Annotated in this window: 54 protein-coding genes (1 of these 54 only partly in view); 23 read left to right on the top strand and 31 right to left on the bottom strand. The window is 62.3% G+C overall.

Annotated features, from left to right (window positions below):
* From fadA to AC07OP_RS28310, 3 genes are all read right to left on the bottom strand, one after another.
* Positions 1 to 379: the beginning of an acetyl-CoA C-acyltransferase FadA gene (fadA, locus tag AC07OP_RS28320; protein ID WP_026136849.1), read on the bottom strand. Its footprint begins 797 nt before the window's first position; 379 of the gene's 1,176 nt are visible here — the first part of the coding sequence; the start codon lies at positions 377 to 379; its stop codon lies beyond the left edge, outside the window.
* Between the two features lie 29 nt (positions 380 to 408).
* A complete protein-coding gene (fadB, locus tag AC07OP_RS28315; protein ID WP_027604242.1) occupies positions 409 to 2,556 on the bottom strand; it encodes a fatty acid oxidation complex subunit alpha FadB in 2,148 nt (715 codons plus the stop codon).
* 495 nt (positions 2,557 to 3,051) lie between these two features.
* Positions 3,052 to 3,489, bottom strand: coding sequence for a hypothetical protein (locus tag AC07OP_RS28310; protein WP_115485923.1), 438 nt, complete (start codon positions 3,487 to 3,489; stop codon positions 3,052 to 3,054).
* A gap of 105 nt (positions 3,490 to 3,594) precedes the next feature.
* Here AC07OP_RS28310 and AC07OP_RS28305 point away from each other — a divergent pair, with 105 nt between their 5' ends.
* Positions 3,595 to 4,035 carry a universal stress protein gene (locus AC07OP_RS28305; RefSeq protein WP_027604244.1) on the top strand — a complete coding sequence of 147 codons (441 nt, stop codon included), beginning with the start codon at positions 3,595 to 3,597 and terminating at the stop codon, positions 4,033 to 4,035.
* Between the two features lie 82 nt (positions 4,036 to 4,117).
* On the opposite strand, the gene AC07OP_RS28300 is transcribed toward AC07OP_RS28305, so the two are convergent.
* Positions 4,118 to 6,037, bottom strand: a complete 1,920-nt coding sequence (locus AC07OP_RS28300) for an ATP-binding cassette domain-containing protein (RefSeq protein ID WP_065938947.1) — start codon at positions 6,035 to 6,037, stop codon at positions 4,118 to 4,120.
* A 213-nt stretch (positions 6,038 to 6,250) separates the two neighbouring features.
* On the opposite strand from AC07OP_RS28300, the gene AC07OP_RS28295 reads away from it, so the two are divergent.
* Positions 6,251 to 8,179 carry a transglycosylase SLT domain-containing protein gene (locus tag AC07OP_RS28295; protein WP_495101230.1) on the top strand — a complete coding sequence of 643 codons (1,929 nt, stop codon included), beginning with the start codon at positions 6,251 to 6,253 and terminating at the stop codon, positions 8,177 to 8,179.
* A gap of 65 nt (positions 8,180 to 8,244) precedes the next feature.
* Here the strand turns inward: AC07OP_RS28295 and AC07OP_RS28290 are convergent, their stop codons facing one another.
* On the bottom strand, positions 8,245 to 10,029 hold the full coding sequence (locus tag AC07OP_RS28290) for an ABC transporter transmembrane domain-containing protein (RefSeq protein WP_495101229.1): 1,785 nt from the start codon (positions 10,027 to 10,029) through the stop codon (positions 8,245 to 8,247).
* Positions 10,030 to 10,275: 246 nt separating this feature from the next.
* Here AC07OP_RS28290 and AC07OP_RS28285 point away from each other — a divergent pair, with 246 nt between their 5' ends.
* Positions 10,276 to 10,449, top strand: coding sequence for a PA1571 family protein (locus AC07OP_RS28285; protein WP_027604248.1), 174 nt, complete (start codon positions 10,276 to 10,278; stop codon positions 10,447 to 10,449).
* 54 nt (positions 10,450 to 10,503) lie between these two features.
* Here the strand turns inward: AC07OP_RS28285 and pdxB are convergent, their stop codons facing one another.
* Positions 10,504 to 11,649, bottom strand: coding sequence for a 4-phosphoerythronate dehydrogenase PdxB (gene pdxB / locus AC07OP_RS28280; RefSeq protein WP_495101228.1), 1,146 nt, complete (start codon positions 11,647 to 11,649; stop codon positions 10,504 to 10,506).
* 161 nt (positions 11,650 to 11,810) lie between these two features.
* Between pdxB and AC07OP_RS28275 the strand changes: the two genes are divergently transcribed.
* A complete protein-coding gene (locus AC07OP_RS28275) occupies positions 11,811 to 13,199 on the top strand; it encodes an MATE family efflux transporter (protein WP_065928165.1) in 1,389 nt (462 codons plus the stop codon).
* 126 nt (positions 13,200 to 13,325) lie between these two features.
* On the opposite strand, the gene tusA is transcribed toward AC07OP_RS28275, so the two are convergent.
* On the bottom strand, positions 13,326 to 13,577 hold the full coding sequence (gene tusA / locus AC07OP_RS28270; RefSeq protein WP_065928166.1) for a sulfurtransferase TusA: 252 nt from the start codon (positions 13,575 to 13,577) through the stop codon (positions 13,326 to 13,328).
* Positions 13,578 to 13,604: 27 nt separating this feature from the next.
* Positions 13,605 to 14,681 carry a 23S rRNA (cytidine(2498)-2'-O)-methyltransferase RlmM gene (gene rlmM / locus AC07OP_RS28265; RefSeq protein ID WP_053136601.1) on the bottom strand — a complete coding sequence of 359 codons (1,077 nt, stop codon included), beginning with the start codon at positions 14,679 to 14,681 and terminating at the stop codon, positions 13,605 to 13,607.
* Positions 14,682 to 14,877: 196 nt separating this feature from the next.
* On the opposite strand from rlmM, the gene acnA reads away from it, so the two are divergent.
* Positions 14,878 to 17,619 carry an aconitate hydratase AcnA gene (gene acnA / locus AC07OP_RS28260; protein WP_495101227.1) on the top strand — a complete coding sequence of 914 codons (2,742 nt, stop codon included), beginning with the start codon at positions 14,878 to 14,880 and terminating at the stop codon, positions 17,617 to 17,619.
* A 131-nt stretch (positions 17,620 to 17,750) separates the two neighbouring features.
* On the opposite strand, the gene AC07OP_RS28255 is transcribed toward acnA, so the two are convergent.
* The gene (locus AC07OP_RS28255; protein ID WP_115485916.1) at positions 17,751 to 18,689 is read right to left on the bottom strand and encodes an aspartyl/asparaginyl beta-hydroxylase domain-containing protein; all 939 of its coding nucleotides are present in this window, start codon (positions 18,687 to 18,689) and stop codon (positions 17,751 to 17,753) included.
* 127 nt (positions 18,690 to 18,816) lie between these two features.
* Positions 18,817 to 19,791, bottom strand: a complete 975-nt coding sequence (gene cysK / locus AC07OP_RS28250) for a cysteine synthase A (protein ID WP_065938939.1) — start codon at positions 19,789 to 19,791, stop codon at positions 18,817 to 18,819.
* A 129-nt stretch (positions 19,792 to 19,920) separates the two neighbouring features.
* Here cysK and AC07OP_RS28245 point away from each other — a divergent pair, with 129 nt between their 5' ends.
* From AC07OP_RS28245 to AC07OP_RS28235, 3 genes are all read left to right on the top strand, one after another.
* A complete protein-coding gene (locus AC07OP_RS28245) occupies positions 19,921 to 20,997 on the top strand; it encodes a DUF748 domain-containing protein (RefSeq protein WP_027604256.1) in 1,077 nt (358 codons plus the stop codon).
* 100 nt (positions 20,998 to 21,097) lie between these two features.
* Positions 21,098 to 21,943, top strand: coding sequence for an AAA family ATPase (locus AC07OP_RS28240; RefSeq protein ID WP_065938937.1), 846 nt, complete (start codon positions 21,098 to 21,100; stop codon positions 21,941 to 21,943).
* On the top strand, positions 21,943 to 23,121 hold the full coding sequence (locus AC07OP_RS28235) for a vWA domain-containing protein (RefSeq protein WP_024074064.1): 1,179 nt from the start codon (positions 21,943 to 21,945) through the stop codon (positions 23,119 to 23,121). Before AC07OP_RS28240 ends, AC07OP_RS28235 begins: the two co-directional genes overlap by 1 nt.
* Before the next feature lie 42 nt (positions 23,122 to 23,163).
* Here AC07OP_RS28235 and AC07OP_RS28230 read toward each other — a convergent pair whose 3' ends face one another.
* From AC07OP_RS28230 to AC07OP_RS28215, 4 genes are all read right to left on the bottom strand, one after another.
* Entirely contained in the window at positions 23,164 to 23,706 is a 543-nt protein-coding gene (locus AC07OP_RS28230) for a hypothetical protein (RefSeq protein WP_065938936.1), read from the bottom strand.
* Between the two features lie 96 nt (positions 23,707 to 23,802).
* A complete protein-coding gene (locus AC07OP_RS28225; RefSeq protein WP_495101226.1) occupies positions 23,803 to 24,714 on the bottom strand; it encodes a 5-oxoprolinase subunit C family protein in 912 nt (303 codons plus the stop codon).
* Positions 24,711 to 25,415 (bottom strand): 5-oxoprolinase subunit PxpB, encoded by a 705-nt coding sequence (pxpB, locus tag AC07OP_RS28220; RefSeq protein ID WP_495101225.1) that lies wholly within the window; start codon positions 25,413 to 25,415, stop codon positions 24,711 to 24,713. The genes AC07OP_RS28225 and pxpB overlap by 4 nt, the downstream gene beginning before the upstream one ends.
* Positions 25,412 to 26,152 carry a 5-oxoprolinase subunit PxpA gene (locus AC07OP_RS28215; protein ID WP_495101224.1) on the bottom strand — a complete coding sequence of 247 codons (741 nt, stop codon included), beginning with the start codon at positions 26,150 to 26,152 and terminating at the stop codon, positions 25,412 to 25,414. Before AC07OP_RS28215 ends, pxpB begins: the two co-directional genes overlap by 4 nt.
* Positions 26,153 to 26,327: 175 nt before the next feature.
* On the opposite strand from AC07OP_RS28215, the gene AC07OP_RS28210 reads away from it, so the two are divergent.
* Positions 26,328 to 27,242 (top strand): LysR family transcriptional regulator, encoded by a 915-nt coding sequence (locus AC07OP_RS28210; protein WP_115485911.1) that lies wholly within the window; start codon positions 26,328 to 26,330, stop codon positions 27,240 to 27,242.
* A gap of 35 nt (positions 27,243 to 27,277) precedes the next feature.
* Here the strand turns inward: AC07OP_RS28210 and AC07OP_RS28205 are convergent, their stop codons facing one another.
* Genes AC07OP_RS28205 through AC07OP_RS28195 form a run of 3 tightly spaced genes read right to left on the bottom strand, consistent with a single transcriptional unit; the run spans position 27,278 to position 29,172 of the window.
* A complete protein-coding gene (locus AC07OP_RS28205) occupies positions 27,278 to 27,820 on the bottom strand; it encodes a DUF2937 family protein (RefSeq protein WP_027604263.1) in 543 nt (180 codons plus the stop codon).
* Positions 27,821 to 27,831: 11 nt separating this feature from the next.
* Positions 27,832 to 28,608: a class II glutamine amidotransferase gene (locus AC07OP_RS28200; RefSeq protein ID WP_065928175.1), complete on the bottom strand. Its 777-nt coding sequence runs from the start codon at positions 28,606 to 28,608 to the stop codon at positions 27,832 to 27,834.
* Between the two features lie 30 nt (positions 28,609 to 28,638).
* Entirely contained in the window at positions 28,639 to 29,172 is a 534-nt protein-coding gene (locus tag AC07OP_RS28195; protein ID WP_141157030.1) for an MFS transporter, read from the bottom strand.
* Between the two features lie 24 nt (positions 29,173 to 29,196).
* Here AC07OP_RS28195 and AC07OP_RS28190 point away from each other — a divergent pair, with 24 nt between their 5' ends.
* Positions 29,197 to 31,239 (top strand): S9 family peptidase, encoded by a 2,043-nt coding sequence (locus tag AC07OP_RS28190; RefSeq protein WP_495101223.1) that lies wholly within the window; start codon positions 29,197 to 29,199, stop codon positions 31,237 to 31,239.
* 69 nt (positions 31,240 to 31,308) lie between these two features.
* Positions 31,309 to 31,782, top strand: a complete 474-nt coding sequence (locus AC07OP_RS28185) for a cyclic nucleotide-binding domain-containing protein (protein WP_027604267.1) — start codon at positions 31,309 to 31,311, stop codon at positions 31,780 to 31,782.
* On the opposite strand, the gene AC07OP_RS28180 is transcribed toward AC07OP_RS28185, so the two are convergent.
* On the bottom strand, positions 31,779 to 32,057 hold the full coding sequence (locus AC07OP_RS28180; RefSeq protein WP_027604268.1) for a hypothetical protein: 279 nt from the start codon (positions 32,055 to 32,057) through the stop codon (positions 31,779 to 31,781). The two genes, AC07OP_RS28185 and AC07OP_RS28180, sit on opposite strands and share 4 nt — an antisense overlap.
* A gap of 78 nt (positions 32,058 to 32,135) precedes the next feature.
* Between AC07OP_RS28180 and AC07OP_RS28175 the strand changes: the two genes are divergently transcribed.
* Positions 32,136 to 32,822, top strand: a complete 687-nt coding sequence (locus AC07OP_RS28175) for a spermidine synthase (RefSeq protein ID WP_495101222.1) — start codon at positions 32,136 to 32,138, stop codon at positions 32,820 to 32,822.
* 42 nt (positions 32,823 to 32,864) lie between these two features.
* Here AC07OP_RS28175 and AC07OP_RS28170 read toward each other — a convergent pair whose 3' ends face one another.
* Complete coding sequence (locus AC07OP_RS28170) at positions 32,865 to 33,785, bottom strand: ParB/Srx family N-terminal domain-containing protein (RefSeq protein WP_495101221.1); 921 nt, start codon at positions 33,783 to 33,785, stop codon at positions 32,865 to 32,867.
* Positions 33,786 to 33,891: 106 nt separating this feature from the next.
* Between AC07OP_RS28170 and AC07OP_RS28165 the strand changes: the two genes are divergently transcribed.
* The 3 genes from AC07OP_RS28165 (at position 33,892) to AC07OP_RS28155 (ending at position 35,321) form a co-directional block, all read left to right on the top strand.
* The gene (locus AC07OP_RS28165; protein WP_003210675.1) at positions 33,892 to 34,266 is read left to right on the top strand and encodes a YajD family HNH nuclease; all 375 of its coding nucleotides are present in this window, start codon (positions 33,892 to 33,894) and stop codon (positions 34,264 to 34,266) included.
* Between the two features lie 169 nt (positions 34,267 to 34,435).
* Entirely contained in the window at positions 34,436 to 34,903 is a 468-nt protein-coding gene (locus AC07OP_RS28160) for an RNA methyltransferase (RefSeq protein WP_027604271.1), read from the top strand.
* A gap of 67 nt (positions 34,904 to 34,970) precedes the next feature.
* On the top strand, positions 34,971 to 35,321 hold the full coding sequence (locus AC07OP_RS28155; RefSeq protein ID WP_027604272.1) for a YgaP family membrane protein: 351 nt from the start codon (positions 34,971 to 34,973) through the stop codon (positions 35,319 to 35,321).
* Positions 35,322 to 35,510: 189 nt separating this feature from the next.
* Here AC07OP_RS28155 and AC07OP_RS28150 read toward each other — a convergent pair whose 3' ends face one another.
* Together AC07OP_RS28150 and AC07OP_RS28145 are read right to left on the bottom strand one after the other, a co-directional pair.
* Entirely contained in the window at positions 35,511 to 36,731 is a 1,221-nt protein-coding gene (locus AC07OP_RS28150) for a hypothetical protein (protein WP_027604273.1), read from the bottom strand.
* Between the two features lie 13 nt (positions 36,732 to 36,744).
* Entirely contained in the window at positions 36,745 to 37,194 is a 450-nt protein-coding gene (locus tag AC07OP_RS28145) for a YcgN family cysteine cluster protein (protein ID WP_003172524.1), read from the bottom strand.
* Positions 37,195 to 37,347: 153 nt separating this feature from the next.
* Between AC07OP_RS28145 and AC07OP_RS28140 the strand changes: the two genes are divergently transcribed.
* The gene (locus AC07OP_RS28140) at positions 37,348 to 37,932 is read left to right on the top strand and encodes a nitroreductase family protein (RefSeq protein ID WP_495101220.1); all 585 of its coding nucleotides are present in this window, start codon (positions 37,348 to 37,350) and stop codon (positions 37,930 to 37,932) included.
* 65 nt (positions 37,933 to 37,997) lie between these two features.
* Here AC07OP_RS28140 and AC07OP_RS28135 read toward each other — a convergent pair whose 3' ends face one another.
* The 5 genes from AC07OP_RS28135 to AC07OP_RS28115 form a co-directional block, all read right to left on the bottom strand.
* The gene (locus tag AC07OP_RS28135) at positions 37,998 to 38,930 is read right to left on the bottom strand and encodes a D-2-hydroxyacid dehydrogenase (protein WP_495101219.1); all 933 of its coding nucleotides are present in this window, start codon (positions 38,928 to 38,930) and stop codon (positions 37,998 to 38,000) included.
* Positions 38,931 to 39,037: 107 nt separating this feature from the next.
* Positions 39,038 to 39,331, bottom strand: coding sequence for a YcgL domain-containing protein (locus AC07OP_RS28130; RefSeq protein WP_027604276.1), 294 nt, complete (start codon positions 39,329 to 39,331; stop codon positions 39,038 to 39,040).
* Entirely contained in the window at positions 39,328 to 40,461 is a 1,134-nt protein-coding gene (rnd, locus tag AC07OP_RS28125; RefSeq protein ID WP_495101218.1) for a ribonuclease D, read from the bottom strand. Before rnd ends, AC07OP_RS28130 begins: the two co-directional genes overlap by 4 nt.
* A gap of 122 nt (positions 40,462 to 40,583) precedes the next feature.
* On the bottom strand, positions 40,584 to 41,183 hold the full coding sequence (locus tag AC07OP_RS28120; protein WP_065938922.1) for a class I SAM-dependent methyltransferase: 600 nt from the start codon (positions 41,181 to 41,183) through the stop codon (positions 40,584 to 40,586).
* Between the two features lie 101 nt (positions 41,184 to 41,284).
* On the bottom strand, positions 41,285 to 42,655 hold the full coding sequence (locus tag AC07OP_RS28115) for a glutamine synthetase family protein (protein WP_495101217.1): 1,371 nt from the start codon (positions 42,653 to 42,655) through the stop codon (positions 41,285 to 41,287).
* Positions 42,656 to 43,001: 346 nt separating this feature from the next.
* On the opposite strand from AC07OP_RS28115, the gene AC07OP_RS28110 reads away from it, so the two are divergent.
* Positions 43,002 to 43,775, top strand: coding sequence for a transporter substrate-binding domain-containing protein (locus AC07OP_RS28110; RefSeq protein WP_495101216.1), 774 nt, complete (start codon positions 43,002 to 43,004; stop codon positions 43,773 to 43,775).
* 50 nt (positions 43,776 to 43,825) lie between these two features.
* The gene (locus AC07OP_RS28105) at positions 43,826 to 44,665 is read left to right on the top strand and encodes a cache domain-containing protein (RefSeq protein ID WP_092356617.1); all 840 of its coding nucleotides are present in this window, start codon (positions 43,826 to 43,828) and stop codon (positions 44,663 to 44,665) included.
* Between the two features lie 69 nt (positions 44,666 to 44,734).
* Here AC07OP_RS28105 and AC07OP_RS28100 read toward each other — a convergent pair whose 3' ends face one another.
* Together AC07OP_RS28100 and pobA are read right to left on the bottom strand one after the other, a co-directional pair.
* Positions 44,735 to 46,252 (bottom strand): MDR family MFS transporter, encoded by a 1,518-nt coding sequence (locus AC07OP_RS28100; RefSeq protein ID WP_051429325.1) that lies wholly within the window; start codon positions 46,250 to 46,252, stop codon positions 44,735 to 44,737.
* Positions 46,253 to 46,318: 66 nt separating this feature from the next.
* Complete coding sequence (pobA, locus tag AC07OP_RS28095) at positions 46,319 to 47,503, bottom strand: 4-hydroxybenzoate 3-monooxygenase (RefSeq protein ID WP_495101310.1); 1,185 nt, start codon at positions 47,501 to 47,503, stop codon at positions 46,319 to 46,321.
* 189 nt (positions 47,504 to 47,692) lie between these two features.
* On the opposite strand from pobA, the gene AC07OP_RS28090 reads away from it, so the two are divergent.
* The gene (locus AC07OP_RS28090) at positions 47,693 to 48,571 is read left to right on the top strand and encodes a helix-turn-helix domain-containing protein (protein ID WP_495101215.1); all 879 of its coding nucleotides are present in this window, start codon (positions 47,693 to 47,695) and stop codon (positions 48,569 to 48,571) included.
* On the opposite strand, the gene AC07OP_RS28085 is transcribed toward AC07OP_RS28090, so the two are convergent.
* Both AC07OP_RS28085 and AC07OP_RS28080 read right to left on the bottom strand, forming a co-directional pair.
* Positions 48,564 to 48,740, bottom strand: a complete 177-nt coding sequence (locus AC07OP_RS28085) for a hypothetical protein (RefSeq protein ID WP_162844255.1) — start codon at positions 48,738 to 48,740, stop codon at positions 48,564 to 48,566. The two genes, AC07OP_RS28090 and AC07OP_RS28085, sit on opposite strands and share 8 nt — an antisense overlap.
* 100 nt (positions 48,741 to 48,840) lie before the next feature.
* A complete protein-coding gene (locus AC07OP_RS28080; protein WP_495101214.1) occupies positions 48,841 to 49,746 on the bottom strand; it encodes a LysR family transcriptional regulator in 906 nt (301 codons plus the stop codon).
* A 107-nt stretch (positions 49,747 to 49,853) separates the two neighbouring features.
* Between AC07OP_RS28080 and AC07OP_RS28075 the strand changes: the two genes are divergently transcribed.
* Together AC07OP_RS28075 and AC07OP_RS28070 are read left to right on the top strand one after the other, a co-directional pair.
* Positions 49,854 to 50,717 carry an MBL fold metallo-hydrolase gene (locus AC07OP_RS28075; RefSeq protein ID WP_495101213.1) on the top strand — a complete coding sequence of 288 codons (864 nt, stop codon included), beginning with the start codon at positions 49,854 to 49,856 and terminating at the stop codon, positions 50,715 to 50,717.
* A gap of 34 nt (positions 50,718 to 50,751) precedes the next feature.
* Positions 50,752 to 51,366, top strand: coding sequence for an NAD(P)-dependent oxidoreductase (locus AC07OP_RS28070; protein WP_495101212.1), 615 nt, complete (start codon positions 50,752 to 50,754; stop codon positions 51,364 to 51,366).
* A gap of 48 nt (positions 51,367 to 51,414) precedes the next feature.
* On the opposite strand, the gene AC07OP_RS28065 is transcribed toward AC07OP_RS28070, so the two are convergent.
* Positions 51,415 to 52,287, bottom strand: a complete 873-nt coding sequence (locus AC07OP_RS28065) for a LysR substrate-binding domain-containing protein (RefSeq protein WP_495101211.1) — start codon at positions 52,285 to 52,287, stop codon at positions 51,415 to 51,417.
* A gap of 111 nt (positions 52,288 to 52,398) precedes the next feature.
* Here AC07OP_RS28065 and AC07OP_RS28060 point away from each other — a divergent pair, with 111 nt between their 5' ends.
* Entirely contained in the window at positions 52,399 to 54,024 is a 1,626-nt protein-coding gene (locus AC07OP_RS28060) for a 5-guanidino-2-oxopentanoate decarboxylase (protein ID WP_495101210.1), read from the top strand.
* A complete protein-coding gene (locus AC07OP_RS28055; RefSeq protein ID WP_495101209.1) occupies positions 54,021 to 55,463 on the top strand; it encodes an aldehyde dehydrogenase family protein in 1,443 nt (480 codons plus the stop codon). The genes AC07OP_RS28060 and AC07OP_RS28055 overlap by 4 nt, the downstream gene beginning before the upstream one ends.
* The last annotated feature ends 112 nt before the right edge of the window (positions 55,464 to 55,575 follow it).

Below are 55,575 nucleotides of genomic sequence, written 5' to 3'. Positions count from 1 at the left end.
GGCCCATGTGCTCCACGCCACCGACCACGAACACATCACCGTTGCCGGTCATGATCGCCTGGGCGGCGGTGTGCAGCGCACTCATGGACGAGCCACACAGGCGGCTGACGGTCTGGCCGGCTGCCGTGTGCGGGATCTGCGTCATCAACGACGCCATGCGCGCAATGTTCCAGCCCTGCTCCAGGGTCTGGTTGACGCAGCCCCAGATCACGTCTTCGACTTCGTTCGGGTCGACCTTGACGTTACGTTCCAGCAGCTTGCTGATCAGGTGCGCCGACATGTCTTCAGCGCGGGTGTTGCGGTGCATGCCGCCCTTGGAGCGGCCCATCGGCGTACGACCGAAGTCGACAATCACGACGTCTCTTGGATTCAAGCTCATAAATATTCTCGCTCTAGTCGTCTGGGCACTTAACCGAAGAAGCGCTGGCCGTTCTTGGCCATCTCACGCAGCTTCGCGGTCGGGTGGTACAGCGGGCCCAGATCAGCGTATTGATCAGCCAGGGCAACGAACTCGGCCACACCGATCGAGTCGATGTAACGCAGCGCACCACCACGGAATGGAGGGAAGCCAATACCGTACACCAGGCCCATATCGGCTTCGGCGGCGGTTTCAACGATGCCGTCTTCCAGGCACCGCACGGTTTCCAGGCACAGGGCGATCATCATCCAGTTGATGATGTCCTCGTCGGACACTTCACGCTGTTCGTAGATGACCGGAGCCAGCACTTCGTGCACCGACGGGTCGGCCACTTTCTTCTGCTTGCCCTTCTTGTCCGCCTCGTAGGCGTAGAAACCCTTGCCGTTCTTCTGGCCCAGGCGCTTGGCCTCGTAGAGCGCGTCGATCGCCGAGCGGCGGTCGTCTTTCATGCGGTCCGGGAAGCCTTCAGCCATCACGTCACGACCGTGGTGGCCGGTGTCGATGCCGACCACGTCCATCAGGTACGCCGGGCCCATTGGCCAGCCGAATTTTTCCATGACCTTGTCGATGCGCACGAAGTCCACACCGGCACTCACCAGCTTGGCGAAACCGCCGAAGTACGGGAACAGCACGCGGTTGACCAGGAAGCCCGGGCAGTCGTTGACCACGATCGGGTTCTTGCCCATTTTCTTGGCGTAGGCAACGGTGGTGGCAATCGCCAGCTCGCTGGACTTCTCGCCACGGATCACTTCCACCAGCGGCATCATGTGTACCGGGTTGAAGAAGTGCATGCCGACGAAGTTTTCCGGACGCTTGAGGGCCTTGGCCAGCAGCGAAATGGAAATGGTCGAGGTGTTAGACGCCAGGATGGTGTCGTCTTTGACGTGGCCTTCAACTTCAGCCAGTACCGCCTGCTTGACCTTCGGATTCTCGACAACCGCTTCGACCACCAGGTCGACATGGCCGAAATCGCCGTAGGACAGCGTAGGACGAATGCCGTTAAGCACTTCAGCCATCTTCGCAGCCGTCATGCGACCTTTATCAACGCGGCCGACCAGCAGCTTGGCGGCTTCGGCCAGGCCCTGTTCGATACCGTGCTCGTTGATGTCCTTCATCAGGATCGGCGTGCCTTTGGACGCCGACTGATAGGCGATACCGCCGCCCATGATACCGGCGCCGAGCACGGCAGCCTGTTTCACGTCCTTGGCGATTTCGTCGTAGGCCTTGGCCTTTTTCTTCAGTTCCTGGTCGTTCAGGAACAGGCCGATCAGGCTCTGGGCCGCCGAGGTCTTGGCCAGTTTGACGAAACCTGCCGCTTCCACTTCCAGGGCTTTGTCGCGACCGAAGTTCGCGGCCTTCTGGATGGTCTTGATCGCTTCAACCGGCGCCGGGTAGTTCGGGCCGGCCTGGCCAGCCACGAACCCCTTGGCGGTTTCGAACGACATCATTTGTTCGATGGCGTTGAGCTTGAGTTTTTCCAGCTTCGGCTGACGCTTGGCCTTATAGTCAAATTCGCCGCTGATGGCGCCCTTGATCAGGTTCAGCGCGGCTTCGGCCAGTTTGTCCGCAGCCACCACAGCGTCGACGGCACCGACTTTCAGTGCGTCTTCGGCACGGTTTTCCTTGCCGGCGGCAATCCACTCGATGGCGTTGTCGGCACCAATGATGCGCGGCAGGCGCACGGTGCCGCCGAAGCCTGGGTAGATGCCCAGCTTGACTTCGGGCAGGCCGATCTTGGCGGTGGCCGCCATGACGCGGAAGTCCGCCGCCAGGCACATTTCCAGGCCGCCGCCCAGCGCGATGCCATTGATCGCGGCAACGGTGGGTACGTTGAGGTCTTCGAAATCGCTGAAAATCTTGTTGGCTTCGAGGTTGCCAGCCACCAGCTCGGCATCGGGCAGCTTGAAGTTGTCGACGAATTCGGTGATGTCAGCGCCGACGATAAACACGTCCTTGCCGCTGGAGACGATCACGCCTTTGATCGATGCATCAGCCTTGATGGTGTCTACGGCCTGACGCAGTTCGTTCAGGGTTAGACGGTTGAACTTGTTGACGGACTCACCCTTGAGGTCGAACTTCAGTTCGACGATGCCACTTTCAAGAGCCTTAACCGTGATGGCTTTACCTTCGTAAATCATCAACTGATCTCCACGATATGGAAGCTGAACAGTACACATTGGACGCTGGCCTATGCTTGGACATTGATAATTTCGTCAATGCTCAGGCCAATCCGCCAGGCACACCCGCCAATGCGATAGTCGGGTTTCTGTATGAGCGGTCTGACAGACAAACGCTCAATTCATACGCCCGTTTGATTTGGGTACGCCACCTTCATCCAATTCCGAGCAATTGTCAATCGCTCGAAAGGCTAGGAAAAACGCGACTTTCCAGTCATTTCAGAACCCTGGGGCCAGGCCCGCGATTCGTCAATATTCGACTATTCACGAAATCAATAATGAAAAAGATAGGGAAAACCGCTGTACAGAACGGGATATGCCGCTAGGCTAGCGACAACCGTAACGCGCCTGGATGAACATCCGACGCGGGAAACCCGGATTTACCGGCCTGCCTGGCCAACTCCAGCCCGATGATGCTTTCGGGCTTTTTATTGCCTGGGGTTTGACACACAGGTGTCAGGCCAGGGCCTTGAGCAATGTATCAATGGCCAGCAGGTCGCTCGCCTCGCCCTTCTCGCCCCAGTAAAGGGCGATCATTTGCTTGTCGGCCTCGACCTTGTAGACATTCGCCGGCAGCGTTGCAAAATGCGGCAACAACTTCTCATCGACACACACTTCGCGCCACTGATTGACCCACACGCCCGGCTCCAGCTGCCAGTAGCTCCAAAGGGCCGGCATACTGCCGCGCCGGGGTCGGCAGTACTGCGCACACGGGCTCGGCGGCTCTTGCTTGAGCCAGTGCGGCCATTCCTGGGGCGCCAGTTGCATGGCCAGGCCGATGCGGCGTGCCTCCATGCGCAGGGCCATGCGCCCGCTCTGATGGCGCGATGGGCGCAGCCATGCCAGAGGGCTCAGAACCACGACAAGGATTGACACCACTATCCAGACCGTCATATGTGTACTCCCGATTTTTCTGATGAGCGGATTTGACCTGACGCAACCCTATCCGCTTGAAAGCAGCCATACTGAATCTATTGCAGTCCCCTGGAGGAACGCCCCATGTCCTACGAACATATTCTGGTCGCCGTAGACCTGACCGAAGAGTGCGATCCAGTGATCAAGCGCGCCCGAGCGTTTGCCGTTGCCAGTGGCGCAAAACTGTCACTGGTGCATATCGTCGAGCCCATGGCCATGGCCTTTGGCGGCGACGTGCCCATGGACCTTTCCCAACTGCAGCAACAACAGTTCGACCAGGCCAAGGAGCGCCTTGACCGCCTGATCGTCAAATACCCCGAAGTGACCAAGGAAAACTCCCACCTCACCTACGGCCAACCGCGCCAGGAAATCCACCACCTGGCCAAGGAGCAGCATTGCGACCTGATAGTGGTCGGCAGTCATGGCCGTCATGGTTTGGCGTTGCTGCTGGGCTCCACTGCCAATGATGTGCTGCACGGTGCGCCGTGCGATGTATTGGCCGTCAGGCTGGTAAAAACCTCTTAAGGCCACATTTGAACCGCATTTCATATGAAAAAGCCCGGCGCCCATATTAGGGCGCCGGGCTTTTTTATTGCGCGTAGATCACTCAGGCATCCAGCTCGGCCCAACGCTCGACCAGCACTTCCAGCTCCTGGTTCAACGTCTCCAAGGAGGCGATGACCTTGGCGGTTTCCGCTGCCGGACGCAGGTAGAAACCCGCGTCAGCCATTTCCGCTTCTACCGCGGCGATCTGCTGTTCCTTGGCGTCGATATCACCCGGCAAGGCTTCCAGCTCACGCTGCAGCTTGTAGCTGAGTTTCTTCTTGGTCGCCGGTGCCGCTTCCTGGGCCGGTGCAGCCGCTTCCACCGGAGCCACCACAGCGGAGGCCAGGTCGGCCTTGCCGGACTTGCTCTCGGTCACGCCCAACAGACGCGGCGAGCCGCCCTGACGCAGCCAGTCCTGGTAACCACCGACGTATTCGCGCACCTTGCCTTCACCTTCGAAGACCAGGGTGCTGGTGACCACGTTGTCGAGGAATGCCCGGTCGTGGCTGACCATCAGCACAGTGCCGTTGAAGGTCAGCAGGACCTCTTCCAGCAGCTCGAGGGTTTCCACGTCGAGGTCGTTGGTCGGTTCGTCGAGCACCAGCAGGTTGGCCGGTTTGCTGAACAGCTTGGCCAGCAGCAGGCGCGCACGCTCGCCACCGGACAAGGCCTTCACGGGCGTACGCGCACGCTGCGGGCTGAACAGGAAGTCGCCCAGGTAGCTGAGTACGTGGCGGCTCTGGCCGTCGATATCGATAAAGTCGCGGCCTTCGGCGACGTTGTCGATCACGGTCTTTTCCAGGTCCAACTGATGGCGCAACTGGTCGAAGTAGGCCACGTCGATGCGCGTGCCCTCCTCCACCGTGCCGCTGGTCGGCTGCAGACCATTGAGCATCAGCTTGAGCAAGGTGGTCTTGCCGGTACCGTTGGCACCCAACAGGCCGATACGGTCGCCGCGTTGCAGGACCATGGAGAAGTCCTTGATCAGGAACGGGCCATCCGGATGATGGAAGCTGACGTTCTCCAGCACCATGACCTGCTTGCCCGACTTATCGGCGGTATCCAGCTGGATATTGGCCTTGCCGGTGCGCTCGCGACGTTCGCTGCGCTCTACGCGCAGGGCCTTGAGGGCACGCACGCGGCCTTCGTTACGGGTGCGACGCGCCTTGATGCCCTGGCGGATCCAGACTTCTTCCTGGGCCAGTTTCTTGTCGAACAGCGCGTTGGCGGTTTCTTCGGCAGCCAGCGTCGCCTCTTTGTGCACCAGGAAGCTGGCGTAGTCGCCGTTCCAGTCGATCAGGCCACCACGGTCCAGCTCGAGGATCCGCGTGGCGAGGTTTTGCAGGAAGGAACGGTCGTGCGTGATGAACAGCACGGCGCCCTGGAAATCCTTGAGGGCTTCTTCCAGCCAGGCGATGGCGCCGATGTCCAGGTGGTTGGTTGGCTCGTCGAGCAGCAGCAGGTCCGGCTCGGACACCAGGGCCTGGGCCAGCAGCACACGACGACGCCAGCCGCCGGACAACTCGGCGAGGGTCTTGTCGGCCGGCAGCTGCAGACGGCTCAAGGTGCTGTCCACCAGTTGCTGCAGGCGCCAGCCGTCACGGGCTTCGAGGTCCTGCTGAACGTGCATCAGCTTGTCCAGGTCGGCTTCGGTGACGCAGTTCTGGGCCAGGTGATGGTATTGCGCAAGCAACTCACCGACACCGTCCAGGCCTTCGGCAACCACGTCGAACACAGTCCGTCCGTCGGCCACCGGCAATTCCTGCGGCAATTCGCCAATCTTGAGGCCTGGGGCGCGCCAGACAGAGCCGTCATCGGGCTTCTGGTCGCCCTTTACCAGCTTCATCATGCTGGACTTGCCGGTGCCGTTGCGGCCGATGATGCACACCCGCTCACCACGGGCGATCTGCCAGGACACCTTGTCCAACAACGGCATAGCGCCGAAAGCAAGGGACACATCGCTGAATTTGAGCAGGGTCATACGCTTCTCCAAAAACTGGGCGCGCATTCTACCTGACTTGAGGGTGGGATGCGGCCAGCATTTTCGCTACCGACACGTTCTGTAGGACATTTCCGGAGAACTTGAACGAACCACCCGGCAAAGCTTTCGCCGGCCGCTGGCAAAAGGCTAAGCTAGGGGCAATCAGTGTCGGCGGTGCCGGTGCTAGTCGTGATTTCTCTGCACGGACGTCTCATGCGCAGTCGCCTTTTCAACTTTTTATCTTGTCTGCTTCTTTCCGCCACCGCCGTTCAATCCGCCCATGCCGTGGACCTCACCACCCAACGTCAATATTACGATGAAGCCAAACGCGCCCTGGCCAAGGGCGATACCGGCCCCTACATGCAATACAGCCAGGCCCTGGCCGACTACCCGCTGACGCCCTACCTGGCCTACGACGAACTGACCGCCCGGTTGAAGACCGCCAGCAACGAGGAAATCGAACAATTCCTCGCCAAAAACGGCGACCTGCCCCAGGCCAACTGGATGAAGCTGCGCTGGTTGCGCTGGTTGGCCGACCGTGGCGACTGGCAGACCTTTGAAAAGTACTACGACCCCAAGCTTAATTTCGTCGAACTGGACTGCCTGCACGGCCAGTTCCAACTGACCCACAACCTCAAGGCTGAAGGCTACAAGACCACCGAGAAACTGTGGATGACCGGCAAATCCCAGCCGGCCGCCTGTGATGCCACCTTCAGCCAGTGGGCCGCCGACGGCCAACTCACCGAACAAAAAATCTGGGACCGCGCCAAACTCGCCGCCGAAGCACGCAATTACCCGCTGGCCAACAGCCTGGTAAAAACCCTGCCGACCCTGGGCGCCCAAGGCCGCCTGATGGTGGACGTAGCACAGAAGCCCGACATGCTCGGCGATCCGTCGCGCTTCCTGCCGGCCACCGAGGCGATGTCTGACGCCGTGGGCCTGGGCCTGCGCCGCCTGGCACGCCAGGATCCGGACAAGGCCATGGCCCTGCTCGACGGTTACGCCAGCAGCATGCACTTCTCCCGTGACGAAAAAGTGGCAATCGCCCGTGAAATCGGCCTGACCCTGGCCAAGCGCTTCGACCCGCGCGCCCTTGAGGTGATGACCAAGTACGACCCCGAGTTGCGCGACAACACCGTGTCCGAATGGCGTCTGCGCCTGCTGTTGCGCCTGGCCCGTTGGGAAGACGCCTACCAACTGACGCGCAAACTCCCACAGGACTTGGCCACCACCAACCGCTGGCGCTACTGGCAGGCCCGTAGCCTGGAACTGGCCGAGCCGAAAAACCCGCAAGCCCTGGTGCTGTACAAGAATCTCGCGCAGGAACGGGACTTCTATGGCTTCCTGGCCGCCGATCGCTCCAAGGCGCCGTACCAGTTGAAGAACAAGCCGTTGCTGATGAGCCAGGCGCTGGTCAACAAAGTGCGTAACACCCCGGGTGTGCGCCGTGCCCTTGAGTTCTACGCCCGTGGCCAGATCGTGGATGGCCGCCGCGAGTGGTACCACGTCAGCCGCCATTTCAACCGTGACGAAATGGTCGCCCAGGCCAAGCTGGCCTACGACATGAAGTGGTACTTCCCGGCGATCCGCACCATCAGCCAGGCCCAGTACTGGGATGACCTGGACATCCGCTTCCCGATGGCCCACCGCGACACCCTGGTGCGCGAAGCCAAGGTCCGTGGCCTGCATTCCAGCTGGGTATTCGCCATCACCCGCCAGGAAAGCGCCTTTATGGACGACGCCCGCTCCGGCGTCGGCGCCAGCGGCCTGATGCAACTGATGCCCGGTACCGCCAAGGACACCGCGCGCAAGTTCAGCATCCCGCTGGCCTCACCCGCCCAGGTGCTGGACCCGGACAAAAACATCCAGCTCGGCGCGGCTTACCTGAGCCAGGTGCACAGCCAGTTCAACGGCAACCGCGTCCTCGCCTCCGCCGCCTACAACGCCGGTCCCGGCCGCGTACGCCAATGGCTGCGCGGCGCCGACCACCTGAGCTTCGACGTCTGGGTGGAAAGCATCCCGTTCGACGAAACCCGCCAGTATGTGCAGAACGTGTTGTCTTATTCGGTGATCTACGGGCAGAAGCTCAACTCACCACAGCCGTTGGTGGATTGGCATGAGCGCTACTTTGATGATCAATAAGGTTTAAAGCAGAAATGAAAATGCCCGCATTGAGAGATGCGGGCATTTTTTATGCGCACCGCAACTCAGTGTTCGCTGCTCTCCTCAGCCCCATCACTGAACTGCAACGCCGCCAATCGCGCATATAACGGATTGCTCGCAATCAACTGCTGATGCGTGCCCACCGCCACCAGCCTGCCCTGATCCATCACCGCGATGCGGTCAGCGTTCTTCACCGTCGCCAGTCGATGGGCGATAACCAGCGTGGTACGCCCTTGCATCAATTGCGGCAACGCTTGCTGGATCAGGTGTTCACTCTGGGCATCCAGGGCACTGGTGGCTTCGTCCAGCAGCAGGATCGGCGCGTCCACCAGCAACGCACGGGCAATCGCCAATCGTTGGCGCTGGCCGCCGGAGAGGCCCATGCCGCCGTCGCCGAGGTGGGTCTGGTAGCCGTCGGGCATTTGCAGGATGAAATCGTGGGCGTGGGCGATACGGGCAGCGGCTTCGACTTGCTCGCGCGTGGCCGCTGGGTTGCCGTAGCGGATGTTCTCCTCGACGCTGCCGAAGAACAGCGCCGGGCTCTGGGACACCAGGGCGAAGTGGCGACGCAGGTCCAGGGGATCGAGATCGGTCAGCGCTTGGCCTTCAATCAGGATGCGGCCTTGCTGAGGATCGTAGAAACGCAGCAGCAGGTCGAAAAGCGTCGACTTGCCCGCGCCGGACGGCCCCACCAGTGCCAGGGTTTCGCCGGGGTTGATGCTCAGGTTCAGACCGTCGATGGCGTAGCTGTCCGGTCGTGAAGGGTAGGAAAAGCGCAGGTCCTGCAGCTCCATGCGCCCGCTGACCCGCTCGGGCAACTGCACGCTGCCCGTGGCCGGCGCCTGGATCTCGTTGCTCGACTGCAACAGCTCACCAATGCGCTCCGCTGCACCGGCGGCACGTTGCAGTTCACCGAGGACTTCGCTCAGGGTACCGACGGCGCTGCCGACGATCAGGCTGTAGAACACGAACGCAGCCAGCTCGCCGCCGGAAATGCGCCCGCTGATCACATCCATTCCTCCGACCCAGAGCATCACGCCCACCGCACCCAGCACCAGCATGATCACCAGGGTGATCAACCAGGCGCGCTGGGCGATGCGTTTGCGGGCGGTGGTGAACGCCTCTTCCACGGTCACGGCAAAGCGTTGCTCGTCCTGGACCTGGTGGTTATAGGCTTGCACGGTCTTGATCTGGCCGAGGGTTTCGGACACGTAGCTGCCCACATCGGCGATACGGTCCTGGCTCAGGCGCGACAGGCTGCGTACGCGACGGCCGAAGATCAGGATCGGCGCCAGCACCAGCGGCAGCGCCACCACCACGATGCTGGTGAGCTTGGGGTTGGTGATGAACAACAGCACGATGCCGCCGATCACCATCAAGGCATTGCGCAGGAACAGCGACAACGACGAGCCGATCACCGATTGCAGCAGTGTGGTGTCGGTGGTCAACCGCGATTGGATTTCCGAGCTGCGGTTGCTCTCGTAGAAACCTGGATGCAGGTAGATCAGGTGGTTGAAGACCTGCCGGCGAATGTCCGCCACCACCCGCTCACCGATCCACGACACCAGGTAAAACCGCGCAAACGTGCCCACGGCCAAGCCCAGCACCAGCACCATGAACAGGCCGATGGACTGGTTGAGCAGGTGCGGCGACTGGGTCATGAAGCCCTGGTCCACCAGCAGGCGAATGCCCTGCCCCATGGACAAGGTGATGCCCGCAGTGACGATCAGCGCGACCAGGGCACCGAGGGCCTGCCAGCGGTAGGGCGCGATGAAGCGGCTGGCCAGGCGAATTGCACGGCGTTGACGGACTGAGAGCATGGAGGGCATCACCTGATCGGAAAGGATTGGTACCTGCCTGCTTACATGGGGGGAACTTGCGCGAATAACAATGAGTCAGGTTAATTATGCCCGCCGATGCTGGCCCCTAGAGGCTATCGGTCTAACGCCCGGCTGGAAATCCACAACGGTTTCTGGTGGACTGGATGTTCGAACCGGTGATCTCGTAAGGAGTTGTAACAGCGCGGTCACTCGGGGGTTATACAGTAGGTACACAACCTGATGAGGAGACAGGCCATGACCTTGCAAAACAGCAGCGATGCCAAGATTGAAGTGATCCGCCAACCGCAGCACTTGCCTTGCTCCGTGATCGACGCCCAGGGCCGCGAAGTGCAGATTACCGAAGAGATGATCCAGCAGGCGTGCCGCGAGCTGGAACAGCGACTGGTCAAGCCTGCCCAGCAAGGCTGAAGGGCCTACGCTCTTTCAAACCCGGCCCAGGTGGCCGGGTTTTTTGTTCGGTGTTTAAACGGTTGCCGCGCCCAATGCGGACACGATGCGCGCCAACACCGCTGACTCCCCATTCACAATGCGCACCTTCAAGCCGTCGATTTCACGACGCTCCGGATAATGCTTGCGCAGCACGTCGAACGCCTTGCGTTGTTCTTCGACGGTACCTACCAGGCTGCGGCGGAAATCCGCATCATCACGGCGCGGGTCGTACACGCTGCGGCACAACGTCGCCAGCGCCCAGGCGGGGTCGGTCGATGCGTTCAAGTGCACCTCGGCCAGCCACGGTTGCGGTAACAAGTCGCCCAGCTGAATGCTCGGCCCCTGGCCCAGGTGCGAGCAGAACGCCTGATAGATCTGCGCCGTACCGCGCTGCTTGCCATCAAGGCTGTAGCCGGCGATGTGCGGGGTGGCCAACACACACAGGTCGGCCAAGTCGACGTCCACCTCGGGCTCGCCTTCCCACACGTCCAGCACCGCTTGCAGGTCTTCACGCGCCAGCAGCACGTCGCGCAGGGCCGCGTTGTCCACCACCGGGCCACGGCTGGCGTTGATCAGCCAGGTGCCGGGCTTGAGGCGGCTGAGCCGATCGCGATCAAACAGGTGCCAGGTGGAACCATTGCCGGATTTGGTCAACGGCGTGTGCAGGCTGATCACATCGCATTGCTCGATGATCTGCTCGAGGCTGACGTAATCGCCGTCTTCGGCGATCTGGCGCGGCGGGTCGCAGACCAGCACGTTCCAGCCCAGGCCCTGGAGCACTTCGACCAGGCGCCCGCCCACTTCACCGGCGCCGACGACGCCATAGGTACGCTGGTTGAGGTCGGCGCCTTCGATCTCGGCCAGGGTTTGCAGGCTGCCCAGCACATAGTCCACCACGCCCCGCGCATTGCAGCCGGGAGCGCTGGACCACTGGATACCGGCCTGCTTGAAGTAATCGAGGTCGAGGTGGTCGGTGCCGATGGTGCAGGTGCCGACAAAACGCACCTTCGTGCCGTCCAACAGGGCGCGGTTGACGTTGGTCACCGAGCGCACCAGCAGCACATCGGCCTGTTCGACGGTGGCGCGGTCGATGGAACGACCGGACACTCGGCGAATCTCGCCAAATCCTTGGAAAAACTCATCGAGCAGCGGGATATTTTCGTCGGCAACAATCAGCATGGCAGGCTCCTTTGGCGGATCAGCAGTGTACAGGGATGCGATCTTCAATGTGGGAGGGGGCTGGCAGGTCGCTTACAAATCCCTAACACAGGTTTTTTCCTGACCGTTACGTCAAGGCGTAGAATCCGCGGCCTTGCACCCTTTTGACTGGACTTGCGTACGTGAACACTGCCACTGCCCCCCTCACCCGCCCCGCCCGCATCAGCCGGGAAGTGGGTGGCCTGCTGACGCTCGCGCTGCCGATCATGATCGGCCAACTGGCAACCACGGCCATGAGCTTCGTCGATGCGGTGATGGCCGGGCGCGTCAGCCCCCAGGACCTGGCGGCGGTGGGCCTGGGCAACTCGATCTGGATTCCGGTGTACCTGCTGATGACCGGTACGCTGCTGGCCACCACGCCGAAAGTCGCCCAGCGCTACGGTGCGGGCCACTACGGCGAAATCGGGCCGTTGGTGCGTCAGTCACTGTGGCTGGCGGTGGTGGTCGGCATCATCGGCGCGCTGCTGTTGCTCTGCGCCGAGCCGATCCTGCATGCCATGAAGGTTGAGCCGGACCTTATCGCCCCCACCATGGGCTACCTGCATGGCATCGCCGCCGGGATGCCGGCCATCGCCCTCTACTACGTGCTGCGCTGTTTCAGTGATGGCCTGGGCCGCACCCTGCCCAGCATGGCCATGGGCCTGTGCGGGTTGGCGCTGAATATTCCGCTGAACTACATCTTCATCTACGGCCACCTGGGCGTGCCGGCCATGGGCGGCGTGGGCTGCGGCTGGGCCACGGCCATTGCGATGTGGGTGATGATGCTCGGCATGGCTGCCTGGACCCGCTGGGGGGCCGCCTACCAGAGCAGCGAACTGTTCAAGCGCTTCGACTGGCCGCAGTGGTCGGTGATCAAGCGCGTACTGGGGATTGGCCTGCCGATCGGCATCGCGATCTTTGCCGAATCGAGCATCTTTGCCGTCATCGCCCTGCTGCTCGGCAGCCTGGGCGCCACGGTTGTGTCGGGGCACCAGATCGCGCTGAACGTCAGCTCACTGGTGTTCATGATCCCCTATTCCCTGAGCATGGCCGTCACCGTGCGCGTCGGCCAGGCCCTGGGGCGTGGCGAGGCGCGTGAAGCACGCTTCGCCGCCGGGGTCGGCATGGGCACGGCGCTGGCGTACGCCTGCCTGTCGTGCAGCCTGATGCTGGTGTTTCGCGAGCAGATTGCGGCGATCTACACCCCGGACCCCATCGTCATCCACCTGGCCTCGACGCTGATCGTGTTTTCAGCGCTGTTCCAGTTCAGTGACTCGATCCAGGTCACCGCCGCCGGCGCCCTGCGGGGCTACCAGGACACCCGTGTCACCATGGTGCTGACCCTGTTTGCCTATTGGGGCGTGGGGCTGCCGGTGGGGTACGCCCTGGGGCTGAGCAACTGGCTGGGCGAACCCAGCGGCCCGAGCGGTTTGTGGCAAGGGCTGATCGTGGGCTTGAGCTGTGCGGCGGGGATGCTGCTGGTGCGCTTGGCGCGCAGTGCACGCCGGCGCATTCGCGCCAACAAGGCATAAGCACAACGCGTACCCCTGTAGGAGCGAGCTTGCTCGCGAAAAACCCGAGAGCGCCGCGTTCCTTCAGGAGACGCGCATCATCGTTAACGCCCTTCGCGAGCAAGCTCGCTCCTACAGGGACCGGTGTTAGTCGAGTTTTTTGCGGATCCAGTACAGATAGGTACCGGCCTGCTCCTGTTGATCCACCAGTTCATGGTCAAGGAACACGCAGAACTTGGGGATATCGCGGCGCGTCGACGGGTCGGTCGCGATCACCTTGAGCAAGCCGCCGGGCGGCAGGTCGCGGATGTGCTGGTGCAGCATCATCACCGGCTCAGGGCAGTTGAGGCCCGTTGCGTCGAGGGTGCCATCCACGGCGGTGTCGAAAATATCGCTCATTGTCTACTCCTGAAACCGGCGCTCAGTTTAGCGGGCCTTGGTTTTCTTCACATCCACCAGACGACGCAGGTGGCAGGTCACTTCTTCACGGTCGTGATACAGCTGCTTGCAGCCGATCTCCACCCGAATGCCGCGCGCCTTGAAGCCGTCTTCGATACGCTCCAGCAGGCGCTTGACCTCGGCGTAACGCTGCTTCATCGGCAATTTCAGGTTCACCACCGCCTCGCGGCAATGCCCTTCGCCGATCCAGGTCTCCAGCAATGCCGCGTTGCGCGCCGGCTTTTCGACGATGTCGCAGACCATCCAGTCCACCGGCTGCTTGGGCACGAAGGTAAAGCCGTCGGCCATCAGGTGCTGCACCAGGCCGGTGTCCATCAGGCTTTCGGCCATGGGGCCGTTGTCGATGGCGGTCACCAGCATGCCACGGTTGACCAGTTGCCAGGTCCAGCCGCCAGGGGCCGCACCCAAATCGACACCGGTCATGTCGCCATGCAGGCGCTCGTCCCATTGGTCGCGGGGGATAAAGTGGTGCCAGGCTTCTTCCAGCTTCAGGGTCGAGCGGCTTGGCGCGTCCCGGGGGAATTTCAACCGCGGGATGCCCATCGGCCACATCGCCGAGTTATTCGACTCGGCCAGGCCCATGAACACTTCGCGGCCGCTTTTGAAGGTCAGCAGCAGGCGCGGCTTGCTCGGGTCGTCCACCAGCTTGCCGGCGTTCAACAAGGCTTTGCGCAGGTGCACTTCGAATTTCTTGCAGAAGTTCGAGAGTTCCTTGCCGTCGTTGGTGTCGACCATCTCCAGCCACAGGCTGCCGCACACCGGGAATTCACGCAGGTGGGCGAGGATCACGCTGATACGGTCGGTTTCCGGCAGGTCGATAAACACCCCGCGCGCCCACTGCCGCGGGAAGATCAGCTCGGCAAAGCGCTGGCCGTGCATCAGGCGCTGGGCGCCGTCTTCTTCGGTGCAGACAAATTCGGCGCAGGCGCTGCCGGTCTTGGCCTTGGCGTAGCCGGAAACGTTCAGGCGCGCGGCGTGTTCCGCGATCTCGGAACAGACTTCGCCCTCAAAACCCGGGCGGCAGTGCATAAAAAGGGTGTTCATCGACTCTCCTGGTGACTCAACTGACGTTGCGCTATCGCAATGCCTGTCATGAAAACGCGCGCATGATAGCCGAGTTCGGAACCTTGGTTCTGTCCATAGAGTCCAGTAATTAGCCAGCTACTGAAAACAGCGCTAGTTTGAAAGCTCTGTTCGTCCCGTCAGGTCCGTAGCCGTGCGGACCATAAGGAGTCATGTAATGTCATCCCTTGATAGCCTGAGTACCCTTAAAACTTTAGAAATCGACGACAAGACCTACCACTATTTCAGCCTGCCCGAGGCCGCCAAGCGCCTGGGTGACCTGGATAAGCTGCCGATGTCCCTCAAGGTGCTGCTGGAAAACCTGCTGCGCTGGGAAGACAACAAGACCGTCACCGGCGCCGACCTCAAGGCCATTGCCGCCTGGCTCAAAGAGCGCCAGTCCGACCGTGAGATCCAGTACCGCCCCGCCCGCGTGTTGATGCAGGACTTTACCGGCGTACCCGCCGTGGTCGACCTGGCCGCCATGCGCGCCGCCGTGGCCAAGGCCGGTGGCGACCCGCAGCGCATCAACCCGCTCTCGCCGGTGGACCTGGTGATCGACCACTCGGTGATGGTCGACAAGTTCGGCAACGCCGACGCCTTCGGGCAGAACGTCGACATCGAAATGCAGCGCAACGGCGAACGCTACGCCTTCCTGCGCTGGGGCCAGAGCGCCTTCGACAACTTCAGCGTGGTACCGCCGGGCACCGGCATCTGCCACCAGGTCAACCTCGAATACCTGGGCCGCACCGTGTGGACCAAGGACGAGGACGGTCGCACCTACGCCTTCCCCGACACCCTGGTGGGCACCGACTCCCACACCACCATGATCAACGGCCTCGGCGTGCTCGGCTGGGGCGTGGGCGGGATCGAAGCGGAAGCGGCGATGCTCGGCCAACCGGTGTCGATGCTGATCCCGGAAGTAATCGGCTTCAAGCTCACCGGCAAATTGAAAGAAGGCATCACCGCCACCGACCTGGTGCTGACCGTCACCCAGATGCTGCGCAAGAAAGGCGTGGTGGGTAAGTTCGTCGAGTTCTACGGCGACGGCCTGGCCGACCTGCCCCTGGCGGACCGCGCGACCATCGCCAACATGGCCCCGGAATACGGCGCCACCTGCGGCTTTTTCCCGGTGGATGAGGTGACGCTGGACTACCTGCGCCTCTCCGGGCGCCCGACCGCAACCGTGAAACTGGTCGAGGCCTACACCAAGGCCCAGGGCCTGTGGCGCCACGCTGGCCAGGAGCCGGTGTTCACCGACAGCCTGGCCCTCGACATGGGCAGCGTCGAAGCCAGCCTCGCCGGGCCGAAACGCCCACAGGACCGCGTGTCCCTGCCCAACGTCGGCCAGGCGTTCAGCGACTTCCTCGACCTGCAGTTCAAACCCACCACCAAGGAAGAAGGCCGCCTGGAAAGTGAAGGCGGCGGCGGTGTGGCCGTGGGCAACGCCGACCTGGTGGGCGAAACCGACTATGAATACGAAGGCCAGACCTATCGCCTGAAAAACGGCGCCGTGGTGATCGCCGCCATCACCTCCTGCACCAACACGTCCAACCCCAGCGTGATGATGGCCGCCGGGCTGGTGGCGAAAAAAGCCGTGGAGAAAGGCCTCACGCGCAAACCCTGGGTGAAAACCTCCCTGGCGCCTGGCTCCAAAGTGGTCACCGACTACTACAAGGCCGCGGGCCTCACCCAGTATCTGGATAAAATTGGCTTCGACCTCGTGGGATATGGCTGCACCACTTGCATCGGCAACTCCGGGCCGTTGCCCGAGCCGATTGAAAAAGCCATCCAGAAGGCCGACCTCGCCGTAGCCTCGGTGCTGTCCGGCAACCGCAACTTCGAAGGCCGCGTGCACCCACTGGTGAAAACCAACTGGCTGGCCTCGCCACCGCTGGTGGTGGCTTACGCCTTGGCGGGGACCGTACGCATCGATATCAGCAGCGAACCGCTGGGTAACGATCAACAGGGTAATCCGGTGTATTTGAAGGACATCTGGCCGAGCAGCCAGGAGATCGCCGACGCCGTTGCGCAGGTCAGCACCGGCATGTTCCACAAGGAATACGCCGAGGTGTTTGCCGGTGACGAACAGTGGCAAGCCATTGAAGTGCCTCAGGCCGCGACCTATGTGTGGCAGAAAGACTCCACCTACATCCAGCACCCGCCGTTTTTCGACGACATCGCCGGGCCTCTGCCGGTGATCAAAGACGTCAAGGGCGCCCACGTACTGGCGTTGCTGGGGGACTCGGTGACCACCGACCACATCTCCCCCGCCGGCAACATCAAGACCGACAGCCCCGCCGGCCGCTACCTGCGCGAGCAAGGCGTGGAGCCGCGCGACTTCAACTCCTACGGCTCACGTCGGGGCAACCATGAAGTGATGATGCGCGGCACCTTCGCCAATATCCGCATCCGCAACGAAATGCTCGGCGGCGAGGAAGGCGGCAATACACTGTACATCCCCACCGGCGAGAAAATGCCGATCTACGATGCGGCCATGAAGTACCAGGCCTCGGGCACACCGCTGGTGGTGATCGCCGGCCAGGAATACGGCACCGGCTCCAGCCGCGACTGGGCCGCCAAGGGCACCAACCTGCTGGGGGTCAAGGCGGTGATCGCCGAGAGTTTCGAGCGGATTCACCGTTCCAACCTGGTGGGCATGGGCGTGCTGCCTCTGCAGTTCAAGCTGGATCAGAACCGCAAGGCGCTGAAGCTTACGGGCAAGGAGAAGATCGATATTCTCGGCCTGACCGAGGTAGAGATCGTGCCGCGGATGAACCTGACGCTGGTGATTACCCGTGAGGACGGCAGCAAGGAGAAGGTTGAAGTACTGTGCCGGATCGATACCTTGAATGAAGTGGAGTACTTCAAGTCGGGGGGGATTCTGCACTATGTGCTGCGGCAGTTGATTGCCTCTTAAGAACACAGGAGATCAAATGTGGGAGGGGGCTTGCCCCCGATAGCGGTATGTCAGTCAAAACATCTATGACTGATCCACCGCTATCGGGAGCAAGCCCCCTCCCACATTTTGACCGCGTCTAACGCTTCAGATCAGCCAAACAACCACTTCCACAGCAGTACCAACACCACTACCGCCAGCACCGGCCGCGCAATGCGGTAAGCCTTCGGATGCTTGCGCTTCCACTGCTTGACCACACCGCTGAACTTGTCGCTGAAGGTCTTGCTCCAGGCATACGCCTGGTTGATGCCGCCGACGCGCTCGTCGTCGAGGTTCTGCGGTGCGGTGGCGCGGCCCAGTTGCTTGCTGACCCAGCGGTTGACGCGGGTCATCAGGCGGTTGCTCAGGGGCCGCTCGATGTCGCAGAACAGGATCACGCGGGTCTTCTCGGTTTCGTTCTTCACCCAGTGCACGTAGGTTTCATCGAACATCACATCGTCACCGTCGCGCCAGGCGTATACCTGGCCGTCGACGAAGATGCGGCAGTCGTCGGAGTTCGGCGTGGACAAGCCCAGGTGATACCGCAGGGAACCGGCAAACGGGTCACGGTGCGGGTTGAGGTGGCTGCCGCCCGGCAACAGCGCGAACATCGCGCCCTTGACGTTGGGGATGCTGCTCACCAGCGCCACGGTTTTCGGGCACAACGCCTCGGCCGATGGCAGGGGTTTGTCGTACCACTTGAGGTAGAAACGCTTCCAGCCTTTCTTGAAGAACGAACCGAAACCGGCATCGTTGTTCTTTTCCGCGGCGCGGATGTAACCCTCGTCGAACAGGTGCATGGCCTCTTCGCGGATCACTTCCCAGTTGTCCTTGAGCACGTCCAGTTCCGGGAACTTGCTGCGGTCCAGGTACGGCTTGGACGGCACGGCCGAAAACAGGTACATCAAGGCGTTATAGGGGGCGAACAGCGCCGAATGGTTGACGAACTGGCGCAACATCGGCAAACGGGCCTTGCCGCGCAGGTGCACGTACAGCGTGCTGCCGATGAACAGCAACAACACCGACAGTTTGGCGGCCAAAGAAAAGGTCATGCAGCAACTCCTGGAAATAAGCGCCTGGCCAACAGCCTCCCGGCGACGGGAGGCCAGACGTGACAGCCGGCCATGATAAACAGTTGGGCCATTATGCAGAAGGCCCAGGCTGACCGGCTGACATAAATCAAGCCTGGTTTTCCTGCTCGGTAAACAAATCGCTGAACAGCATGCTCGACAGGTAGCGTTCACCGGAGTCCGGCAGGATCACCACAATGGTCTTGCCCTGCATTTCCGGCTTCTCGGCCAGGCGCACGGCCACGGCCATAGCGGCACCGCAGGAAATACCGCACAGGATGCCCTCTTCCTGCATCAGGCGCAGGGCCATGGCCTTGGATTCGTCGTCGGTCACCAGTTCCACGCGGTCGACCATCGACAGGTCGAGGTTTTTCGGCACGAACCCGGCGCCAATCCCCTGGATCTTGTGGGGGCTGGGCTTGATCTCGGCACCGGCCAGGGCCTGGGTGATCACCGGCGACACCATCGGCTCGACAGCCACCGACAGGATCGGCTTGCCTGCGGTGTTCTTGATGTAGCGCGACACACCGGTGATGGTGCCACCGGTGCCCACGCCCGCCACCAGCACGTCCACGGCGCCATCGGTGTCGTTCCAGATTTCCGGACCGGTGGTTTTTTCGTGGATGGCCGGGTTGGCCGGGTTTTCGAACTGGGCCGGCATAAAGTAGGTGGCCGGGTCACTGGCGACGATTTCGCCGGCCTTGTCGATAGCACCCTTCATGCCCTTGGCCGGCTCGGTCAGGACCAACTCGGCGCCGAGGGCCTTGAGCACCTTGCGGCGCTCGATACTCATGGACGCCGGCATGGTCAGCAGCAATTTGTAGCCACGGGCGGCAGCGACAAAGGCCAGGCCGATACCGGTATTGCCGGAAGTCGGTTCCACGATGGTCATGCCCGGCTTGAGTTTGCCGGTGCTTTCGGCGTCCCAGATCATGTTTGCGCCAATGCGGCACTTCACCGAATAGCCCGGGTTACGCCCCTCGATCTTGGCCAGGATGGTCACGCCACGCGGTGCGATACGGTTGATCTGAACCAGGGGCGTGTTACCGATGGAGTGCGCGTTGTCTGCAAAAATGCGGCTCATGGCGGGTCCTATTAGGCGGTTTTCAGAAAGGCTCCAAGGGTATGCCTCGTGCTGCAAAGCGTCCAGTCGAAGGAACGTTGCACCTGCCGCAGGGGTCCACCGCACCAGTATGGACAGAGGGCTCTCCCCATGAAACGTCGCTACAGCTGGCCACTATGGACCATTGCCGGATTGCTGGTGGTCCTGGTCGCCGTGAGCATCGCGCTCCCCTACCTGGTGCGTAACTACCTGAATGACAAGCTCGCCGACATGGGCGATTACCGCGGCCAGGTGACCGACGTGGACCTTGCGCTATGGCGTGGCGCGTACCGGATCAACGGCCTGGAGATCGTCAAGGTCGACGGCAAGGTGCCCGTCCCGTTCGTCAAGGCGCCGCTGATCGACCTGGCGGTGAGCTGGCACTCTCTCTGGTACGACCACGCGGTGGTGGCCAAAGTGCTGTTTATCAAGCCCGAGGTGAACTTCGTCGACGGCGGCGCCAACAAGCAAGCCTCCCAGACCGGTAAGGGCACCGACTGGCGCGAACAGTTGAGTAAGCTGGCCCCCATCACCCTCGACGAAGTGCGCATTGAAGACGGCAAGATCGCCTTCCACAACTTCAGCTCCAAACCCGTGGTGAAGATCGACGCGACCGACGTCAACGCCAGCTTCTACAACCTGACCAATGTGGTCGACGTCAAAGGCCGGCGCGACGCGCGCTTCGACGGCAAGGCCCTGCTGCAAGGCCAGGCTCCGCTGGAAGCCACCGCCACCTTCGACCCGCTGAGCAATTTCGAGAATTTCGAGTTTCGCTTTCGCGCCAGGGACTTGCAGCTCAAGCGCATGAACGACTTCGCCGCGGCCTATGGCAAGTTCGACTTCAAGGCCGGCACCGGGGACGTAGTGATCGAAGCCCAGGCGGAAAAAGGTCAGTTGACCGGGTACATCAAGCCTCTGCTGCGCGACGTGGAAGTCTTCGACTGGCAGCAGGACGTGGAGAACAAGGACAAGAACATCTTTCGTTCGATCTGGGAGGCCGTGGTGGGCGCCAGCGAGACCGTATTGAAGAACCAGGCAAAGAACCAGTTCGCCACCCGCGTGGAACTCAGTGGCAGCGTGCATCAGCAAAATGTCAGCGCGTTCTCCGCATTTTTGGCGATTTTGCGTAATGGTTTTATCCAGGCGTTCAATGCGCGCTATGAACAGCCCAAGCCTTCGGCGGATTGAGCCGTGACCGGTCATTCAGAGACTGAATAACCCGTCTGCGTTCACAGTCGCCGGGGCCGCGCGGTATAGTCCGGGCATTGATGAATTCGAGGAATGACCGATGAAGTTCGAAGGCACCCAGGCCTACGTTGCCACCGATGACCTGAAACTGGCCGTCAACGCTGCCATCACCCTGGAGCGTCCGCTGCTGGTCAAGGGTGAGCCCGGCACCGGCAAGACCATGCTCGCCGAACAACTGGCCGAGTCCTTCGGCGCCAAGCTGATCACCTGGCACATCAAGTCCACCACCAAGGCCCACCAGGGCCTGTACGAGTATGACGCGGTCAGCCGCCTGCGCGACTCGCAACTGGGGGTGGACAAGGTGCACGACGTGCGCAACTACCTGAAGAAGGGCAAGCTCTGGGAAGCATTCGAGTCCGAGGAGCGGGTGATCCTGCTGATCGATGAAATCGACAAGGCCGACATCGAGTTCCCCAACGACCTGCTGCAGGAACTCGACAAGATGGAGTTCTACGTCTACGAAATCGACGAGACCATCAAGGCCCGGAAGCGCCCGATCATCATCATTACCTCCAACAACGAAAAAGAGCTGCCGGACGCGTTCCTGCGCCGCTGCTTCTTCCACTACATCGCCTTCCCCGACCGCACCACCCTGCAAAAAATCGTCGACGTGCACTACCCGGACATCAAGAAGGAACTGGTCAGCGAGGCGCTGGACGTGTTTTTCGACGTGCGCAAAGTCCCCGGCCTGAAGAAAAAACCGTCCACCTCCGAACTGGTCGACTGGCTCAAGCTGCTGATGGCCGACAATATCGGCGAAGCGGTGCTGCGCGAGCGCGACCCCACCAAGGCCATCCCGCCCCTGGCCGGTGCCTTGGTCAAGAACGAGCAAGACGTGCAGTTGCTCGAACGCCTGGCATTCATGAGCCGTCGCGGTAATCGATAATGTTGCTCAACCTGTTCAATGAAATGCGCGCAGCCAAGGTCCCGGTGTCGGTACGCGAGCTGCTCGACCTGATCAACGCGCTGAAACAGCGCGTAACCTTTGCCGACATGGACGAGTTCTACTACTTGGCCCGGGCGATCCTGGTCAAGGACGAGCGGCATTTCGACAAGTTCGACCGCGCCTTCAGCGCCTACTTCAATGGCCTGGAAAAGCTCGACGACCACCTGCAGGCGCTGATCCCCGAAGACTGGCTGCGCAAGGAGTTCGAACGCTCGCTGAGCGACGAAGAGCGCGCACAGATCCAGTCCCTCGGCGGCCTCGACAAGCTGATCGAGGCATTCAAGAAACGCCTGGAAGAACAGAAGGAACGTCACGCCGGCGGCAATAAATGGATCGGCACCGGCGGTACCAGCCCGTTCGGCTCCGGCGGCTACAACCCCGAGGGCATTCGCGTCGGCGACGCCGGCAAGCGCCAGGGCAAGGCGGTAAAAGTCTGGGACCAGCGCGAGTACAAGAACCTCGACGACCAGGTGGAACTGGGCACCCGCAACATCAAGATCGCCCTGCGCCGCCTGCGCAAGTTCGCCCGCCAGGGTGCGGCCGAAGAGCTGGACATCGACGGCACCATCGACCACACCGCCCGCGATGCCGGGCTGTTGAATATCCAGATGCGCCCGGAACGGCGCAACACCATCAAGCTGCTGTTGCTGTTCGATATCGGCGGCTCGATGGACGCCCACGTGAAGATCTGCGAAGAACTGTTCTCGGCCTGCAAGACCGAGTTCAAGCACCTTGAGTACTTCTACTTCCACAACTTCGTGTACGAGTCGGTGTGGAAGAACAACCAGCGCCGCACCTCGGAGCGCACCTCCACCCAGGACCTGCTGCACAAGTACGGTGCAGATTACAAAGTGATCTTTATCGGCGATGCGTCGATGGCGCCGTATGAAATCACCCAGGCCGGCGGCAGCGTCGAGCATTGGAATGAAGAGCCGGGGTATGTGTGGATGCAGCGCTTCATGGCCAAGTACAAGAAACTGATCTGGATAAACCCGTATCCCAAGGATACTTGGGGTTATACAGCCTCGACGGGGATTGTGCGGGAGTTGGTGGAAGACCAGATGTACCCGCTGACGTTGCGTGGGCTGGAAGAAGGCATGCGCTTCCTGTCCAAGTGATGGCAGGCCTGTAGCCGAAGACATCGGCTACAGGTCCCTCACTCAGCAGTGCTCGCGGTCGATCCAGGCAAACTTGAGGAAGAGCGCGGCGAACCGCTTGACCAGTTCCGAATCCTGACGGTCGACCTTCCCATCATTGTTGACGTCCTGGTGGATCGAGACAGAGGCGCCACGACCATTACCGTCGCTGTACACCGCCGCCGAGTAAACAATGGTTTCATCTCGCGGCACCCCCTCCCCTTGATGAAAGTGCAAGCGCACCGTGTCGGGAATCCCGTTGTTATCAAAATCCCCGGCAAATACCTTCAGGTACTTGTCGAAGGGTTCGTCGAGGCTGAACCATTCGAACGCCAGAAACAGCTGGGCAAACTCGATGGCCATCTCTCGGTCCACGGTGTCGACAATGCCGTCCTGATTGAGATCGTCCGCAATGATCCAGTCGAACTGGCCGTCGTCGGTGATATCGAAGGCCGTGGCTCGATGGACAAGCGCGGGGGTCCTGGAATCGTCATAGAATTCCAGGTACACCACATCGGGAACATCGTTATCGAGCACATCTTGGGCAAAAATCTTCAAATAGCGCATGGAAAAGCCTGAATAGTGGATGAACCCATTCAGGTTTTCATGACTGCGCTAAAGCCGCGAAGACGACAAACACTGGCACTCCCGTAGGAGCTTTCTTTACAGCGCAAACCGGCGCAGAGACTCCACATGCTGCCGATGCGCCATTTCCTGCACCACCGGCACCAACCTCAGCTTTTCTCCCGGCAAACACTGCGCCAGCCGCGCCAGCGCCAATGGCGTCAAGGCGCCCAGGCGCGGATAGCCACCGATGGTCTGGCGATCATTGAGCAACACGATCGGCTGCCCATCCGGGGGCACCTGGATGCCACCCAACGGAATCCCTTCGGAAATCAGCGAAGGTCCCTGGTACTGCAAGGGCGTGCCCAGCAAGCGCATGCCCATGCGGTCGGCGCGGCTGTCCAGGGCCCACTCGGTGTTAAAGGCATCGAACAGGCTCTGGCCGCTGAACAGGCCAATTTGGGCGCCGACGATCACCTCCAGCGGCGCCTTGGCCGGCAACGCCTGTTCGCTCAGCACTTTCATCCCGCCGCCGGTACCGGAGTAGCCCAGTCGCCCGCCTTCAACCAAGGCCTTGCCGAAACCGTCCGGCCCGCCCAGCGCCTCACGTACCACCGTGGCGCAGCTGCCCAGCACATCCGGCGCATCAAACCCGCCGGGTGCCGCCAGGTAAGCCCGCGCGCCGCTGAACGGCTGGGTAAAGCGCAGGCGCTGGCCCTTTTGCAGGATAAAACTGCGCCCGGGGCTGATCGCACGTTCATCGATATACGCCCCCAGATCCGCCCCGGCCAGCGCCAACAGGCAATAGTCCTCGGCCTGCACGGTAAAGCCACCGAGGGTGATTTCCACCACCGGCGCGTCCAGCGCATTGCCCAGCAGCCAGTTGGCCCAGGACATCGACACCCAATCCAGCGCGCCGCCCTGGGTCACGCCCAGGTGGCGCACGCCAAAACGACCGGCGTCCTGCAGCAGGCACAGCGGCGTGCTGGCCTCGATGATCAAGCGGCTCATGCCTGCGCCTCCAACGGCGTGTCATCGCCACCCAGATTGATAAATTCGGCGTGGCTGACTGACTCAAAGCGCACCGTGTCACCGGGCTGCATCAGGCTGTAGCCATCGCGCTCGCGATCGAACAGCTTGGCCGGCGTGCGGCCGATCAGGTTCCAGCCACCGGGGGACACCACCGGATAGGCAGCGGTCTGTCGCTCGGCGATACCGACACTGCCGGCCGCCACGCGCTGGCGTGGGGTGCTCAGGCGCGGGGTGGCGAGGACTTCATCCACCAGCCCCATAAAGGCAAAACCGGGGGCGAAGCCGAGGGCGAACACCTGGTATTGGTGGGCGCTGTGGCGGCGGATCACGTCGTCGACGGACAAGCCACTGCGCTGGGCGAGCAACGTCAGTTCAGGGCCGACGCTCAGGTCGTACCACACCGGCAGCACATGGCATTGGCCGCTGCCCTGGGCCTGGGGTTGCAGGTCGGTCAGCGCCTGGTCGATCAATTCCCGCGCCTGGGCCGGGCTCAACGCCGTGAGGTCGTAATGCACCATCAAGGTGGTATAGGACGGCACCAGATCCACCAGGGCTGCGCCAAAACCGCTGCGCAGGCGCTGGGTGGCGGCGAGCATCCACGGCATATTGGCTTCGGCGATCACCTCGAACAGACGCACCATCAGGCAGTCGATCGCCACCACTTCAATCCGTGGCTTCATGCTGGCTTCAATGCCTCGCGGATACGCTTTACGGCGGCGACCGAACTGGCATTGTCGCCATGCACGCACAGGGTATTGGCGCGCAATAACAACGGGCTGCCATCGCTGGCGGTCAGGGGTTCGCCACGGGAAAGGGTCAAGGACTGCTGGACGATGACCTCTGGATCATGGTGCACCGCCCCTGGTAATTGACGTGAAACCAGATGGCCGTTGGCGTCGTAGGCACGGTCGGCGAAGGCCTCGAACCACAGGATCACCCCGTATTCGTCGCCCAGTGCCTGGGCCGCGCTGTTGTCGCGGGTCGCCAGCAGCATCAGCGGCAGGTCGCCATACGCGGCCACGGCCTCGATCACCGCACGCAGTTGCGCCGGGTTGGCCATCATGTCGTTGTACATCGCGCCATGGGGCTTGACGTAACTGACACGTCCGCCCTGGGCACGGCAGATGCCGTCGAGGGCGCCGATCTGGTAATGCAGCAGGTCCTGGATTTCCTGGGGGGTGTAGGTCATGGAGCGGCGGCCGAAGCCTTGCAGGTCCTGGTACGCCGGGTGTGCGCCCACCTGTACACCGTGCTTGAGGGCCAGGCTGACGGTCTTGCGCATGATGCTCGGATCGCCGGCATGAAAGCCGCAGGCCACGTTGGCGCAATCGATGAACGGCATGACCTCGGCGTCCAGACCCATGGTCCAGTTGCCAAAGCTCTCGCCGATGTCGCAATTCAATAGCAGACGGCTCACGCTGGTTGCTCCTGTAGGCTTTGTTTTTTTGTAGTGTGGGATTTTTTACACAGAACTCGCAACTTGTCCTGATACCCCAACGGCGCTTATCGTGGAATAGCCTGATTTTTGGCGTTTGCCCGGTGCGGCGTCCAACTAATAAAAACCGATCCATGCATAAGAAAAAGTTGATCCCATGAATTTGAAGTTCCTCGAAACCTTCGTCTGGGTGGCCAAGCTCAAGAGCTTCCGCCTGACTGCGGAGAAGCTGTTCACCACCCAGGCCTCGATTTCCAGCCGCATCGCCGTGCTGGAAAGCGAGCTGGGGGTAAAGCTGTTCCTGCGCGACTCCCGGGGCGTGAGCCTGACCCCGGAAGGCTTGAAGGTGCTCGATTATGCCGAGCAGATGATGGTGACCATGCAGGGCCTGAAACAGTCCCTGGAAACCACCAGCAGCAAGGTCGGGCGCATTCGCATCGGTGCAATGGACACGGTGATCCACACCTGGCTCAGCCCGTTGGTGGCGGAACTGATGGACCATTTCCCATTGGTGGAAATCGAATTGGTCGCCGATACCGCGCTTAACCTCAGCGATCAGCTGCAAAAAGGCTTTCTCGACCTGATCCTGCAAACCGACCTGCTGCGCCTGGAAACCGTGCGCAGCCTGGAGCTGGCCAGCCACCCCATGGCCTGGATCGTCGCCAGCCAGTCGATCTACAACCGCGACTACGCCTCCCTCGCCGAACTGGCCCAGGAGCGCATCATCACCTACTCGAAAAACTCCCACCCGCACCAGGACGTCATCAGCCTGATGCAAGCCAACGGCGTGGCCGCGCCACGGATGAACTGCGTGAACTCGGTGTCGGCGATTACCCGGTTGTTGCGCGATGGCTTCGGGATTGGTGCACTGCCGCCGGTGCTGGTCAGGGAAGAACTGGCGCGTGGCGAATTGGTGATGTTGCCGATGGCGCAGAAACTGCCGAACCTGCAGGTGGTGGTGTCGTGGCGCGTGGGGGTGGAATTGGTGGAGGAGATTGTCGGGCTGTGCCAGAAGGTCGTTACCCGCTATGCCGAGGAAGTCGGCGAAGAGCGGATGGTGCTGACCCCCTGACGAAACTCGATTAAAAACTGTGGGAGGGGCGGTCTTTAGAGACCTTTCAGGTCCCGCTCTTCGATTGGCCGGCTCTGGCGCAAGCGCTTGCCACCCAGCACCACCCAGTCGATCAGGCGGAACAGGCACTCCAGGCCAAACGACAGCAGCATCGCCCCGCCCAGGCCCCAGCCCATGGCTTCGGGGGTCAGCAGGATCTGGTAGCTGTAGCCGTTCCAGGTCTCCAGGCGGATATCCGGGTCGGCGGCCACCGCCACTTGCAGGGCACGGATGTACCACGGGCCTTGCATGGCCTGGAATTGCTTGTCCAATGCCACCTGGCGGTCAAGCATGGCGCCCAGGCTGTTGGCGTCGCTCTGGAACACCGGATCGTCGCTGGCGCGGTAATGCGCCACCAAGGCCTTCAAGTCACCGTTGAAGAACTGCCGCGCGGTGGTTTCAAACCCGCTCAGGCCGGTCTGGGCCTCGATCAGGTGGGCTTCGACGCGCTTGGCATAGTCGTTGATAAACCCCGGCACTTGCACGCCGACCAACAGGCCAATGGCAAACAGCACCAACCGCAGATAACTGAGCAACATGGTCGATATCCTTACTCGGTAACGCCCTGGCTGACGCATTCACCGCGTCGCCACAGGCTCCATTGGCCCGGTTCGTAGCGGGTCCAGTTTTCGTTGTCGGTCAACGGCTCGGTGGCGATCACCGTCACCACATCATTGGGGGTGGTTTCGGCCTGAAAATCGACGATCACGTCGACATCCTTCAGGCGTGCCGGACCAAACGGCGCACGCCGGGTGATCTGCGCCAGTTTGGTCGAGCAATAGCAAAACAGCCAGTCACCGTCGCTGAGCAGGCAGTTGAACACACCCTTGCTGCGGTATTCGGCACAGGCGGCGATCAGGTCCGGCAGCATCTGTTCGATGTCCACCGGCTCGGGGAAGGCCTCGCGCACGCGGTTGAGCAGGTCGCAGAAGGCCGCTTCACTGTCGGTATCGCCGACTGGCCGATAGAACGTAGCGCGGGGGTGGAAGTCCGCCAACTGGCCGTTGTGGGCGAAACACCAGTTGCGGCCCCACAGCTCGCGCACAAACGGGTGGGTGTTGGCCAGGCTCACCTTGCCGACGTTGGCCTGGCGGATATGCCCGATCACCACCTCACTCTTGATGGGGTAACGCTGCACCAGCAAGGCGACTTCCGACTCGCTGCTCGCGGCCGGGTCCTGGAACAGGCGCAGGCCACGGCCTTCGTAGAAAGCGATGCCCCAGCCGTCGCGGTGGGGGCCGGTACGCCCACCGCGCTGCATCAGCCCGGTAAAGCTGAACACGATATCGGTGGGGACGTTGGCACTCATGCCCAATAATTCACACATGCCAGGGCTCTCGCTGCAGGGCGGACAACGTTAAAGGCGCGGTTCTACCCGCATACCGCTCACCGGTGCAGGACGACGGAAAGGCTCGTCGTCTTCATCCACAGGCTCGGCGGCCAAGGCGGCGTCGGTGGCGGCCTTGCGCTCACGGCGGGCGTTGGCGGCGCGCTCGATGGGCCAGCGGATCAGCACAAACACGAGGTACACACCAAAGGCGATCATGGTGTACATGAACAAATCGGAAATCGCCCGCCAGGCGTTATTGCCGACCTTGAGCACCAGGTCCAGGGCCGTGATGGCCACGGCCGGCGCGAACTGAGTCTTGACCGGGTCGACGATGGTCGGGCTCAACAACAGCACGGCCATCAGCAATTGCAGCGGTTCGCGCAGCCAGCGCCAGATCCAGCGGGTCATGCGCCACCACACCAACAGGCAGCCCAAGGCAGCGAAGGCGTAAAGGCCCCAAGCGGTCAGATAGTCGTTCTCGGTCATGGTGTCCATGGCAAGGTAGGCAAACAGGCGGCTATGATAACGGCTTTTGCGTGTCGCGGCTGCAATGCCTGCCACCTTCCGCCAGACAGAGAGTGCTCCATGCCTTCATCGACCGCCCCGATTGCCCGTAAAGCCCCAGGCCAGGACCCGTACGCCTGGCTGCAAGAGCGCGACAGCGTTGAGGTCCTTGATTACCTGAAGGCCGAAAATGCCTTCCAGGAAGCCCGGCTCGCCGACCAGCAGGCCCTGCGCGAAACCCTGTTCGAGGAGATCAAGGGCCGCACCCTCGAAACCGACCTGTCCCTGCCCTCCCCCTGGGGCCCGTACCTGTATTACACGCGCACCACCGCCGGTGACGAATACGCCCGCCACTACCGCTGCCGCCGCCCGGCCGACGACAGCAACCAGGTGGACGACAGCAGCGAAGAGCTGTTGCTGGACCCGAACGTGCTGGCCAACGGCGGCTTCTTTTCCCTCGGCGCATTCAGCATCAGCCCCGACCACCAGCGCCTGGCCTACAGCCTCGATACCAGTGGCGAAGAGATCTACACCCTGTTCGTGAAGGAATTGGCCACGGGCAAAGTCAGCGAACTGGAGTTCCAGGATTGCGACGGCAGCATGACCTGGGCCAATGACAGCCTGACCCTGTTCTTCGGCGAGCTGGACGACACCCACCGCCCGCACAAGCTGTATCGCTACCGCCTGGATGGCACGGCGGCGCAGGAAGTGTTCCATGAGCCCGACGGCCGGTTCTTCCTGCATTGCTACCGTTCCAGCTCCGAGCGCCAGTTGCTGCTCTCGCTCGGCAGCAAGACCACCAGCGAGGTCTGGGCGCTGGATGCCGACCAGCCGCACCTGGACTTCACCTGCCTGGCGCCACGGGTCGAGGACCATGAATACGATGTCGACCACGGCCAACTGAATGGCGCGTGGACCTGGTTTATCCGCAGCAACCGTGATGGCATCAACTACGCCCTGTTTGTGGCGACCGACATTGGCGACGTGCCGACCGAGGATGAGTGGCAGAACCTGATCCCCCACAGCGATGACGTGATGCTCGACGGCGTCAGCCTGAACACCGGCGCCATGACCCTGAGCCTGCGCATCGGCGGCCTGCCGGTGATCGAAGTGCATCCCCAGGGCTTGTCGCCCTATCGCGTGGAGCTGCCCGACGCCGCCTACAGCCTCTACGTGCAAAACAGCCTGGAATTCGTCAGCGACAAGATCCGCCTGCGCTACGAAGCCCTGAACCGCCCGGCCCAGGTGCGCCAGCTGGAACTGGCCAGCGGCGCGCAGCAGGTGCTCAAGGAAACCCCGGTACTCGGCGTGTTCAATGCCGATGACTACGTCAGCCAACGCCTGTGGGCCACCTCCGTCGATGGCACCCAGGTGCCGATCAGCCTGGTGGTCAAGCGCGACCAGCTCGGCAAGCCGACTCCCTTGTACCTGTATGGCTACGGCGCCTATGGCTCAAGCCTCGACCCGTGGTTCTCCCATGCACGCCTGAGCCTGCTGGACCGTGGCGTGGCCTTCGCCATTGCGCATGTGCGCGGCGGTGGCGAACTGGGTGAAGCCTGGTATCGCAATGGCAAGCAGGAACACAAGCAGAACACCTTCAGCGACTTTATCGCGTGTGCCGAACACCTGATCGCCGAGGGCCTGACCACCTCCAGGCAACTGGTCATCAGCGGCGGCAGTGCCGGCGGCCTGTTGATCGGCGCGGTGCTCAACCAGCGTCCGGAGTTGTTCCAGGCGGCGATTGCAGAAGTGCCGTTTGTCGACGTACTCAACACCATGCTCGACCCGGAATTGCCGCTGACCATCACCGAGTACGACGAGTGGGGCAACCCCGAAGAGCCTGCGGTGTATGAACGCATCAAGGCCTACGCGCCGTACGAAAACGTCAGCGCCCAGGCCTACCCGGCCACGCTGGTGATCGCCGGCTACAACGACAGCCGCGTGCAGTACTGGGAAGCGGCCAAGTGGGTGGCCAAGTTGCGCGCGACCAAGACGGACGACAACCTGCTGTTGCTCAAGACCGAACTGGGTGCCGGCCATGGCGGGATGAGCGGTCGCTACCAGGGATTACGTGACGTAGCACTCGAATATGCATTTGTGTTCAAGGCGCTGGGGCTGGTTTAAGGAACTTAGCGGGGCGGTCCTGTCTGAACATTCAGACCGCCTCCTGATTGATGGACCAAGATTGCAGCCATGGCACTACCGACGCTAATGAATACCGAAATCCGCGACATGCTCATGGACTGCGGCCTGTTCGACCCGTTGTTGCCGGAAGACTTCTACGTCGCCGCCGGCTACTTCAATATCAGCAGCATTGCCGAGGGCGAGGTGATTTTCCTCGAGGGCGATGCCGGCACCTTCATGTGCATCATCCACAGCGGCCAGGTGGCGGTGCAGAAAACCAACCACACCGGCCAGCGCCTGACCATTGCCACCCTGCGCAGCGGCCGGGCCTTTGGGGAGATGGCCGTGCTTGACGGCGAGCGGCGCTCCGCCAGTTGCGTGGCCGCCAGCGACTGCGTGTTGTTGAACCTGGGCAAGGACGCCCTGGAAAAGATGCTCAATGAAACGCCGCGTGTGGCGGCGAAGATCATCCGCGCAATCGCCATCGCGTTGTCCAAGCGCCTGCGCATGGCCGATGGGCAATTACTCTCCCAACAGTTTTAACCGCCGGGGGTCTTCGGCTTGCTGTCGTTCTGCTGCAAGCCGGGCACCGTCTGATCCTTCGGCGGTGTCGGCAATACGATGGGCACCAACGGCGGTGAGCCGTTCGTCTTCGGCACGGCCGGCGGGGTGATCTGCGGATACAGCGTCGGCGTCGGCGTGCCCGGTGCGCCGGGGCTAGGTGCCGGCGCCACCGGTACGGTTTGCAACTCCTGAGCCTGCGCCGCACCCAATGCGAGCGCGCTCAACACAATGACCGTTAGAATGCTGCACTTCATCGATGGCTCCATGGCCTGACCGGAATGTCGTAAGGCTACTCCCAACCGTGCAAGAATGCCCTTCCCAATGAGATTTCCATGAAACGTTTCGTTCTGCTGGACACCACCCCGATCCCCGACAACGGCGGTGCCTTGTGCCTGTTCGAATACGGTGAAGACTTTGTCATCAAGATCCAGGGCGGTGACGGCGGCCAGTTGATGAACACGCGCATGCACGGCTCCGAAGACGCGCTGGCGGAAATCCCTTGCCGCAAGGTCGCGGGGCGCCCGGGCTCACGGGTACTGATCGGTGGGTTGGGCATGGGCTTCACCTTGGCCTCGGCGCTCAAGCACCTGGGCAAGACCGCCGAAGTGGTGGTGGCGGAACTGGTGCCCGGTGTCGTGGAGTGGAACCGGGGGCCATTGGGGGAAAAGTCCGGCCGCCCACTGCTGGACCCGCGCACGGTGATCCGCATGGAAGACGTGGCCAAGGTGCTGCAGGCCGAGCCCCAGGGCTTTGACGCGATCATGCTCGACGTCGACAACGGCCCCGAAGGCCTGACGCAGAAGGCCAACAGCTGGCTCTATTCCGCCGGTGGCCTGGCTGCCTGCGCCAAGGCCCTGCGGCCCAAGGGCGTGCTGGCGGTGTGGTCCGCCAGCGCCGACAAACTGTTCAACGACAAACTGCGCAAGGCCGGTTTCAAGGCCGAGGAAGTGCAGGTGTTTGCCCATGGCAACAAGGGCACCCGGCACACCATCTGGATTGCGGAGAAGCTCAAGGGCTGAGCACGCTTCCCAAGACGCCCTCCTCCCACATGTTGATCCCTGTCAGTCGTGGGATTTGCGGTAGTCGATCACGTACGGCACTTTTTTGTCGAAGGTCTTCTCCAGCTCATCGCGGTCCAGCCGGGTCATGCCGCCCAGTTGATGGGCGGTGAAACCGCTGTCACCCACCTGTGAGCCCGGCGCCAGGCTGACCATGCGCTTGGCGACCGCTTCGATAGCGTCCTTGTAGCCGCCTTTCTTGTTCAGGTTGTACTGGCCCAGATCAATCTGCGTGCGCAGCCAGTTACCCCAATAGAACTCCAGGAACTCCGGTGCGATCTCGCCGCCATCCGGCTTGCCATAGGCGGCCTTGCGGGTGAAATACACCAGGCTGCGGAAGGTGTCGTCCTGCAGGTTCTTGAAGCCCAGGTGCGCCGGCAGTTGTTCCGGCGGCAGGGCCTGGCCCTGGTTGTCCTTGAGCCAGACCTTGCGGGCCGCTTCCATGCGCTGCCAGAAGCTCGCCATGTTCGGGCTGTTGCTGAAGTCGTCGGTGACCTTGACCCACATCTTCAAGCGCGGGCCGCCGCCGGGCACTTCCCACAAGGTGGTGAAACTGTGGTGACCGTCGGTCAGGTACAGTTGGCCGGCGGGGCCGACCACCACGGTTTTCATGTCCTCGGGGTGGGTGCCCACCGGGTCCTTGCAGGTGAAGCTGTCGGGCTGATGCAGGTCAGCCTTGCTGGGCACCTTGTCGGCCTCGCCCTGGCCGTTGGTTTCGCAGTATTCATCGAAGACCTTGGCGGGTTTGTCGGCGAACAGGCCCAGGCTGTAGTAGATCTGGTCGAAGCCCACCACCGCCTGGGTCGGATGCAATTGTTCAAGGGCAACTTCGATCACTTGCCCGGGCTTGGGCGTCGAGAACGCCTGGGCCTGGAGGGTAACGACACACAGTAGCAGTGCAACAGTCCATGAAAGCAGACGCATGTTTTTCAGATCCTTATGAGTAAAGTAAATCGATCCCAGCGGTCATTTGCGACGCAAGCGGCTAGAATCAACGCTATCCGTGACCACCAAACAGCCAGGAGCCATGATGAGCTCGACCAACCCGCCCTCCCACACCGCCAAGCTGGACCGCATCCTTGCCGACGCCCAGCGCGACCGGGAAATGGGCTACCGCGACAAAGCCCTGAAGATGTACCCCCACGTGTGCGGCCGCTGCGCCCGTGAGTTCGCCGGCAAGCGCTTGAGCGAACTTACCGTACACCACCGTAACCACAATCATGATGACAATCCCCAGGATGGCTCGAACTGGGAGTTGCTGTGCCTGTACTGCCACGACAACGAACACTCGCGCTACACCGACCAGCAGTACTTCGGCGAAGGCTCCACCAGCAGCCCGACGATCGCCAAGGCCACGCATAACCCGTTTGCGGCGTTGGCGGGGTTGATGAAGAAAGACGACTGAAGAGTGTCGTTGCCTGTCCTGGCCTCATCGGGAGCAAGCCCCCTCCCACATTTTGAGCTGTGAACACATTTCAAATGTGGGAGGGGGCTTGCTCCCGATAGCGTTACCCCAAGCAATACACCAGCTTCAGGCCGTATAATCGCCGCTTTTCTCCAAGGCACCCTTTCCCGTGGGCAATAAACGCTACAGCTGCATCGGTCTGTATAACCCCAAATCCCCCGAAAACGTTGGCTCGGTCATGCGTGCCGCCGGCTGCTACGGCGTGGCCTCGGTGTTCTACACCGGCGTGCGCTACGAGCGCGCCCGGGACTTCGTCACCGACACCAAGAAGGTCCACCACGACATTCCGCTGATCGGCATCGATGACCTGAAGAAGATCCTGCCCCTGGGCTGCATCCCGGTCGCCGTGGAGCTGGTGGACGGCGCCCGCCCGCTGCCCGAGTACACGCACCCCGACCGCGCGCTGTATATCTTCGGCCCTGAAGACGGGTCCCTGGATAAAGACATCCGCGACTGGTGCGAAGACGTCGTGTACATCCCCACCACCGGCTGCATGAACCTGGCCGCCACCGTCAACGTGGTGCTCTACGACCGCATGGCCAAGGGCAACAACACCCGCTCGGGCCCCAAGTACTGATCTTTTGGGAACATCCGGCGCCTGCGCGCAGTCAGCTGCATACACTTGCCCTTGTTGGAGACAGATCATGAGCGACAGCACAACCTTGCGACCTATCATCGAACACACCCCCTTCCAGAATCAGCCCACCCAGAACGTGCACGGCTGGGAACGTATCGGCTCGGTGGCCGGTGGCGTAATGATGGTGGGCAAAGGCCTGCGCCGTGGCGGGATTTTCGGCTTGATTCAGGTGGCGATCGGCGGCGTGGCCCTGGCGCGCGGCTTTACCGGGCACAGCGCGCTTAAAGACAAGCTGGAACAGGGCCGTCAGGAAATGAACAGCGTGCGCACGAAGATCGAACGTGCCGGTGCAGAGCTGAAAAACCTGAAGACCAAGGCGGAAGTGGCGGCTGAGAAAGCGGTTAAAACCACTGGTTAGCTTCAAATGTGGGAGGGGGGCAAGTCCTAATGCCATCATGTAGGAGCGAGCTTGCTCGCGAAAAACTCACAGGCGCCGCGTTCATTCAGGAAGCACGCGTTATCGTTGACGTTTTTCGCGAGCAAGCTCGCTCCTACATGGCATTAGAGCTTGGCCCCTCCCACCTTTTGTTTTGTGTATGGCGAGGGCTCAGCGCAGCAGCTTGCTGTCCAGTACCACCGACGATTCCCCAATGATGCTCTCGGCCAACTGCACAAACTCCGCGGTGGTGATGCTGTTGGCGCGCATCACCGCCTGAGCGAGGTCATCCAGGGAGCGCTTGTTGTGAGTCTTTACGCGGATCTCGCGATCCAGCTCCTGCAACACCACCACCGCCCGTGACACCGTCGCACCGCTGACGTGGTCGCCGCGCAGGCTGGTCACGTCCTTGCCGTCCCTGGCCAAGCGCGCCTGTATCGCCTGATAGCGCTCATCGGTCACCCCGCCGGCACGGCGCACCAGCTCAATGGCGTAGTACTCCGCCAGCCCCTCGCTGATCCAGTCACTGGTGTCGTGGTCGTTGAAGCGGCCAATCGCCTGCACCACTTCACGGATCAACGGGCTGCTGCCGTTCTCGCTGACCAGCGGCGTGCGGCTGTTGAGGTAGATCGAGTCGCGCGCCGAGACCGCACCACGGCGCATCGGATCGCTGGCGCCCACCACCAGCAGCTTGGCCGGATGACGTGGGAACGCCGCTTCCACCTGCGGCCAGACAAAGGTCAGCAGTGTCAGCACATCCATCCGCCGCATGGCTTGCCCCTTGGGCGAGGCGATGGTCACTTCGGTCTCGCCCAGGCGCACGCGGCGGCTGCCCAGGGTGCCGGCGAGCATCCAGCCGGTGGGCCGGTCAAACAGGCGCGAGACGTTGTCGATGCGGAACTTGTTCTTGCCGATGCGCGGCCAGGCGGTTTCGATGCTTTTCCAGCCGGCCGGCAGTTCGAACACCAGGCGCGAGACCAGTTCGACGCCGTCCTGCTGGTCGAGGCGTGCGGGCGGCACCAGGTCCTCGCCGCGAAACAGCGCCCAGCTCGGGGTCATCCGCGCTTCGTAAATACCCGGTTTGCGCGCGTGGCTCAGGCGCACCCGATAGGTCAGGCTGGCCTTGTTGGCGCTAGGTTGCCACAGGCCGCGGTGGTCATTGACGCTCCACTGGCCATCGGCCTTGAAGTCGCTGTAGTCGCCGGTGCGGCCCAGGTCGAAGTTCAGGCTGCGCACCGCCGAACCCTGGGACAGGCTCACCCGCACCTCGGCCTGCTCGCTCTGGGGCAGCAGCTTGACGTGATAATCCAGGTCGACTTTCTTCGCGCACCACGCAGGCATGCTCAACGCCAGCAACACCAGACTTGCCGCCAACTTGGTTCCCGCCCTCATACACACTCCTTGTTCAGCCCGCGCGAAAGATCAGGTAATCCTCCCAGTCGTCCTCGGGCACGCTGCCTTCGCTGAGCATGCGCCCGGACTGGGAAATGCGTTCGTGGTGCACGGCATCGCGGTCGCCGCAGACCAGGTGGTGCCACAACGGCAGGTCCTTGCGCTCGCTGACCAGGCGGTAGCCGCAGGTGGGCGGCAGCCATTTGAACTGGTCGGCCTGGCCCGGGGTGAGCTGGATGCAGTCGGGTACCGAGGCGCGGCGGTTGGGGTAGTCGGTGCACTGGCAGGTTTTCAGGTCCAGCAGCTTGCAGGCGATGCGCGTGTAATAGACGCTGTTGTCGTCTTCATCCTCAAGCTTTTGCAGGCAGCACAGGCCACAGCCGTCGCACAACGACTCCCACTCCTCCTGGTCGAGGTGTTCAAGGGTTTTGCGTATCCAGAAAGGTTCGACTTTGGCGGCCATGGCTCTACATCGGTATCGGTAGGTGAAAAGGCCGCCAGTCTAGTGCCCAAGGCCCCTGGGGCCAAGCGCTTACGACTGTCGGTATGACAAGACTTGTCAGTCTAGCGGGGGCGCAGTAGCTTTGAGCGCCGAATTGACGATCAGGAGCTGCCCATGACACGCGTTGCCGATTACCCGATCCATACCCAGTTCACCGAACGCTGGTCGCCCCGTGCCTTTACCGGCGAGAGCATCCCGCAGGAAACCCTGCTGAGCTTCTTCGAAGCCGCACGCTGGGCACCGTCGGCCTACAACTCGCAGCCTTGGCGTTTTCTCTACGCACGCCGTGACACGCCGGACTGGGAGCGCTTCCTGGGCCTGCTGAATGAATTCAACCGCAGCTGGGCACAGCATGCGTCGGCCCTGGTGATCATTGCCTCGAAAACCGACTTCATTGCCCCCGGCGCCACGGAAGAAACCCCGGCACTGTGGCACACCTTCGACACCGGCTCGGCCTGGGGCCACCTGGCGCTGCAAGCCAGCCTCAGCGGCTGGCACACCCACGGCATGGCTGGCTTCGATCAGGAGCTGACGCGCAAGGAGCTGAAGATTCCACAGGGGTATGCGCTGCATGCCGCCGTTGCGGTGGGCAAGCTGGGCGACAAATCGACCTTGCCGGAGTACCTGCAAGGCCGTGAAGCGCCAAGCCCGCGCAAGCCGCTGAGCGAGCTGGTGTCAGAAGGTGATTTCAGCCTCTGAAACTGACGCAATCTCAAAATGTGGGAGGGGGCTTGCCCCCTCCCACATTTTCTCCCAGCGCCGCCTCAGTAACCGCGCTCGAAATCCACTTCCCCACGCAAGGCTTGCTTGGCCTTGTACGCGCGCAGGTTTTCCAGGAACAACTCCACCATCATCGGCGGCGAGGTCGGCGCGGAGCTGTGCCCGGTCAACAGCAGGCCCCAGGCGGTCCAGAACGGATGGCGTTGGGGCAACGGTTCCTGGCGGCACACGTCGATTACCGCGCCGGCCAGGTGCCCTTCTTTCAGGGCCTCGACCAGATCGGCATCCACCACCGCCACACCGCGCCCGACGTTGATGAACAAACCGGTCGGCTTGAACTGCTTGAACAGCGCGGCGTCGTACAGGTCATGGGTGTTCGGTGTGTTGGGCAGCAGGTTGATCACGTAGTCCACCTCCCCCACCAACCGACCCAGTTGGTCGAGCCCGGCCACTTCGATAAACGGCGCTTGTTCCCGCGCAGTGCTGGCGATGCCGTACAACTTGACGCCGAACGGCACGAGAAACTCGGCGACACGCTGGCCGATGTCGCCGGTACCCACGATCAACGCCTTGCGCCCCGCCAGGCTCTGGCCGGTGCGGCTGTCCCACTTGCGCTCGACCTGGCTGACCAGTCGCGCCAGTACTTCACGCTCGTGGCCCAGCATGTAGGTGAGGACAAATTCGGCCATGACCTGGCCAAAAATGCCGACGGCGCGGGTCAGGCGATAGTCGCGGGGAAAGCCTTCGGCCAGCAGCGGCGTAATGCCGGCCCAGGTCGATTGCAGCCACTGCGGCTGGTGGCCCTGGCGCAACAGCGTCGCCAACAGGTCCGGCTGGCCCAGCCATACCGGGCAATCGGCGGCCAGGCGCGACAGCTCGGCCGAGTCGCCGCTGGTGAGCACCTCCAGGTCCGGCGCCGCTTCATTGAGCAATTGGGCGTAGAGCGGGTGATCCTGTTCAGCAATCAGAACACGCATGGTTCAAACCTTTCAAAAACAGTGCAGACGGCCGCCCGCTTCCCTACGGCCACCGCCCACTAATACGATTCAATTGAAACCTGTGCCCCGGGCGAGGCACTGCCCGATCACATCGGGTCGTTGCGACGCAGCAGCTCTTCGGGCAGGTGCTCGATGTACTCATCCTCGGCCGGCGGCATTTGCAGGTGATAGCCCTGCTTGTCGAGATTTTCCAGCACCACGATGATGTCTTCGCGGGACAACTTGCGCTCCGGCGTCAGCACCATGTCGAAGGCGTGGTGCGGTTTGCCGAACGCCGCCATCAAGGGCTCCGGCACGCGCTCCAGGGCGTCGCTTTTGAGCACGTAGAGGTACATGCCGTCTTTTTTCAGGCTGCGATAGATGGAGCAAATACGTTTCAAGGCTGTTCTCCGGCAGTGGCCAGGCTGTCGAGCAGCGCCTGGCCCATCAACTCGCGGCGCCAGCCACGCAGCGAGTCTGGCAATTGGTAAGGCCCATCGGGGTAGCCACTTTTAACCAGGGCTTCGAGGGTTTTCTTGCGCAGCATCAGTTCCGGCGCCATGTCCAGGCGCTCGGCGAATGTCTGGCCGAGGGCGCGCAGTTGCTTGATCAGCGTGGCGGCGTCCACCGGCAGCGGTTCAGCCACGGCCGGCGGCCACTGGTCCATGGAAACGCTGCCGGCACGCTTGATCAGGTCCAGCAGGAACTGGCCATCCTGGCGCACGGTACGCGGGTGCATGTCTTCGATCTTGCCCAGGGCGGCGAGGTTGTCCGGCTGGGATTTGGCCAGGGGCCACAGCGAGTGTTCGCGAATGATGCGGTTGCGCGGCAGGTCACGGGCGCGGGCTTGCTGCTCGCGCCAGGCGCAGAGTTCACGCAATACGGCGAGCTGGGCACGGGACAGTTTCCACGCCAGCTTGGCGTCACGGTAGACCTCGTACGGGTCGACTTCGCGGCGCAGGTTGGCAACCAGTTCGGCGCCGTCTTCCAGGACCCAGGCGTATTTATCATCCGACAAGCGCGGGCGCAGGCGAGTGTAGACCTCGGCCAGGTGCACGGCGTCTTCGGCGGCGTAGCTCACCTGGGTCTCGGACAATGGCCGCTGCAGCCAGTCCGAGCGGGTCTCGCCCTTGGGCAACTCGATATCGAGCACGGCTTGCACCAGGCGCGAGTAGCCCATGGAGAAGCCGAGGTTCAGGTAGGCGGCGGCCAATTGGGTGTCGAACAACGGCACCGGCAGGCTGCCGGTCAGGCGCAGCAACACCTCAAGGTCTTCGCTGCAGGCGTGCACCACCTTGATCACCGCCGGGTTCTCCAGCAACGCGGCCAGGGGTTGCCAGTTGTCGATGGTCAGGGGATCGATCAGGTAAGCGCGTACGCCATCACCGATCTGGATCAGCCCGGCAATGGGATAAAAGGTGTCGACCCGCATGAATTCGGTGTCGAGGGCGACGAATGGCAACTGCTGCCATTCGGCGCAATGCTGGCCGAGGCTATCGTTGTCGCAGATCCAGTGAATATCGATGGCCACACGGCTCTCCCTTGAAGAATGGCGCGCAGTATATATCGCGAACGGGGCTAGCGAGCATCCGCAGTGCACAGGCAACCATGAAAACTCAGACAGGAGATGAAGAATAGTCCGACAAGAGGGAGTTATCCTTTCTTACGAAGAACGTAGGCCCGCCACAGGCTGGAGCCGGGCATGAATTCCTGCTGACTCAAGACCTTGAACCCGGCCTGGCGAAATTCCTCTTCCACAGCGGTACGCGAGGGTACCGACACAATCACCGTGTCGCGGCTGACCCGGTGAAACTCGCGCAGCAACGCCATGCGCCCTTCGCTGCTGGGCACATGACGAAACAACTCCAGGCAGAAAATGCAATCCACCGCATTCGCCGACAAACCGATGGAAAACGCCGAGCCCTGGAAGGTCTTGACGCGCTTGAGCAATGACGGCGGATGGTGGCTACGGGCGTGGTCGAGCATGTCCTGGGAATTGTCCGAGGCCAGGATCACCCGGTTGACGTGCTCGGCCAACACCGGCCAGAAGCGCCCCGAGCCGCAGGCCAGGTCCAGGATCAGCCCCGGCTCGCCAGCGACCTTGAGCGCCTGGCGCACCAACCACTCGTCGCGCCATGACGCCAGGCGCTGGCGCAGACCGGGCGGGCGCGTGTCACCGCAGACCCTGGCGTGCTCAAGGCCACAGCGTTCGGCGTATTCGATCTCGATGGAAGAAGGAGGTTGTGGCGACATCGCAGGCTCATGTGACTGAAACGGTAGTGAACGACCTTGATTCGCAGCTTAACCCTTGCAACGTGAAAAAAAGGTCGAAGCCCTCACCACCGTAAAAACCATCACGCCTGATGCAGATACCAACGCCAGTCCTGCTCGCCCACCTCGCCCATGAACTGGCGGTATTCAGCATGTTTCACCGCCAGGTACACGCCCAGGAACTCGCTGCCGAACGCCTCCCGCGCCCAGCTTGAAGCCTCCAGTGCGCGCAGGGTGGTGAGCCAATCGGTGGGCAGCAACGCCTTGGCCTGGGCGTAGCCGTTGCCTTCCACCGGGGCACCGGGGTCGAGTTGTTCGCGAAGGCCACGGTGGATGCCCGCCAGGATCGCGGCCGCCGCCAGGTAAGGGTTGGCATCGGCGCCGCAAATGCGGTGTTCGATATGCCGGGAATGGGCCGGACCACCCGGTATCCGCAGGCTGACGGTGCGGTTGTCCACGCCCCAGGTGGCGGCCAGCGGCGCATAGCTGTTGGTTTGGAAACGGCGATAGGAGTTGGCGTTGGGGCAGAACATCAGCAGTGAATCGAGCAGGGTGCCGAGCATGCCCCCCACTGCGTGGCGCAGCAGTGGCGTGCCGTCGGCGGCTTCACTGGCGAACAGGTTGTTGCCCTCGGCGTCGGCCAGGCTGACGTGCATATGCATGCCGGTGCCCGCCAGGTCATCGAACGGCTTGGCCATGAAGCACGCCGCCATGCCGTGCTTGTGCGCCACGCCCTTGACCAGGCGCTTGTAGCGCACCGCTTCGTCCATGGCTTGCAGGGCATCGGCGCGGTGTTCCAGGGTGATTTCCACCTGGCCCGGGGCGTATTCGGAGATTGCCGTGCGCGCCGGAATGCCTTGCAGTTTGCAGGCGCTGTAAAGGTCGGCGAGGAACGGTTCGATCTGCTCCAGCTCACGCAGGCCGTAGACCTGGGTCGCGCGTGGGCGCCCGCCGTCCACGTCCCGTGCGGGTTGCGGGCGGCCATTGCCGTCGGGTTTCTGGTCGAGCAGGTAGAACTCCAGTTCCGCCGCCATCACCGGGTAATAACCGTCGGCGTTCAGGCCCTCGATCACCTTGGCCAGCAAATGCCGGGGGTCGGCCACGGTGGCAGGCAGGCCTTCGGTGGGGTGCATGCTGACCTGCACCGCGGCAGTGGGGATCAGCCGCCATGGCATGTGCTGCAAACTGCCGCTGATCGGGTAGGCCCGGCAGTCGATATCGCCCACTTCCCACACCAGCCCGGAATTTTCCACATCGTCGCCATTGATGGTCAGGCCGAGGATGGTGCTGGGCAACGGACGGCCGCTTTCATACACCGCCAGCAATTCGTCGCGGTGCAGCAACTTGCCGCGCGGCACGCCGTTGTTGTCGAGGATAAACAGCTCGAACATCTCGATGTCCGGATGCTGTTCAAGGAAGGCGTGGGCTTCGTGCAGGCTGGCAAAAACACTCATGGGGGGTTCTCGTACGTTTGTTTCAGGCAGGCGCGCACAAGAGTGCGTCATCCGTGGGGTAAATCAGCGTAGGAGAAGGGAGTCTGGCGGGCGCGCGTGGCGGCAGTGGAACAGGGCCCAGAAGGCGAGCTCGGAGGGCAGTGTCGCAGGGTGAGTGTCGGAAGAGCCGCCCATGGGTGGATCACAATGATAGAGATGCCCCCAGCGTCACACGCCCGCATAGGTGTTTAAATTCAGGGTTGATGGAGTTTGGTTGCGACTTGGCTAAACATTCGCCGCGCATTGCTACCTTGGCCCTTGCTGGAAATAATGACCGCCCCCGAGCATGCCCCAAGGACCCGATCGCATGAAAACAACGATAACCCTGTGCGTACTGGCAAGCCTGGCCACCTCCGCCCTGGCCGACACCGCCCCCTCGCGCCTTGACCAGGTGCTTGAGCGCGGCACCCTCAGCGTCTGCACCACCGGCGACTATAAGCCCTACACCTCGTTGCGCACTGATGGCAGCTATGAAGGCATCGACATTGCCATGGCCGAGTCCCTGGCCAAGAGCCTCAATGCCAGGATCCAGTGGGTGCCCACCACCTGGAAAACCCTGATGCCGGACTTCCTCGCCCAGCGCTGCGACATCGCCGTGGGCGGGATTTCGGTGTCCCTGGAACGCCAGAAAAAAGCCTTCTTCAGCCAGTCCCTCGGGGTCGACGGCAAGATCCCGCTGGTGCGTTGCGCCGACGTCAAGCGCTACCAGACCGTGGAGCAGATCAACCAGCCCCAGGTGCGCGTGATCGAACCGGCGGGCGGCACCAACGAAGTCTTCGCTCGCGCCCACCTGGGCCAGGCGCAAATCCGCCTGCACGACAACGTGACCATCTTCGACGAACTGCTGGCCGGCAAGGCCGACGTGATGATCACCGACGCCAGCGAAGCGCGTTACCAGCAGAAGCAAAAGCCCGGGTTGTGCGCGGTCAACCCGGAGCGGCAGATGCAGTACAGCGAAAAAGCCTTCCTGCTGCCCCGTGATGATGTGGCGTGGAAGAGCTATGTCGACCAGTGGTTGCACCTGAGCGTGGCCACCGGCGTCTACGACGGCATCGTCAGCCAATGGTTGGCGGCGCCCTGAGCCAGAGCCGTCTACGCTGTGCCCACATCAATAAGAACGAGGGACGGGACATGAAGGGACTGCTCCGCATCACCTGGCTGCTGCTGTTGTGTTTCAGCCAGGTACACGCCGCGACCACTCAGGACGAGGACGCCCAGGCCGCCAAGGCCCTGCTGGAAAAAGCCCTGGCCTACTACCAGAGCAACGGCGACAAGGCGCTCGCCGTGTTCAGCCGCCAAGGCGAGTTTGTCGACCATGACCGCTACGTATTCGTGGTCGACACCCAGGGCGTGCTGCTGGCCAGCGGCGGGCCCTCCTCCGCCTTGATCGGTCGGGATGTGTCCGAGGTACTCGGGCCAGAGTTGCGCCAGTCATTCAAGGACGCGCTCAAGGTGCCGGAAGGCCAGGGTATCCAACAGGCCGACTACCGCTGGCAGAACTGGAACGACGGCAAGGTCGAGCACAAGCATGTGTTTTACCAGCGCGTCGGCGAGCGCATCCTGGCCGTGGGTTATTACCTGCCCCGCGCCACCCCGGAACAGGCCCGGGCCCTGCGCAACAAGGCGGTGAACGCATTGCTGAAGGATGAAGCCGGCACACTCAAGGCCATCAACTCATTGCAGGGCGGTTTCCTGCAGGATGACCTCTATGTGTTTGTCGTGGACTTGAACACCCAGCGCTACGTGGCCCATGGCACCAACCTGCGCCTGATCAACACCGACTTCAGCAAGATCAAGGACCCCGACGGCAAGCCGGTGGGCGAGCCGATCCTCAAGCTGATGGCCGAGCAGGACCAGGGGGAATACAAGTACCGTTGGAAAAACCCGGTGACGGATAAGGTCGAGAACAAGCATGCGTATGTGCGCAAGGCCGGGCATTTCATGGTTGCGGTGGGTTACTACAGCCCCTGATCTGAACTGGAATGCATTCAAATGTGGGAGGGGGTAAGCCCCTCTCACATCAAATCTCTATTGTGTCAGTCAGCGGGTTTTGTCTTCCCGCCCGCGCAGCACGCGATTGGGCATCGCGATCGCCGCCGCCAACCCCAGCAGCGACACCCCCGCACTCACCAGCAGCAAATGCCTGAACGTCACCCCCAGCTCCCCGCGCAGGGCATCCTGCGCCGGGCCTGGCGCGGCGTTCAGGCCGTCGAGCAGCACGTTGCCGGAACCGCCTTCGACCACCAGCGCACCGCTGGCCAGGTGGGCGAAGCTGGAGTCCTGCAACAACGCCAGCAGCAACGCCGACATGCACGCCACCCCCACCGCGCCGCCCAGGGAGCGGAACAGGTTGGTGGTGCTGGTAGCAACGCCGATGTCCCGTTGCTGCACCGAGTTCTGCGCCCCCACGAGGGAGGTGGGGAACTGCATGCCGGCGGCGATCCCGCACAGCAACATGCACACGCCGGTCAGCAGCATATCCTGGGGCGCACTGTAGGCCATGCCCAGGATCGCCAGCGGGCTCAACAGCGCGCCGCTTAGGATCATCGGTTTGTAACGCCCGGTCACCGAGGTCATGCGCCCGGCGCAATAGGCGCCGATGGGCAGGCCCATCGCCAGGGGCAGCAAATGCAAGGCGGCGCTGTCGGCACCGCCGCCGGTCACTGTCTGAAAGCGCAAGGGCATCAGCACCGTCAGGGAAATCGCCTGGAAGCTGGTGAAGAAAATCGTGCACCAGCACAGCACCGCGCTGCGGTTGGCAAACAGGTGCATCGGCAGCAAGGGCTCGCGGGCGCGGCGCTCGTGCCAGACGAACAGGGTCAATGCCACCAGGGCACAGGCCAGCAGCCCCAGCACCTGGCTGTCACGCCAATGATGGCCCTGGCCGATTTCGGTGATGCCCAACAGCAAGGCGGTGAGACCGATGATCATCAGCACGGTGCCGAGGTAATCGATGATCGGCTTGCGTTGCGGTGCCGGCAGCCCCACCAGGGTGCGATGGGCCACGTACCAGGCACCGGCGCCCAACGGCAGGTTGATCAGGAACACCCAACGCCAGGATAAATACTCGGTCATGTAGCCGCCCAACACCGGCCCGGCCACGCTGGCCACCGCGTACATACTGCTGAAATAGCCCTGATAGCGCCCGCGCTCACGGGGCGGGATGATGTCGCCGATGATCGCCTGGCTCACCGAGATCATCCCGCCGGCGCCGATGCCCTGCAGCACCCGCGCCAGCACCAGTTGCTCCATGCTCTGGGCCATGCCGCAGAACAACGAAGCGACGGTGAACAGGCCCATGCCGATCAGCATCATCGGCCGCCGCCCGTAAAGGTCGCCGAGCTTGCCGTAGATCGGCACCGCCACCGTCATCGCCACCATATAACCGGAGATGACCCAGGCCAGCAGGTTGACGTCGTGGAATTGCGCGGAGATGGCGGGCATGGACACCGCGACAATGGTCTGGTCCAGGGCACCGAGGAAGATCGCCATCATCAACGAGGCGAGAATACTGCGCACCGCGGGGAGCGGTGGCGCGGGCTGATTGAGCTGAGTCACGGCAGAACCTTCGAGCAAGGCCCGCGGGAAAAGGCGGCCCGCGGGAATGCTCGATACGATAGCAGGCTATTCGATAGGCTCGTAAGGAAGTCCGACGTAATTTTCCGCAATGGTCTGGCGCCCGGCTTCGGAGTGGATGAAGTACTCCAGCTCGCTCTGGGCAATGCGCTGGCTGAATCCGTCGGACTCAGGGAATTGATGCAACATCGAGGTCATCCACCAGGAAAACCGTTCGGCCTTCCACACCCGGCGCAGGCAGATGGCGGAATAACGTTCGAGCAAGTCCACCCGTCCCTCGCGATACACCTTGAGCAAAATCCGGAACAACGTGCTCACGTCGCTGGCCGCCAGGTTCAGGCCCTTGGCCCCCGTGGGCGGCACGATATGGGCCGCATCACCGAGCAGGAACAGGCGCCCGTACTGCATCGGTTCCACCACAAAGCTGCGCAGGGGCGCGATGCTTTTTTCGATGGATGGCCCGGTGACCAACTGTTCGGCGAGGTCGTTGGGCAGGCGCATTTTCAGTTCGGCCCAGAAGCGTTCGTCCGACCATTCATCCACGGGTTCCTCGGCCGGCACTTGCAGGTAATAGCGGCTGCGCGTCGGTGAACGCATGCTGCACAGCGCGAAACCCCGGGCGTGCTTGGCGTACACCAGTTCCTCGTGCACCGGCGGGGTGTCGGCGAGGATGCCCAGCCAACCGAAGGGGTAGACGCGCTCGAATACTTTCAGCGATTCAGCCGGGATCGACTGGCGCGCCACACCGTGGAAACCATCACAGCCTGCGATGTAGTCGCACTCCAGGCGAAACGCCTGGCCCTGATGCTCGAACGTCAGCCAGGGTCGATCACTTTTAAGATCATGGGGCTGCACGTCGCGTGCTTCATACAGGGTGGTGGCGCCAGCGGCGGCGCGGGCGGCCATCAGGTCGCGGGTGACTTCGGTCTGGCCGTAGATCATCACCGATTGGCCGCCGGTCAGCGCCTTGAGGTCGATGTGGGTCAGTTGATTGTCCAGCGCCAGCTCGAAGCCATCATGCACCAGGCCTTCGGCATCCATGCGCTGGCTCACGCCCGCCTCGCGCAGCAGGTTGACCATGCCTTGTTCCAGCACCCCGGCGCGGATGCGGCCTTGTACGTAGTCGGCACTCTGGCGCTCCAGGATCAGGGTCTGGATACCGGCGTTGTGCAACAGCTGGCCGAGCAAGAGTCCGGAGGGACCGGCGCCAATAATGGCGACTTGGGTTTTCAGGGTTTTCATTATTTTTATCGCCCGCAAGTTCCACCCGAACGGATCGAGTGAAAGAGTTGTCATTGATCTTGTGGCTGACAGTTTTCACTTGAGTGCGCAGTATAAGAAGGTGAAAACTGCGACAAAACCTGCGCTTTTTGCCAATTTGGGCGATTACCGCACCACTGTCCTGAGTATCGGATTGAAACCATGACCAACACCGCGATTCCGGTCTTCAAGCTTTACGGAGAAAGCCAGCAATGGCCGACCCCCGATTTGTTGCACTGCGAAACCATTTCCCGGCGCAGTCGGGAATACCAGTGGGAAATCCAGCCCCACCGGCACGCGGATCTGTGCCAACTGCTGTACGTGCACAAAGGCCAGGCCGAGTTGGAAATCGAAGGCCAGCGCACCACCCTCAAAGAAGCCACGCTGCAGGTATTGCCGCCGTTGTGCGTGCATGGGTTTCGCTTTGCCGAAGATGTGGAAGGCTATGTAGTCACCCTGGCGGCACCGCTGGTCAGCCACTTGCAAGCCCAGCTGGGCGCAACGGCAGGCGGTTTGCAGACCCTGGGCAGCTACCCGGCGGGCAAGGACAGTGACTACCTCAACAGCCAGTTCGCCCGCCTGCAGGACGAATACGCCGACGACCAACCGGCCAGGGATATGCTGATGCATGCGCTGGTCAGTGTGCTGCTGGTGTGGATCAGCCGCCAGGCCATCCAGCGTCGCCACCCGCGTGCGCCAAGGGGCCGCGAGTATTTCCGGCGCTTTACGCAATTGGTTGAACAGCACTATCGGGAACACCCGAAGATTGAGGATCTGGCCCACAAACTGGGTATCTCGGTCTCACACCTGAATGGGACGTGTCGGGAACTGGGCGGGCAACCTGCCTTGCAGATCATGCATGACCGTCAATTACTCGAGGCCAAGCGCCTGCTGACCTACACCAGCATGACCATCAATGAAATGTCGGAAGTACTGGGTTTTTCCGACCCAACCAACTTCTCTCGGCTGTTCCGCCGACGGGTCGGGTTCTCACCCAAGGCGTTTCGCGAACAACTCAAGGCCGAACAACCGTCTACCTGAGTGCACTGAAACTGCCGGTGTGGGGAACGCATTGGTCCTGATGGCAGCTGATCGCAAAGGTCGGCTGCATCCGGGTCTGCTCCACGCGGTAGGCGGCGGTGCCATACAGGCCGGTCGCCAAGGCGCAGAGGAAGAAAATCATCAGGTATTTGCGGGTTTTAATGCTCATGGCACAGACCTCTGAGCGGATCTACAGGGTGCTGTTTAAAGCATAGGTCAACCAGGGCGAGTTGCCATTATTGGGCGACATTCAACAGGGTTATGTCGCCCTAAAGACACCTATCCCACACCGGCTCCTCGGGGAACCTCACCACCAGGAAATCCAGCAAGCTGCGCAACGCCGATGGCATGTGTTTGCGCGACGCATAGACCGCGTAGATGTTCATCTGCCGGGGTTCGGCCTCGGGTAGCAGACGTACCAGTTCACCGCGGCGGATGTGATCGCCGGCCTGGTAGCTGGGCAACATCGCCACCCCCGCACCGGCCAGCGTCACGCGTAACAACGTACTCGCTTCGTTAGCGGTGATATTGCCGTGCACCGGCACCGAGACGTGCTCGCCGTGCTCCTCGAAATGCCACAGGCTTTTGCCGAAGTACGAATGGGTCAGGCAGTTGTGCCGGGCCAGGTCCTCGACTTTCTGCGGCGCCGGGTGCTCCAACAGGTAGGCCGGGGTTGCGCACACCACGGAGCGACAGACCGTCAGGCGCCGGGCGATCAGGTTGGGGTCCAGGTCGTTGCTGGTGCGGATTGCCAGGTCGATGCGCTCGTCCACCAGGTTCACCGTGCGGTCGAGCATTTGCAGGTCAATCGTCACCAAGGGGTAGCGTTTGACGTACTCGGCAATAGCCTCGGCCAATTGCGCCTGGCCGAACGAGGTGCTGACACTCAGGCGTAACAGGCCACGGGGCGCATTATCGGGCTCACTGACGGCGGCCTGCATATCGCCGCACAACTCCAGGAGTTGCCGACAGCGTGGCAGGGTTTCGCCACCGGCCGCCGTAAGGCTGAGCTTGCGGGTGGTGCGGTGCAACAGGCGCGCGCCGACCCAGTCTTCCAGCTCAGCCAGGTAACGCGACACCACAGGGCGGGACAGGTCCAGATGATCGGCAGCGGCGGACTGACTGCCCAGGTCCACCACCGTGACAAACACGCGCATTGCTTGAAGACGATCCATGATTTGCCCGATTTCAGAAACAAACTATGTCCCAGCATCGCATTTTTAGTCTCGTTTAGTGCAACTAAGCTCTGTGCATCCTTTGAACTCACTGCTGGAGCCGCCCGATGTTCTCAACCCTCAAGCGCTTGACCTTCACCGCTGCCTTGGCGTTTGCCGGCCATGCAGCGGCGGCCGACCTGACCCTGGATGTCTACAACCCAGGCGAGGCGGCGATCTTCCCGGTCAGCTCGGTGCTGGTCAGCGGCGCCAAAGACGCGATCCTGGTGGACGCACAATTCGGCAAAAGCCAGGCCGAGCAACTGGTGCAGAAGATCCGCGCCAGCGGCAAACACCTGACCACCATCTACATCAGCCACGGCGACCCGGATTACTACTTCGGCCTCGATACCCTGACCGCCGCATTCCCCGACGCCAAGGTGCTGGCACCGCAACCGGTGGTCGACCATATCAACGCCACCGTGGCCGGCAAACTTGAGTTCTGGGGCCCGAAAATGGGTGCCGACAAACCGGGCAAAACCATCGTGCCCCAGGTGCTGCAAGGCCACAGCCTGACCCTTGAAGGGCAGCAACTGGAGGTGATCGGCCTGGATGGCCCGCAGCCGGACCGCAGCTTCGTGTGGATCCCGTCGATCAAGGCCGTGGTCGGGGGCGTGGTGGTCGCGCAAAACATTCACCTGTGGATGGCCGACACCCAAAGCGCGCAATCCCATAAAGACTGGCTTGCGACCCTGCAACGCATCGAACAGCTGAAGCCACGCACGCTGATTCCGGGCCACTACCTGGGCACGCCGTCGCCGCAATCCGTGGCCTTTACTGCCGATTACATCAAGGCCTTCGACGTAGAAACCGCCAAGGCCAAGGACGCCGCCGCCCTGATCGCGGCCATGAAAAAGCGTTACCCCACCCTCGCCGACGAAAGCTCGCTGGAACTGAGCGCCAAAGTCGCCAAGGGCGAAATGAAGTGGTGAATGGCTTTAAACCCTGACCGTACTGGAGAACATCATGAGCAAGATCGCAATCATTGGGGCCACTGGCCGTGCCGGCAGCCAATTGCTGGAAGAAGCCCTGCGTCGTGGGCATAGCGTGGTGGCTATCGCGCGTAACACCGACAAGCTGGCTGTACGCCCCGGCGTCACCGTCAAGCAGGTTGATGCACTGGATGCCAATGCCCTGGAACAAGCCATCAGCGGCAGCGATGTGGTGATCAGCGCGGCACATTTCGCCACGCTGCCCGCCAGCGCTGTGATCGGCCCGGTGAAAAAAGCCGGGGTGAAACGCCTGCTGGTGGTGGGTGGCGCCGGTTCGTTGCGGCTGCCGGATGGCGGGCGGGTGATCGACAGCGCGGGCTTCCCGGCCGAATACAAGGCCGAAGCCAGTGCGGGCGCCGAGTTTCTTGACGTGCTGCGTCAGGAAAAGGACCTGGATTGGACATTCCTGTCGCCGTCGGCCTTGTTCGATGGCACCGAACGCACCGGTAAATTCCGCCTGGGCCAGGATGATTTGCTGGTGAGCAGTGACGGTAGCAGCTCGATCAGCTTTGCCGACTACGCCATCGCCATGCTCGACGAAGTGGAAACACCGAAGCACTCGCGCCAGCGCTTCACCGTCGGCTACTGACACCTGTGAGAGGGGGCTTGCCCCCTCCCACATTTGGACCTCCAGCGCCTACGACTGTCGTGCCTGGCTCACCAACCAGTCCATCAACGCTTCAAGCCCTGCCGACGGCACCGTCCCCGGCGGATACACCAGGTAGTACCCCTTCCCCGTCGGCACGCGCAGTTCAAACGGCATCGCCAAGCGCCCCGCCTTGAGATCCTCGCCCATCAACGCACTGTCGCCCATCGCCACCCCGGAGCCCTGGGAGGCCACGTTCATCGCCAAGTCCAACGTTTCGAAATGATGCCCCTGGCTCAAGTTGCTCAACCGCGTATCCGCTGCCTTGAGCCACCGCGCCCAATCGCGCTCGTCCCGGGTGGGGTGCAACAGCACCTGTTGCTGCAGGTCCGCCGGGGTGTGCAAACCGGCGAGCAGCGCGGGGGCGCAGACCGGGGTGAGTTGCTCATCGAACAAGTGCCGCGCCTCGGCCGACTGCTCGGCGATGGGCGCATAGATAACCGCCGCGTCGAATTGCTCGCGACGAAAATCCACGCTGTAGGCCACGGTGGTAGTGAGTTCAACCGGCACATCCGGGCGTTCCTTTTGCCACTGCATCAAGCGCGGCAACAACCAGCGCATGACACAGGTGGAGGCCTTGATTTGCAAGGTATGGCGGCGATTGCCGATCTGTTCCAGCGCGTCACCGAGCAGGCCAAACACCTGCTGCACCCGTTGCGACCACTCGCGACCTTCTTCGGTCAGGCTCAACCCCCGTGCCTGGCGCTGGAACAAGGCGTAGCCCAAATGGCTCTCCAGCCCGGCGATCTGCCGGCTCACCGCGCCTTGGGTGATGTGCAGTTGCTCGGCGGCGCGGGTGAAGTTGCAGCACTGGGCCGTGACCCAGAAGGTATGCAGCGCGGGCAGGGGCGGAAGGCGTTTCATAAGGGCGCAGCCATGACGTGAAGACATGGCTAGTATGACTTTTTATCGATTGTTGCCGCTACGGGCCAGCCGTTCCAATACCGCCACGATTCCATAACAAGAGCGACACCTATGGCGACCTGCGGCGAAGTATTGGTCAACCTCCTGGAACGCTACGGCGTGGACCAGGTGTTTGGTATCCCCGGCGTGCACACCGTGGAGCTGTATCGCGGCCTGGCCCGCTCGAGCATCCGCCACGTCACCCCGCGCCACGAACAGGGCGCCGGCTTTATGGCCGACGGCTACGCGCGCACCCGTGGCAAACCGGGCGTGTGTTTCATCATCACCGGCCCCGGCATGACCAATATCACCACCGCCATGGGCCAGGCCTACGCCGACTCGATCCCGATGCTGGTGATTTCCAGCGTGCAATCGCGCAGCCAGTTGGGCGGCGGGCGCGGCAAACTGCATGAGCTGCCGAACCAGGGCGCGATGATGGCCGGCGTGGCGGCGTTCTCCCATACCTTGATGTCGGCAGCGGAATTGCCCGCCGTGCTGGCGCGGGCGTTTGCGTTGTTCCAGGCCGGCAGGCCGCGCCCGGTGCATATCGAGATTCCGTTGGATGTGCTGGTGGAAAACGCCGATGCACTGTTGGGCAGCAAGCCGATCAACGTCACCCGTGCCGGTGCGGCACCGGCGGCGGTCAGGCAGATGAGCCAGTTGCTCGCCGCCGCCAAACGCCCGCTGATCCTGGCCGGTGGCGGCGCGATTGAGGCGGCCGCCGAATTGACCCGCCTGGCCGAAACCCTCGGCGCGCCGGTGGCCCTGACCATCAATGCGAAGGGCATGCTGCCTTCCGAGCATCCGCTGCTGATCGGCTCCACCCAGTCCCTGGTCGCTACCCGCGCGCTGGTGGCCGAGGCCGATGTGGTGCTGGCCATCGGCACCGAGCTGGCCGAGACCGACTACGACGTGACCTTCGCCGGTGGCTTCGAGATACCCGGCGCGCTGCTGCGCATCGATATCGACCCCGACCAGACCGTGCGCAATTACCCGCCGCACCTCGCACTGGTGGCCGATGCGCAGATCGCCGCCGATGCCTTGCTGACCGACTTGAACCGCACGCCGCTGGGCCCCCGCCACACCGACTGGGGCGCTCAGCGCGTCGCCCGGTTGTGGGCCGAACTGGTCCCCACCTGGGACGCCGCCACCCGCGCGCAAACCCTGTTCCTCAATACGGTGCTGGAAGCACTGCCGGGCGCCGTGCTGGTGGGCGACTCGACCCAACCGGTGTACAGCGGCAACCTGACCCTGAACCTCGACCACCCGCGCCGCTGGTTCAACTCATCCACCGGCTACGGCACCCTGGGCTACGCCCTGCCGGCCGCCATCGGCGCCTGGTTGGGCCGTGGCGATGGGCAACCGGTGGTGTGTTTGATCGGTGACGGCGGGCTGCAATTCACCCTGCCGGAACTGGCCAGCGCAGTGGAAGCGCGCACGCCGATCATCGTGCTGCTGTGGAATAACCAGGGTTATGAAGAGATCAAGAAATACATGCTCAACCGCGCCATCGAACCGGTCGGCGTAGACATCTACACCCCGGACTTTATCGGCGTGGCCAAGGCCCTCGGCAGTGCTGCCGACAGCGCTCACAGCGTTGCACAGCTGCGCAACGCCTTGCGCGCCGCCGCCGATCGCCCAGGGCCGACGCTGATTGAGATCGACCAGGACCTATGGATGAAGGAGACAGCGGTATGAGCGCAGTAGTGAATGGTGTGTATATCGACGGTGCATGGCGTGCCGGCCATGACGTGCTGGAGGTGATCAACCCGGCCACCGAGGCGACCCTGGCCCGGGTCAGCGTCGGCGATGGGCAGGCCGTGACCCAGGCCGTGGATGCGGCCAGCGCGGCCTTTATCGACTGGTCGGAAAGTAGCGGCCGCGATCGCGCCAACCTGCTGCGCAAAATCGCCCAAGGCGTCAGCGCGCAGCGCGAACAGTTGATGCACCTGCAATCGAGCAACAACGGCAAGCCGCTGTTTGAAGCCGGCATCGATGTGGACGATGTGATCGCCACGTTCGAGTACTACGCCGGTATCGCCGACGACATGGACGCCGGCCAGGACCGCCCGGTGGCGCTGCCCAGCGATGACTTCAGTGCGCGCCTGCGCCGTGAGCCGTGCGGCGTGGTGGGGCTGATCGTGCCGTGGAACTTCCCGATGGTCACCACCGCCTGGAAACTCGCCCCCGCCCTTGCCGCCGGTTGCTGCGTAGTGCTCAAGCCCTCGGAAGTCACGCCATTGGCGGAGTTGCAGTTGGCGCAAATCATCGCTGACGCGGGCTGCCCGGCGGGGGTGTTCAACCTGGTCTGCGGCACCGGCTTGGCCGTTGGCGCACCGTTGGCCGCAGACCGTCGCGTGGCGAAGATTTCCTTCACCGGCAGCAACGCCGTGGGGGTGCAGGTGATGCAACGTGCAGCGGAAACCATCAAAGGCGTGAGCCTGGAATTGGGCGGTAAATCTTCGCTGCTGGTACTGGCGGATGCCGACCTCGACCTGGCGGTGGAGCTGGCGTGTGGCGGTGGTTTTTTCAACGCCGGGCAAATGTGTTCCGCCACCAGCCGCGTGCTGGTGGCCGACAGCCTGGCGGATGAATTCCTGCAACGCTTGCAGGCCCGGGCTGAAGGGATTCGCGTCGCCGACCCATTTGCCGACGACGTGGAAATGGGCGCGTTGATCAACCGCGTGCAGTATCAGCGGGTGCTGGGGCATATCCAACGGGGCGTCGAGGCTGGCGCGCGATTGGTGTGTGGCGGCGAACGCCCGGCGAACCTGGCGAAGGGCTACTTCATTCGCCCGACGGTGTTTACCGACGTGCCGCTGGACAGTGCATTGTGGAACGAAGAAATCTTCGGCCCGGTGCTGTGTGTACGGGCTTTTGCCACTGAGGAAGAGGCCATTGCCCTGGCCAACGACAGCGATTTCGGCCTGGTGGCCAGCGTGGTCAGCCGTAGCGTCGAGACCACCGAGCGCGTGGCGAATGCCTTGCAGGCCGGGTTGGTGTGGATCAACGCACCGCAGGTGATCTTCCCGCAGACCGCATGGGGTGGTTACAAGCAGAGCAGTATCGGCCGTGAGCTGGGGCCGTGGGGCCTGGCGGCGTTTCAGGAGATCAAGCATGTGATCCGGTCTATCTGACGACGCAGAACAAATATGGGAGGGAGCTTGCACCTAATGCCAGTCAGTTAAGGAGGAACACTGTAACTGTGGTGAGCGGGCTTGCCCCGCGTTGGGCTGCGCAGCAGCCCCA

The organism is Pseudomonas sp. GW821-FHT09D08 (assembly GCF_059416305.1).
Note: the sequence above shows the minus strand (reverse complement) of the source record. Positions and strands in the feature narration are given on the sequence as shown.

Excerpts from the sequence above, each read along its gene's own strand:
- fadB (WP_027604242.1), bottom strand. The coding sequence starts at position 2,556 with ATGATTTACGAAGGTAAAGCCATCACGGTTAAGGCTCTTGAAAGTGGC.
- AC07OP_RS28310 (WP_115485923.1), bottom strand. The coding sequence starts at position 3,489 with ATGACGGTCTGGATAGTGGTGTCAATCCTTGTCGTGGTTCTGAGCCCT.
- AC07OP_RS28305 (WP_027604244.1), top strand. The coding sequence starts at position 3,595 with ATGTCCTACGAACATATTCTGGTCGCCGTAGACCTGACCGAAGAGTGC.
- AC07OP_RS28300 (WP_065938947.1), bottom strand. The coding sequence starts at position 6,037 with ATGACCCTGCTCAAATTCAGCGATGTGTCCCTTGCTTTCGGCGCTATG.
- AC07OP_RS28295 (WP_495101230.1), top strand. The coding sequence starts at position 6,251 with ATGCGCAGTCGCCTTTTCAACTTTTTATCTTGTCTGCTTCTTTCCGCC.
- AC07OP_RS28290 (WP_495101229.1), bottom strand. The coding sequence starts at position 10,029 with ATGCCCTCCATGCTCTCAGTCCGTCAACGCCGTGCAATTCGCCTGGCC.
- AC07OP_RS28285 (WP_027604248.1), top strand. The coding sequence starts at position 10,276 with ATGACCTTGCAAAACAGCAGCGATGCCAAGATTGAAGTGATCCGCCAA.
- pdxB (WP_495101228.1), bottom strand. The coding sequence starts at position 11,649 with ATGCTGATTGTTGCCGACGAAAATATCCCGCTGCTCGATGAGTTTTTC.
- tusA (WP_065928166.1), bottom strand. The coding sequence starts at position 13,577 with ATGAGCGATATTTTCGACACCGCCGTGGATGGCACCCTCGACGCAACG.
- rlmM (WP_053136601.1), bottom strand. The coding sequence starts at position 14,681 with ATGAACACCCTTTTTATGCACTGCCGCCCGGGTTTTGAGGGCGAAGTC.
- acnA (WP_495101227.1), top strand. The coding sequence starts at position 14,878 with ATGTCATCCCTTGATAGCCTGAGTACCCTTAAAACTTTAGAAATCGAC.
- AC07OP_RS28255 (WP_115485916.1), bottom strand. The coding sequence starts at position 18,689 with ATGACCTTTTCTTTGGCCGCCAAACTGTCGGTGTTGTTGCTGTTCATC.
- cysK (WP_065938939.1), bottom strand. The coding sequence starts at position 19,791 with ATGAGCCGCATTTTTGCAGACAACGCGCACTCCATCGGTAACACGCCC.
- AC07OP_RS28245 (WP_027604256.1), top strand. The coding sequence starts at position 19,921 with ATGAAACGTCGCTACAGCTGGCCACTATGGACCATTGCCGGATTGCTG.
- AC07OP_RS28240 (WP_065938937.1), top strand. The coding sequence starts at position 21,098 with ATGAAGTTCGAAGGCACCCAGGCCTACGTTGCCACCGATGACCTGAAA.
- AC07OP_RS28235 (WP_024074064.1), top strand. The coding sequence starts at position 21,943 with ATGTTGCTCAACCTGTTCAATGAAATGCGCGCAGCCAAGGTCCCGGTG.
- AC07OP_RS28230 (WP_065938936.1), bottom strand. The coding sequence starts at position 23,706 with ATGCGCTATTTGAAGATTTTTGCCCAAGATGTGCTCGATAACGATGTT.
- AC07OP_RS28225 (WP_495101226.1), bottom strand. The coding sequence starts at position 24,714 with ATGAGCCGCTTGATCATCGAGGCCAGCACGCCGCTGTGCCTGCTGCAG.
- pxpB (WP_495101225.1), bottom strand. The coding sequence starts at position 25,415 with ATGAAGCCACGGATTGAAGTGGTGGCGATCGACTGCCTGATGGTGCGT.
- AC07OP_RS28210 (WP_115485911.1), top strand. The coding sequence starts at position 26,328 with ATGAATTTGAAGTTCCTCGAAACCTTCGTCTGGGTGGCCAAGCTCAAG.
- AC07OP_RS28205 (WP_027604263.1), bottom strand. The coding sequence starts at position 27,820 with ATGTTGCTCAGTTATCTGCGGTTGGTGCTGTTTGCCATTGGCCTGTTG.
- AC07OP_RS28200 (WP_065928175.1), bottom strand. The coding sequence starts at position 28,608 with ATGTGTGAATTATTGGGCATGAGTGCCAACGTCCCCACCGATATCGTG.
- AC07OP_RS28190 (WP_495101223.1), top strand. The coding sequence starts at position 29,197 with ATGCCTTCATCGACCGCCCCGATTGCCCGTAAAGCCCCAGGCCAGGAC.
- AC07OP_RS28185 (WP_027604267.1), top strand. The coding sequence starts at position 31,309 with ATGGCACTACCGACGCTAATGAATACCGAAATCCGCGACATGCTCATG.
- AC07OP_RS28180 (WP_027604268.1), bottom strand. The coding sequence starts at position 32,057 with ATGAAGTGCAGCATTCTAACGGTCATTGTGTTGAGCGCGCTCGCATTG.
- AC07OP_RS28175 (WP_495101222.1), top strand. The coding sequence starts at position 32,136 with ATGAAACGTTTCGTTCTGCTGGACACCACCCCGATCCCCGACAACGGC.
- AC07OP_RS28170 (WP_495101221.1), bottom strand. The coding sequence starts at position 33,785 with ATGCGTCTGCTTTCATGGACTGTTGCACTGCTACTGTGTGTCGTTACC.
- AC07OP_RS28165 (WP_003210675.1), top strand. The coding sequence starts at position 33,892 with ATGAGCTCGACCAACCCGCCCTCCCACACCGCCAAGCTGGACCGCATC.
- AC07OP_RS28155 (WP_027604272.1), top strand. The coding sequence starts at position 34,971 with ATGAGCGACAGCACAACCTTGCGACCTATCATCGAACACACCCCCTTC.
- AC07OP_RS28150 (WP_027604273.1), bottom strand. The coding sequence starts at position 36,731 with ATGAGGGCGGGAACCAAGTTGGCGGCAAGTCTGGTGTTGCTGGCGTTG.
- AC07OP_RS28145 (WP_003172524.1), bottom strand. The coding sequence starts at position 37,194 with ATGGCCGCCAAAGTCGAACCTTTCTGGATACGCAAAACCCTTGAACAC.
- AC07OP_RS28140 (WP_495101220.1), top strand. The coding sequence starts at position 37,348 with ATGACACGCGTTGCCGATTACCCGATCCATACCCAGTTCACCGAACGC.
- AC07OP_RS28135 (WP_495101219.1), bottom strand. The coding sequence starts at position 38,930 with ATGCGTGTTCTGATTGCTGAACAGGATCACCCGCTCTACGCCCAATTG.
- AC07OP_RS28120 (WP_065938922.1), bottom strand. The coding sequence starts at position 41,183 with ATGTCGCCACAACCTCCTTCTTCCATCGAGATCGAATACGCCGAACGC.
- AC07OP_RS28115 (WP_495101217.1), bottom strand. The coding sequence starts at position 42,655 with ATGAGTGTTTTTGCCAGCCTGCACGAAGCCCACGCCTTCCTTGAACAG.
- AC07OP_RS28110 (WP_495101216.1), top strand. The coding sequence starts at position 43,002 with ATGAAAACAACGATAACCCTGTGCGTACTGGCAAGCCTGGCCACCTCC.
- AC07OP_RS28105 (WP_092356617.1), top strand. The coding sequence starts at position 43,826 with ATGAAGGGACTGCTCCGCATCACCTGGCTGCTGCTGTTGTGTTTCAGC.
- AC07OP_RS28090 (WP_495101215.1), top strand. The coding sequence starts at position 47,693 with ATGACCAACACCGCGATTCCGGTCTTCAAGCTTTACGGAGAAAGCCAG.
- AC07OP_RS28085 (WP_162844255.1), bottom strand. The coding sequence starts at position 48,740 with ATGAGCATTAAAACCCGCAAATACCTGATGATTTTCTTCCTCTGCGCC.
- AC07OP_RS28080 (WP_495101214.1), bottom strand. The coding sequence starts at position 49,746 with ATGGATCGTCTTCAAGCAATGCGCGTGTTTGTCACGGTGGTGGACCTG.
- AC07OP_RS28075 (WP_495101213.1), top strand. The coding sequence starts at position 49,854 with ATGTTCTCAACCCTCAAGCGCTTGACCTTCACCGCTGCCTTGGCGTTT.
- AC07OP_RS28070 (WP_495101212.1), top strand. The coding sequence starts at position 50,752 with ATGAGCAAGATCGCAATCATTGGGGCCACTGGCCGTGCCGGCAGCCAA.
- AC07OP_RS28065 (WP_495101211.1), bottom strand. The coding sequence starts at position 52,287 with ATGAAACGCCTTCCGCCCCTGCCCGCGCTGCATACCTTCTGGGTCACG.
- AC07OP_RS28060 (WP_495101210.1), top strand. The coding sequence starts at position 52,399 with ATGGCGACCTGCGGCGAAGTATTGGTCAACCTCCTGGAACGCTACGGC.
- AC07OP_RS28055 (WP_495101209.1), top strand. The coding sequence starts at position 54,021 with ATGAGCGCAGTAGTGAATGGTGTGTATATCGACGGTGCATGGCGTGCC.